Below are 57671 nucleotides of genomic sequence, written 5' to 3' on the forward strand. Positions count from 1 at the left end.
TGCCAAAGATAATTTTTTCATCATCCTGCTCAATGACATAAAAATCACCCTGGATTCGTTTTTTTAAATCAACCAAGACATCAGCTAGCTGCTGACGCGAAAGATTTGAGACTTCTAAGGCAGATTTGTAATCTTGGTTTAGCTGCCTAGCCATCCTTTCACCAACTACACTAATAAATCCAGAAGCTTCTTCTAAGCCAACTACGTCCTGTAAAGTACCAGATAATTCTCTGATTAATGTACGTAGAAATATATCGCGTTCTAAAGAAACATTAAGTGTAGCCATTGAGCCGTTAAGTACATTGGTCATAAATTTTGAAGACACAATTTTGGAAGTACAGTTCTAGAGTTCCCCAAAATACATCTAAAATAACTGCTTAATTTCCTTTGTCAAAGAATTTCATGCTTGCTTTTATCCGCTTGCTCACAATCAGGGTCAAAGTTTGCTATTTTTCATATATGAGTTTTGCCGCAAACTGTAATTAATTACGAATTATAAATCAAAAATCATTTGGTAACTATGAACTGCAACCACATTGAACATTTATTTTTATTAAAATTAACTTGAATAATTAGTATATTTACTACCTTAACAAATTGGAATTGTGATTATAAACTCCGAACCTTCTCCCAATACAGAATTTACTCTAAAAGTTCCTTTATGTTTTTGGACAATAATTTGATAGGCGATTGATAATCCTAATCCTGTCCCTTTTCCTACAGGTTTGGTTGTGAATAAATGGTCAAATATTTTTTGCTGAACATCAGCCGATATTCCTACACCATTATCTTGAATCCGAATCAATGCGTGATTTGTATCTTCAATTAGATTAGTATGAATTGTAATTTGATTTGGATTTGCCTTAATTTTTTCAAAACTTAGTCCAGAGTTAGACTCTTCTAAAGCATCAATAGCATTTGCCAATAAATTCATAAATACCTGATTCAGTTGTCCTGGAAAACATTTGATTGGAGGAAATTCGCCATAATGTTTAACTACTTGAATATCAGGACGAATCTTATTAGCTTTCAAACGGTGCTTGAGAATGATGAGAGTGCTATCAATACCTTCATGAAGGTTAAAAAAAACTTTTTGTTCTGTATCTGCTCTAGAGAAAATTCGCAAGCTACCGCTAAGGCTACAAATACGATCTGTACCTTCTTTCATCGAGGAAATTAGTTTAGGTAAGTCCTCGCATATATATTCGAGGTCAATCAATTTGATTGTTTTTTGAATTTCCTGAGATGCTTTGGGATAGGTCTGCTGATAAAGGTTTATCAGATGTAATAAATTTTCAATATACTCTTGAGCTGGAGTCAGATTACCTGCTATAAAGCTAACTGGATTGTTAATTTCATGGGCTACATCTGCAACAAGACTTCCCAAGCCAGACATCTTATTCTGCATTATCTGAAGATTAAGAAGCATCATTTCTAGTTCCTGGCTTCTTTCTTCTAAGTTATTTTGATATTCCTTTAATTCCTCAATTACTGTTTTAAGCAAAGATTCTTTTTTTTGATTTATATCTTCAAGTTTTATCCGGTCTGATTCAGAACGTTCCAATTGCTTTTGGATAATTCTATTTGCTTTTTTTAGTTCCTTAATTTGTTGTTGATAATCCTCAATTTTCATCAGCTTTTACCGATTTTCCAAAATTAAAGTAACAAAAGTTTCATTGTGAAATTGCGTTTGGCTAATTCGATCTATAGGAGCAATTTCTCCGTAAGAATAAAATCCACAGGCAGGTAAATGGCCAGTTAGAGAAAGTTTGGTATTCTGATACTCCTCTTGCGCCCTCGTGCCAAGTATTTGCCGACGAGCTACACATGAAAAAAATAACACAGCACTCGGTTCTGTGCCTAAATAGTTATCCAAGGCATTCATAAATGATGATTTGGAAGCTGCCAAAATATCTTCATAAGCTGCTTCTGAAATTTGAATAACTGCTTGATCGGGAATATCTCCAAAAAAGGTTATGCTACCAGATTCTTGGTTATAACTAATAGGTGCTCTTATATAAAAATTTTTTCCATTCTGATCAAACACTGCTAGCGGATACTCCATCGAAGGAGGAAGTAAACCAAGATAATGATGATAAAAATCTAAAGCTGGCTTACCATCTATTTCATAGAGTATGTTCTTATCCACTTTAGTTACTTTACTTATTTGGCCAATAGGATGCCAACCACTTGCAACAGCGTGGGAAAACAATATTGTGCCGGAAAAAATTAGAATTGGTATAGAATCACTTAATACTTCTGTTTGAAAAAATTGATATGTATTTTGATATCTTGACTGATCGCCTGCCAAACCACCGAATATTGGCACATCTTGCCCAAGAGCTAGTTTTAAGCCATTCAATATAGACACACCACTAGTTGTGAGGCTCTCTGGATGAGTTAAGCATAGCTTTGGCTTGGCGGTACTTTTTGCTTTGGCTTCCTCCACAGCTTGTTTAGTTGCAGTAATTGGATCGCCTGAAACTTTGCGTCCAACTCCTGCATAAATTTCAACTTCGTCTGAGCAAAATAACATTAAGGTGATTGAGTCCTGCTGAAACTCTAAAACGGAAGAAATTTCTCCATCTGTTGTCCCACCAATCAACTCAATTCCTGGAAAAGCCTGATGGATTTTCTGCAAAATTAGAGAATGTTCAAAGTCAATTGCAGCAAAAAGAATTCCAGCTTTTGGTATATCTCCTGCAAGAGAACTGACACATTGCTGAATAACTTCTTCAACTGCTGATAGAGAATCTGGATCGTTACTGTGACCAACTACTGCCTTAAACATAAATTTATCTGTATGAATAGATGGAGAATTATTTTTGCAATGATTTTCAAATGGGAAGCTTAATGATGAACTCTGAACCTTGTCCTGGTGCTGAACTTACTTCTAGAGTTCCTCCATGTTTCTCGACAATAATTTGACGAGCAATTGACAACCCTAATCCTGTACCTTGGCCCACAGGCTTGGTTGTGAATAAATGATCAAAGATTTTTTTCTGGACATCAGGTGACATTCCTACGCCATTATCTTTAATCCGAATCAAAATATGTTTTTTGTTTTCAGTAAGACTAGTCTGAATCAAAACTTGATTGGGATTTGCTTCAATTTCAATATAGGTGCGCCCTACATTAGACTCCTCTAAAGCATCAATAGCATTAGCTAATAAATTCATAAATACCTGATTTAGTTGTCCGATAAAGCATTCTATTTCTGGCAAATTATCGTAATCTCTAATTACTTGAATATTGGGATGATCCTCAGATGCTTTTAAGCGATGTTTTAGAATCATAATTGTGCTGTCAATGCCATCATGAATGTTGCAAGAAACCTTGCGATCGCTATCTGCTCGAGAAAAGTTTCTCAGACTGATACTAATGTCGCGAATGCGCTGAACACCCTCTTTCATTGAGGAAATTAAGTTAGGTAGATCAGCAAGCATATACTTCAAATCTATTCCTGCAATTTCCTCTTTAATTTCTGTAACTGGATTAGGATAATGCTGCTGATAGAGGTTAATGATATTAATCATGTCTTGAAAATATGCTGAAGCATGTTGGAGATTCCCATGAATAAAACTAACAGGATTATTAATTTCATGAGCAACTCCTGCTACTAATTCACCAAGGGCAGACATTTTTTCTGTTTGTACAAGCTGAAGTTGAGACTCTTGTAAGTCTTTTAATGCCCTAGACAAAGCTGCTGTCCTTTCTATAACTCGCTTTTCTAAATTTTTCGTGAGATTTCGTAATTGAAGATGGGTTTTAATTCTAGCTAATAACTCTTCTTCATGAAAAGGCTTGGTAATGTAATCAACTGCCCCTATATTTAGACCTTTTACCTTACTGTCAGTATCAGAATCTGCCGTCATAAAAATTACCGGAATATCACAAGTAGCTGAGTTTTGTTTCAGTCTTTTGCAGGTTTCAAACCCATCTATACCCGGCATCACTACATCTAATAGAATCAAATCAGGGGGGTTATATTCAACTTGCTTTATTGCACTTTCTCCATTATTTTCTGTAGTAACGTTAAACCCTACATTAGTTAATGTGTTAAAGACAATTTCTAAATTTGTAGTAGTATCATCTACCACTAAAATGAAACTATCTTCTGGTAAATGAAGCGTTTTTATATCTGTCTTGTAATTCATGTATTTAACTGAATTTAATTCCTTGTTACTTATTCACTATTGGCTGTGCAATCGCAGCTAAGTCACCTTTGTTTTGTTGGCGGGCTGACTGATAAATTTAGAGCCTAACAATCCTATAGTTCCCAAAAACTCTGACAACAGCAACATTCTCACACTAAATTGCTCTATGCGACCACAGGAGCGATCGCTACAGTATGAAAATGAACCCTAATCTTCCTTCATCTTGACTACACCTGAATATCCTCTTTCATGAAAGTGATTGGTTTTAAATTAGTCATTATTACCCTTGTTTTTTGAAAAAAGTAGTGTTAATGCAGCAAAATATTGCTACTGAAGAATCTTTTTAATGAAAGCGATCGTTATGAATTTAGTTATTAATACTCTTGTTGTTTCAGACAATTAGTGTTTATTTTGTAAAAATAAAATTACTCCTGTTAACTTCTCACTGATTTTGTAAGTTTATTATCTGTATTTATCCTGAACACGTATTTACGTAAATATTATTTTTTTATTAAAAAATAATTCAGTATGATTTCGGTTATCTTTTTGAAGAAATGAAATCACAATAATCAGTTAAGTATTGGAAATTTTATATATTTTTAAATATCAAGATTTTGGCGTAAATATAATTTGCATCAAAAGGAAAAACATGGTGTTTAAAATTTTATTTCCAAAAATTGATGTTGTAAATCTTGAATAAATATATTGATTATGGAAAAATTAATTTCTTTAGATTTATACTGCCCTTTTTCGTCACAAATTAATAAAAATATTGATTTTCTGGAAGAGTATAGTCTTGAATGGGTACTTGGTTTCAATCTACTGGCAAATGAATCATCTTATCAGCGTTTCTGCAAGTCAAACTTTTTCTTGATGGCAGCTACTACTTATCCCTATTGCAACTTTCAAGAACTGAAGATAGCAAATGACTGGTTGAGTTGGCTATTTATTTGGGATGATCAATGCGATCTATCAGAGTTGAAAACAAAACCTGAATCTCTAAAAGCTATTCACAAGAGATTTCTAGAAATCTTGAATGGAGCAGAAGTTACAAGCTACGATATACCTCTTAGTCGCGCTTTAAGTAACTTACGAGAACGGATGCTTGAAAAAGCAAGCCTGAAATGGTTAAATTACTTTATCTGCGGCTTTGAGAAATATTTACACGGTTGTTTTGAGGAAGCAAATAACCGTGTAGATGGAATTGTACCCGATACCGACACTTATATTGCAATGCGTAGGTTAAGCGCAGGTGCAGATGTTGCCTTGCCATTAATTGAACTTTGTGATCAGTTGATAATTCCTGATTTTTTACGAAAACAGGATATTTTTAAACAACTTAATGAGATTACAAACAACCTTCTAGGCTGGTCTAATGATATCTTCTCATTGTCTAGAGAATTAGCAACTGGCCATGTTCATAATTTAGTATTTGTACTCCATTACCAACACAAAATTTCTTTAGAAGAAGCAATGAAGCTTGCTATGAGAATGCACGATAATGAAATCCAAAAATTGGTAGATTTGGAAGCAAATATTCCATCCTTTGGAAAAGAAATAGATCCTGAATTGGCAAAATATATATTAGGAATTCATGCTTGGATACGTGGTAACCTCGATTGGTATTCCTTCACTGCTCGCTACAAAACTGTAGAAATGCTGGAGCTAGCTTAATTTTAATAAAATAGTATAGCTTACAAATAAAAAAGAAAAGTTAGATTGACTCTATCCTTCCTTCATAAGCTCCAATCAATACAACTATGTTGATTATATTGATTGGGATTTTAAGTTTTGAAGCTTCATTATAAAACCTCATTTTAATACCATAGCAGAAAGAAGCAGTATAACTGTTATGTGATGACATTACCCCTTTCGATTAAATGCAACTACCCAATCTTCTGCAAACCCCTTCTTTTCTCCAAAAGCTTCAATGGGTTGCTGATCCTGTTCGGTATATGGAAAAAGCTGCTCAACAGTATCCCGACATTTTTACTGGTAAGATAATTGGTTTTGGAGATACTGTAGTATTCGTTAACCATCCCCAAGCAATTCAGGAAATTTTAACCAATGATAGAAATAAATTTGCTGCTGTTGGCAAGATGAACAAAATTGGGGAACCCTTAGTAGGGGAATATTCAGTTGCCTTACTAGAGGGTACTCGTCACAAACAACAGCGACAACTTGTGACGCCTGCTTTTCATGGAGAGCGAATGCAGGTCTATGGTCAAAGGATTTGTGGTCTGTGTACAAAGGTTTTTAATCAGTTACCACTAAATCAGCGCTTCTTGGCTCGGAACTTAACACAAGATCTAACCTTACAAGTCATTTTACAGGTTGTCTTGGGCTTGAATGAAGGAGAAAAACTTCAAAAACTTAAGCATCTATTGCCGCAGATGTTAGATATTTTTCAGTCACCTTTGAGTTCTAGTTTATTGTTTTTCTCATTCTTGCAAAAGGATTTAGGAGCTTGGAGTCCTTGGGGAAAGTTTCTGCGTGATCGCCAGCAAATTGATAAATTGATCTATGCTGAAATTAGCGAACGCAGGGAGCAAAATGATTCAGACCGCAACGATATCTTATCCATGCTGATATCAGCACAGGATGACACTGGTCAATCGATGACAGATCAGGAGTTGCGCGATCAGTTGATGACTCTAATCGTTGCTGGATATGAAACTACAGCAACAGCAATAGCTTGGGGATTGTATTGGATTCATCAAAAGCCCCTAATTCGTGAAAAGCTACTTCAGGAACTGGATACCCTTGGTGATTCTCCAGATCCCATGAGCATTTACCGACTGCCATATCTAAGTGCTGTCTGCAATGAAACCTTGCGAATTCACCCTGTTGTCATGTTCTCTTTTCCCAGAGTAGTACAAGAACCTGCCAAACTGTTGGGACATTCTTTAGAGTCTGGGACTGTACTGCTTCCTAACATTTATCTAACTCATCAGCGTGAAGACTTATATCCCCAACCGAAGGAGTTTCAACCAGAGCGCTTTTTAGAACGGCAATTTTCTCCTTATGAATTTTTGCCTTTTGGTGGCGGTGTCCGTCGCTGTATTGGCGAAGCTTTGGCTATATTTCAAATGAAGCTAGTATTAGCAACTATTCTGTCACGCTATCAATTAGAGCTAGTTGATCGACAAAGAGAACTGCCTCAGCGTCGAGGTTTTACCCTTGCGCCAGCCACTGGAGTCAAGATGGTAATTAAAGGGCAACGTGCGCCTCAACAAGAGGCAGTTTTTGCTCCCTTCCCCTTACTTCCTGCATCTTAATTGACTTCCGCTTTGCAATATTAGTGGTCTATTGCATTAATTTCGCAGGGTTGTAGAGACACGAAATTTCGCGTCTCTACAGGGTTTTGGTAACAAACTAATCAATCAGAACTTGTGGGACAGACCACTAAATATTTGACTGTTGCATTGGTATCTCAATCACAAACTCAGTCCCTTCTCCTAATGTGGAATCACAGGTTAAACTACCCTTGTGTTTGTCCACAATAATTTGATAGCTAATCGATAACCCCAAACCCGTGCCACTTCCTATCGGCTTTGTGGTAAAAAATGGGTCAAATATTTTCTGCTGCACCGCTTTCGTCATTCCAGAACCGTTATCGCCAATCCTAATTATCGCCGTATTAGAATCTGTTAGTTCAGTAAAGATGTGAATTTGTTTTACTTTACAAAAAGCTACTGACGCATCTATATCCTTTTTTATTTGTTCTTTGTCATTTGCTAATGATGGATGATCGATAACAAATGAATCTTCTAAAGCATCAATTGCATTACTCAGGATATTCATAAACACCTGATTTAGTTGACCAGGATAACAAATAACTTCCGGTAATTTTCCGTATTCTTTGATAACTTCAATTGCAGGAAGACCGCTCTTTTCTTTAAGGCGATGTTGTAAAATCATTAAAGTATTGTTTATTCCCTCATGAACATTTACAGGCTTCATCTCAGATTCATCTAAGCGAGAAAAGTTGCGTAAGCCTAAAACAATATCCCTTATCCGCGAACTCCCCACTTTCATTGAATCTAAAATCTTTGGCAAGTCTTTTACTAGAAAATCTATGTCAATCTCCTCAGCTTTATCCTCAACTAAGGGCGAAGTTTGGGGATATTCTTGCTGATAGACAGCTACTAAATCTAGTAGGTCTTGTACGTACTCACTAGCATGATTAATATTGCCATGAATAAAGTTAATAGGGTTATTGATTTCATGAGCAATTCCTGCGACCATTTCTCCCAAAGAAGACATTTTTTCGCTTTGAATCAATTGGATTTGGGTACGTTGCAATTCCTGTAGAGTTTCTTGTAAACAGTGATTTTTGTCGTTGAGTTCCTGCGTTCTTTCCTGGACTTTTTCTTCTAAAGTATGGTTGTAATCTTCTAAACTTGCTTTAGCTTGTGCCAAATTTTTGTAAAGGATAGCATTCTCTAGAGATATTGCTGCTTGAGTTGTGAGGAGTTTGAGAACTTCTACGCGATCGCTTGTAAATGCTCCTGTAGTCAGATGATTTTCTAGGTAAAGAATCCCAATTAATTTACCTTGATTTTGAAGAGGTATAGATAACAAACTTTTAGGGTCTTCAGTAAGAATGTAGCTATCACCTGCTAAAAAAGGAATAGTACTTATATCATCAATAACCAGGATTTCTCTGGAGCGTTTAACATAGTTAATTAAAGTAATAGGAACATCGTAGCTTAACTCAAGGCAAGTTGATGGAAACTCAGTGTAGGTACGATCAAAATGCGAATTTGAACACACCACTGTGACAGTTAATGCTAAGTTATCACCTTCACTCAAAATTAAAGCGCATTTAGAGGCTCCTGCATTCTCCATAACAACTTCCATTAAAGTAGAAAGTAGTGGTTCAAGCTCGATTTCCCCAGAGAGGGCTTGAGATGCTTTAATGAATGCGGCTAAATCCAGAGAGTTAGAAATACTTCTCTTCGAGCTAATAACAGTTTGTTGATTACTTAAGGTAGGTAAAGCTGATATAGAGATGTTATTTACAGAAGTGGTTTCATCGCTAGGATGGATACTCACTTTTTCTTGCTGGAGTATAGAAGTAAGTAATTGGGGATAACGTTTTGTTAAATCGTTAACTTTGGCTAACGCTCCCCAATGAATGTAGCCATAATAGGCATCAGTTAGGTAGGTTTGGGCGATCTTCTGTTTGCCCCGTTCTAGATAAAATTTAGCGGCAAGTTCATTGGCAAGAGCTTCTTCGTTGATGTACTCATATTCTTTAGCAAAGGCGATCGCGCGATCGTAATTATCCATTGCCTCTATATATTGATTGAGAACTCGATGCCGTTCTGCCTCAACTAAATAAAACTTATGCAAATAATTCATCGGGGCATAAGTTGACCAGTGCTGCATCTTTTCTTGATTGACAGCAACCTTATTTAAGATTTGTTTTTGTTCAGATTTCTCAACATCAAAATAAACTGCCAGTCTAGCTAGTGAATCATAAAAATGGAATATAGGAAAAACTAACTGTCCTATCCCACCATGCAAATAATTTTCTGCCAAGTTAGCATTTTCAACTGCTTGAGGGTATTTCTGAAATAGGCAACAGAGATGCAGTTTAGTTGAATACAAATATAACAGTCCCATGCCGTCGTTTGCTTCCAGGTGAGTCGGCAACATTTTCTCTTCATCGTAGGCTTCACCAATTAAAAGATGCGGATTTTCCGTAGTACCTATCAAGTTCAAGACACTCTGCCGATAAATCGCGCTCCAGTTAAATACTGTTTCTTGCTTGATTTGACCGATGGCACTGTTGTAAATTGCCATCTCCTGTTCCAGTCCGGTCAGTTCTCTACTGACAAAATATGAACAGTAGCAATAAACATTAAGAGCATAGGCTGCATATTCTAAATCTCCCGTTTCTAGTCCAGCAGAGTATGCTTCCAGCAAAGGTTTTAAGTTTTCCTTGGCATGTTCCTTCCAATGCCGGATAGCAGCATTAAATACCTCTATGACCTTAGCTTTGACTTCTTTAGCATTAAAGCGAGTTAACAAACTTGCAGCCAGTTTTCCAAATTGATAGCCAAACTCAATATCTCCTACTACCCCGCAGAGTATTACCCCATAAGCTACATAGGCATAGGCTGATAAGGAAGTGTTACCGTATTTAAGTGATAAATTAATCTGTTTAAAAGCAAACAAGGGATAAAGTACAGGAAAAGCTTGATAGGCATGACCAAGGGCGCTTGATAGAATACGCATAGATGCTAAAGCTTGCTCTTGTGTCATTTCAGGCAGGTCAACTAAACCCTCAATATGCCTGCCGCTAAGATTTAATGTTAACTCTGCCATTGCTAGCTGAATATCTGACTGGCTTGGATGCTCAGGAAACTCCACTCCCAAAAGTTGCAAAAAGGTTAGGGCAGTATTCACAGCCTTCAGTGCTTGGTTCTGTGCCCCATAAGCCTGAATTTTGACTTCATAAACTTTTACTTTTTCTAGCAGTGGTTTGCGTACCAACACCACCTCTGCCAATTCCTCCATCTGTTCAAAGTTGCCAGCTAGGTATGCTGCCTCTGTCGCAGTTTCATATAAAGCCAGGGTGAGATCATGTTTCATTTCCCAACTATCACCTGCCAGCAGTTTGATGCCAATAGTTAAATACTTAACGGCCGCAGGATAAGCTGTAGATGCTAAAGCTTTACGTCCAGCAACTAGATTCATTTGGGCCAGTTCATATCGTTTAGCTTGAGGGGAGACAAATTCTACTGCGATATTAAACTGATTGACAAGCTCAAAAATCCTTTCTTCTTGTTCTGCAACTGGAATATTATTCAATAAAAGTAGCCCAATTTTTAAGTGAATTGGCTTTTTTTGTTCTTCGTGAATCAAAGAATAGGCGGCTTGCTGTACTCGATCGTGTACGAATTTATATTTAGGTAGCTGTAAATTAGAAATTGAAAATTGTGTAGATTCTATCCCATCAACAATTAAGTCTTGATCAGTATTATCTCTCGAAAATATGTTGTAATTTTCAGTTTGTGGTAAAACTAGCCCATCAATTAATGCTTGCCACAAGTCTGATGCTGTATCTACTATAGATTTTTCATTGGCGATCGCCAGAGTTTTTAAGTCAAATTCATTACCAATACACGCAGCAACTTTCAAAACTTTTTGGGTATATATTGGCAATTTCTCTATTTGTAGAGTGATAAATTTTACAACGTCATCTGTAAGAGCCAATTCTTGGACTTGGAAAATATCATACTGCCAATAACCAACATCAAAGTTTAATACAATTAGCCCATTATCATGTAAAGACTTAAGAAATTGAACGCAAAAGAATGGGTTGCCTTTAGTTTTGGCAAATACCATCTGAGTGAGAGGAAGTGCAACTCCTTCAGAACAATGCAGAGTATCAGCAATTAGATGATTTAAATCACCCTGATTTAAGGGTGCGAGGGCGATCGTATTAATAGTTGCTCCTGCTTTTTGAATTTCTTTTAGTGTCAAAGAAAGCGGATGTGCCTTAGAAACTTCATTATCTCGAAAAGAACCAACTAACAGTAATCCTCCCTTATTTTCATACATCTGTTCTGTCTCTTCTGAAGCATAAGACAACTTACTTTCACACATTAATAACTGAATTAATTTCAAAGATGCCGTATCTGCCCACTGCAAGTCATCGAGAAATAAAACCAGGGGATGTTCTTTCGTTGTAAATATTTGGATGAATTTTTGAAACAATAAATTGAAGCGATTCTGGGCAGCACTGCCAGATAGTTCTGTAACCGGAGGTTGCTTACCAATAATCTGTTCTAGCTCAGGAAGTACATCAATAATCACCCGAGTTTGTGTACCCAACTTCAAGAGAATTTTGGCTTTCCATTGTTGAATTTGGGCATCATTTTGTGAGAGCAGTTGTCCAATTAAGTCTCGAAAAGCTTGCACCAATCCTGACAAAGGAATGTCACGTTGAAACTGGTCAAATTTCCCTTTGATGAAGTAACTACGCTGACGCACAATAGGTTTGTGGATTTCATTGACTACAGCAGTTTTGCCAATGCCAGAGAAACCCTTGACTAATATCATTTCTGTTGCGCCTTCTGTCACACGCTTAAAAGCTGCGAGTAGGGTTTCAACTTCACTTTGGCGACCATAAAGTTTTTCAGAAATTACAAAACGGTCTGAAATATCTCTTGCACCTAATTCAAAGGGTGTAATATTTCCTCTTTCTTGCCATTGGTTTTGGCACACCTGCAAGTCATGCTTTAACCCCAAAGCACTCTGATAGCGGTCTTCGGCATTTTTTGCCATCAGCTTGCTGATAATATCAGACAAAATTGGTGGAATATTAGAGTTAATCCGACTGGCTTTTAGCGGTTGTTTGGCAATGTGAGAGTAAATTAACTCCATCGGATCTTTTGTTGTGAAGGGTAACTGTCCGGTGAGGAGTTGAAAGAAGGTGACACCGAGGGAATAAAAATCAGTGCGATAGTCAATACCTCGGTTCATCCTTCCGGTTTGTTCTGGAGAAATGTAAGCTAGGGTACCTTCTAATACGTTGGGATTCGTGAGAAATTGAATTTCTCTTGGTAGGAGAGTGGCAATACTAAAATCGATGAGTTTTATTTCATCTGTGGTAGGGTTTATCAGAATGTTGGCAGGCTTGATATCTTTATGAATAATCCGTAGGCGTAGCTCGCCTTCTCTACGAGACGCTCCGCGAAAGGTATCGCAGTGTAGTCCTTCAAGGATAGAAGCAATTTTAATAGCAATAGGGAAAAACTCATTAAGGGAAAGCCAGTTTTCCTTCTTTTCTTTATCCTCTACTCGCCAGTCTTGCAAGGAAATACCACCAAAATCTTCCATCACTAGGACGTAGCTGTTACGGTAGTTTTCTAAGCTATAGGTTTTGACTATGCCAGGAAGATCAAGGTTTTTAGTGATGATATATTGATTGCGGAACTGGGCGATTTCGCTGAACGTAGGATATTCATTCCGCATCAATTTGAGAACGACTGGTTTTTGATCTTGTTCTCTAATGCCCCGATAAACTAGGGTTTTACTACCTGAGTAGATTTGCTCGGTGATACGATAGCCAGGAAATGCAGTTAATGTATTTAATGCTACTGACATTACGGGGTATGCTCATAATTCTTGTTTATATGGTTTAGTATTCCCCTGCGAAGGCTATGTATATCATGAAATAGGCATTTTATTTAAACAAATAAAATTTAAACATATCCTTTTTTAGTAAATATTTCATATTGAACTATGTGATTATGCTTTGATTTTTTAACAAAATTATGTGCTGTAGGGTGCTTTATGGATTTCATCCTAACGCAGCATTCGTAAGGATTTAGTGCCGTACTCTCGCAGCTACACACCTAAATACAGCATGGTCTATTTACGTACTTTACCGCCGTAGGCATCGCAGTGATAATTCAGAAAAGCTTGAAATAACCTCAAGCTCGTTAATTCACATAATTCACATAACGATGCATTTATACAGTGCGTAAGTCCTACAAATAAAAAAAGCCTGCCGTTCTTCTTAGATTAAGAGCAAACTGCGGCAGGTTTTGTGGGTATTGGGCTGCTTTTCTAGACTGTCAACCTCTTCTACCAAGACGCTGTTCGCGTTCTGGGAATTCAAAATTCAAAATTTCTAGAAGTGCAGATAATTGCTAGTTATGTTTTCCTGCTTTTGAATTTTGTTTTCAACGATGATTTGTCAACATAAGTATTTTTGAACTAACTATTTTTACCCGCTTTTAATCGGACACCCGTATTATAAACGGGGTATTTTTAGCTGCGATAATAATAATGAGTACAAATGCTACTTTATTTTTTGTTTAATAAAGGTCACAACCTGAGTAAGCTGTTTCTTCAAGCCATCGATTTCAGCTTGCATTTTGACAATTTTCTCATTTAATGCACTAATTTCTGCATCAGAGGCTCCTCCAGCAGTAGGAGTTGCGTTGCTTGCCGCCGTAGGCATCGCAGTATTTGCAGCAGTAGGAGTTGCGTTACTTGCCGCCGTAGGCATTGCAGTATTTGCAGCAGTAGGAGTTGCTGTAGCAGTGGTTACACCAGAAGTTGCAACTGTGCCATTTTTGACACTAGCGGCTCCTACTGGTACTAGTTCTGGGCGTGGCAGTTTCGCCTTGGTCATAGCTAACTTAATTGCGTTAATTAGTTGCTTCTGATCAAAAGGCTTACCCAGAAATTCAAAGTATTCAAAGGGTTCTGTGATTTTCTCAGTCACCTCTTCCTTGCGACCAGACATGATCACTAAAGGAATTTTTCTTAATTCAGGATCGGCTTGAACTTTCTGGAAAACTTCCCAGCCACTCATTTTAGGCAACAGGAAATCCAGCATAATCAGGCTGAGTTTTTCCTGAAGAATGAAATTTAGTCCTTCCAAACCATCTTTTGCTTCCAGTACCTCAAAATTGCCCGGAGGCAACATTTCTCGTACTTTTACCCTGACAACTGTAGTGTCATCGATAACTAAAATCTTGTTGCTTGCCACGACTGTTTGCTCTAACAGAAACTTTAAGTGTAAATAGCGGCTTTGCCGATTGTCATTGAGAATTCCCCCACTATATACAAAATTTTTAGCAATTGGGGGATAGTATATTTCGGTATAAATGACATTCCTAGAGGTATTTTGCAAAACTTTTGCTTCTGCTATTTTCAATTTGTGTCATGGTGATATTTAAGGCTCTGGCTCTGTTCTAGGGGATAAGGGACATGCTGATACTGAGACATGGGGACTTGATGAAGAGCATCCTCGTGTCTATTCTTATCTATCATTTGTTAATTAACAGACTATCAGCCTATATCCGTATTTTGCTTAGATGTCTATAGGACTCGTATTTGATTTTTACAAAAAATCAGTACACCCCAAAAAGGCTTCTTCCCTATTCCCTAGCTAAACAAATAATTTCAAAATCAAAACGGACTACTATATGATTTCGTCACAACGAGCCGAACTAAAGTCTGAAATTACGGCAATGCCTAGCTGGTTACGTCGTCCTATTGGCAAAGCCAGTGAAATCTCTACCGTACAACGTATTATTAAGCAGCGCCAAATTCACACGATTTGCGAAGAAGGGCGCTGTCCCAACCGGGGCGAGTGTTATGCCCAAAAAACTGCAACTTTTTTACTGATGGGGCCTATTTGTACACGCTCTTGTGCTTTCTGTCAAGTAGATAAAGGTCATGCACCGATGCCTCTTGATTTAGAGGAACCTCAAAAGGTAGCCCAAGCGGTGCAGCTTTTGGGATTGCGTTATGTAGTGCTGACTTCTGTAGCCCGTGATGACTTGCCCGATCAGGGTGCAGGGCACTTTGTGGAGACGATCGCGACTATCCGCCAATTGAACCCAGAGACTCAAATTGAAGTGCTGACCCCTGATTTTTGGGGTGGTGCTGGTGTTGGGGAATCAGGTCAACGCCAGCGAATAGCCATGATTGTAAAAGCCAAACCAGCTTGTTTCAATCACAATATCGAGACAGTAAAACGGTTAACTGGGCCAGTGCGCCGGGGAGCCAAATACGATCGCTCCCTTTCGGTACTAGCTATGGTCAAAGAAATCGATCCGACAATTCCCACCAAATCAGGTTTGATGCTGGGACATGGAGAAACACTTGATGAAGTCGTTGAAGCAATGGCTGATCTAAGGGCTGTGGGGTGCGATCGCTTGACTATGGGGCAGTATATGCGCCCATCTTTAGAACATCTGCCAGTCCAAAAATATTGGACTCCAGAGGAATTCCATCGACTCGGCAGATTAGCATGGGAAATGGGATTCAACCATGTTCGTTCTGGGCCTCTGGTTCGCAGTTCCTATCATGCTGGAGAGGAGGGAGTGGGGAGTTGGGGATGAGGGAGCAGGGGGAGCAGGGGAGGCAGGGGAAGAAATAACCAATGCCCAATGCCTAATTCCCAATTCCCAATGCCCAATTCTTAACTTCACACAAATATTCTTAAAGAATTTGAATATTTGGTACACCAGTTTGGTATTTCTTAAAAAGTCATGACATAAGGAGAATCGCATTATGACTGCTAAAAACAAAGATTTACCAGTTGCCGACAGTGGAGCTAAACCTCCCTACGCCTATCGCACAGGCTGGGCACTGTTCTTGTTAGCTATCAATTTCCTGGTAGCAGCCTGGTATTTCCACATTATTGAATAATTAGAAGTGGAATGGTGCTGCTCAAATCGTTCCTTTGAATAAACCTTTGGGACGAATGAGCAGCACCAAAATCATGATGAACAGTGCTACACCCTGTTTATACTGCGAACCCAGCCAAGGAGTGCTGATTTCCTGGACGATACCAATGATAAAAGCTGCTGCGATCGCACCGTAAGGGTTGCCAATCCCACCAAGAATTACTGAAGCAAATAATGGTAAAATTAAGAACCATCCCATATTCGGTCGAACGGCTGTAATCAATCCATACATACTGCCGCCCAAGGATGTAAGACTGCCAGCAATTACCCAAGTCCATAAAATTACACGGTCAACATTGATACCGGAAACCCTAGCTAAGTCTAGATCGTCAGCAACTGCTCGCATCGCTTTACCAATTTTGGTATTTTGCAGCAGGTAATGCAGTGCCAAAATTGCTAATACCGCCAAACCCAATACCAATAATTGATTTTGCGGCACTTTTAAACCCGCAATGTCTAATGCTGGTGTAACAGGTAAATTATAATTTTGGTTCTTGCCACCCCAGATAAAAATAATGCCGTTGCGAAGAAATAAGGCAAGTCCGATAGAAATAATAATCAGCGTAGTGGAAGTAGCACGGATAAAGCGCATCTTTGACCATAGTAACTTTTCCGATAACAGCATTGCTGCTACAGTTCCCACCGCCGCCAGGATCATTGACAGCCAAATATTGACTCCAATAGTGTTTATCAGCCATGTCAGATAGGCTCCAAGAGTGAGAAAATCACCATGAGCAAAGTTAGATAGCCGTAAAATTCCGTAGGTAAGAGTGAGTCCGACTGCTGCTAGAGCAATAATGCTCCCCACCGCAATCCCATTAACGATTAATTGGGCGAATTGTGTGTCCATAAGCCTTACGTTGCTTTAAAAAATTTTACGTCAGTGGTTCGTATAATAATTTTTTTACAAGAGATGCTAAATTTAACATCATAAGTTATGGTTTATAACAACATAAGTTATGGTTTATAAATAAAAAAGAATTGTCAGTTAATATACATAGAATCCTTTTCGGATTCTTATGCGAAGCTAAACTAGTTCAACGGTCTAGTTGACCATGCAGCAGTACTCAAGCTTACCAGACCATAACTCACAGATAGATGTAAGGCCAAAACCTTTGACAACAATTGAGCAACTTCGCGCCAAGTTATGGCTGGAGAGCAGCTTGAACCAGTTGCAAAGTTGCCTTAGTGATTGCCTACTTTCTGCTTGTAACACTGTCTCACAGGCAGGAGACGCAGAAGCAAAAATTCTCCAAACTGTAGTTCACGAGATTAACAGTGCTGTGAACAGCAGTAATTTGGCGGTTACAGATTGTGCCGTAGGCATTGCTTTGTTTGAACCACAAGCAACTGTTGCCACAGTTTGCTATGTTTCGTCTTCTCTGCCCTCAAACTCACAACCTTTATTTCTAGAATTGCTGACAGCAGAAAAAAAGCTGCTGTTGAGATTACAAGAGGTCATAGAACTCGAAGATTTGCAGCAGCTTGAAAATCAACAACCACCGAGCGCTTGGCGGTTAGCTGATGATTCTGGCAACGTCATGGGTTGGCTAATTATCGCCGCCGCACCCCTAAACTCTGCTCGTGATTCGCTGATAAAATCATTTGCTCAACTCAGATCCCAATTGATGGCAAGGTGTGCCAAGCATTGTACAACAGCCTTGGTACAACTTAGACACATTCTATCTTGGCAGCAACGGCATCAAGAGTTAAATAACTCTAATCAAGAATTGGAGCGCACCAATCAACTCAAAAATCAGTTTTTGGCAAACACCAGCCACGAAATTCGCACACCCCTTAGTTCTATTATTGGGTTCACCGACTTCCTTTTAACCCCAGGATTTGAACCAACTCAAGAACGCCAGCAAGAGTATTTAAATATCATTCGGTCTAGCGGCAAGCACTTGCTAGCTCTGATTAATGATATTTTGGATCTCTCTAAAATTGAAGCAAATCAGATGGAAGTGCAGTGGGAAACTATTGATGTGCCAATGCTATGTAGAAATGTTTTCGCACTGGTGAAAGAGAAAGCTGCTAATAAGGGTTTGAAACTCCGTTTAAAACTTGACCCCAATATCACAACCCTAGTAGCTGACCCCTTGCGGCTCAAGCAAATGCTGTTGAATTTACTCTTCAATGCCCTAAAATTCACCAGCCAAGGAAGTGTTGGCTTAGAGGTTGTTCCCAAAGGTCTATTTGTGTATTTTACAGTTTGGGATACTGGTACTGGCATTTCTCAAGAAGACCAAGCTCAACTGTTTGAACCCTATTTCCAAATTGCCAAGGCTGTCGCTGGTGGTGAAGGTACTGGTTTGGGTTTAGCAGTAACTCAAAAACTCGCCCAAATTCATGGTGGTTCTGTGAAAGTGGAATCTGAAGTAAATTGCGGTTCCCGTTTTACCCTTATACTTCCCTTTAAGCAAGATGAGGGAGCAGGGGAGGCAGGGGAAGCAGAGGAAGCAGGAGAAGAAAAATCCTCCTTATCTCCTTTGCCTTTGACTACTAATTCTTCTGTAGATATTTTGCTGGTCGAAAATGACTTACCCAACGCTCATTTGATGCAAATTTATCTACGTAAATTGGGATATCAGGTGACTTGGGTTAAGAATGCTGCCGAGATGTGGGAAGCTTTACCACAGTTAGACCCAGTGGTGATTTTGATGGATGTTCATCTGGCAGATGGAAATGGTCTTAAGTTGGTACAGCAACTGCGAGAAAATCAGCAATATCGGGCGATTCCGGTAATTGTTCAAACAGCAATGGCAATGAAAGGCGATCGCGAAACTTGTCTAGCATCTGGAGTAAATGACTATATTTCTAAACCAATTGATTTACCACTTTTAGCCAGTCTGATAGCTAAATACAGCAAACCACCAACAACAGGAAAATTAGGGCAGTAGAGTAGCAAAGGGAAATGACTACAATAGAAACTGTTGGGTGCTATAGGGTTTGGGCAGGATTGGGAAATGATGCTGACAGAAAAATTTGAGCAATTAAAAGCCTTATTTCAAGAAATGGAGCAGGCGTTGATTGCCTACTCTGGGGGCGTTGATAGTACTTTGGTTGCCAAAATTGCTTATGATGCGTTGGGCGATCGCGCTTTAGCTGTGACGGCTGTTTCTCCTTCACTTTTACCAGAAGAGTTGGAAGATGCCAAAATTCAAGCCGCAGCTATTGGGATTCCTCATAAAATCGTCCAGACTCACGAGATGGAAAATCCTAATTACACCTCTAACCCGGTTAATCGTTGTTATTTTTGCAAAAGTGAATTGCACGACACTCTCAAACCTTTGGCTTTAGAGTTAGGTTATCCCTACGTGGTGGATGGGGTAAATGCCGATGATTTGCATGATTATCGCCCAGGAATTCAGGCGGCGAAAGAAAGAGGTGCGCGATCGCCTTTAGCAGAAGTTGGTCTTAGCAAGGTTGAAGTTAGACAACTTTCGCAACAACTCGGTTTACCTTGGTGGGATAAACCCGCTCAACCTTGCCTCAGTTCCCGCTTTCCTTATGGTGAAGAGATTACTGTAGCTAAATTACAACGAGTTGGTAGAGCAGAAATTTTCTTAAGAAAGCTAGGTTGGCAGAATTTGCGCGTGCGATCAGAAGGAGATACAGCACGCATTGAATTACTACCAGAACAAATTAAAGAGTTTGTCTTAACTACAGATTTACAAAAAGTGGTTTCTGTATTTCAGGATTTCGGATTTCTTTACGTAACCCTGGATTTAGAAGGTTATCGTAGCGGTAAGTTAAATCAGATTTTGAATCGAGAAGCCTTGGGCGTTAAATTATAATATTTTGGTTGTATGAAGATATAATTTATACTTATTTGTTTTCTACGGAAACTAGAAAGCAACCGTTAATCTTCCAGGTATTATCTGGCTGTTTTTCCATAAAATATAAAGCCCTCAAGGGAACTCCATCAGGAGCTAGTAGTAACACTGGCTGAGTTATGTTTCCCTGAATCGTTGTTATCTTCTCAAAAAAGACAGAACGAGGACGGTATACTGCTGGATAACTTATCTTTACCATTTGGATAAAATATTCTGGGGTTCCAAATTGCGCCTGAATTGCCGGACTAGCGTAAGCAAAAGCACCTTGGGCATCATCTTTTTGAAAAGCTGCCAATTGATGTTCAATTAGAGAACGTATGGTGATGGCATCGTTATCAGTAACTTCCATAAATCTAAAAATTGCGTAGGCGCAGCCCGTCGTAGACATCGCTCCAAGTCTTGGCACGATGATCGCTCATTTCTCACGCTGAGTTAGCTTGTATTCTATCTGTTGTAGTGCCAATCGCCACACATCATAACCCTCTTGAGACAGGTGTAACCCATCTGTGGTCAACTCTGGGCGCAAATTGCCTTCCATATCCGTAAACCAGCTATAAATATTTAGATAATTAGCACCTTCTTGTTTGGCAATCTGGGTTAGTTGTGTGTTGATGTGACGAATGCGGCTATTGGAAAGTTTTGCTAGGCGAGTAGGCAAAATTGATTCGACAATAATTTGAGTTTTTGGGTGAGCCTGCCGTAAGCGACGGACAATTCGGCGATAATTACGCAAAATTGTGTCATCACTAGCGCCTTTTCGTAAGTCGTTAATCCCAGCCATGACGTAAATCACATCCGGCCGTGTTGCCGAAAATGCCCCCAATCTTTTTAAAACGCCACTGGAAGTATCTCCAGATATGCCTTGATTCAGCCATAGTTTACCAGTAGGTAGTTTTTCTCTAGGAAACCACATGCTCAAAGAATCGCCAACTAAGATACTTAGATGATTTGCACCTTGACCTTGAGCGATCGCTCTAGCTTCTAAAGCTAATAAACTTTTCCAGTCATCATAAGTTAATTGACGTTTTTTGATCGACTCCCACAATGATTGCAAATTATCACTATCTACGCGCGTATAAATCTGACCTGTTTTCAGAGCCGCCAATCTTTGGTAGTAAAGTTGATTCCCAGATGTTAATGATAAACCAGTTGCTTGGGAACTGGGGTTGAGTGATGACTCTGTTGGAGCTGGTAATTCCTGACTACTGATTTCTGGTAAACTCTTAATGTTTTTCTCACCTGCTGTTGGTTGCAAACTTTTTAGGGGTTGGAACCCTTGGCCGCTGAGTTCTGGTAAGGAGATATCAACGCTATTGATAATTTTTGCACTGACTATTGCCTGGGAACCCTGTTTTAAATTCCACAAGGGTCTAGAATTTTCTGGCAAGATAATCGACAAATGTGGAAGAGCCAATGCTGGTATTGCTAATACTGTTAACAAGCCTGCTGCCAACAGATAAGGGTCCCTCATTTGCTTTGTCTCTCCTCTACTCACTGCTTTTCCATCTCACAGCATTAGTTGCCTGTATTCAGGAAAATTTTACTTCGGTTAAGTTATTATTCTTATTTAAACTGTATAGTTCTGTAAAGCCTGTTAACGAGATTATATTTGAGAATTCACGATCTCTTTAAATTACGGTTTTCCTGGTGGTATACAAATTTTATTTGTGAGGAGAGTTGTACTGAAAGCCCTATTTTTACAAACCGACTATTTTTTATAACTCAGTTGGTATAAATATTGCAAGTGTTTACAAACTTGGCAATTAGTAGGAGTATCTCAGTCCAAAGGTTTTACCCTTTGCTATTACTAACATAATAAATAACCATTTGATTTCAGATTTAAAAATGTCAGCCAGTTGTGGCGATCGCATGATATTTTACTAGAACTAAAAGGATAGTTTTTCAATTTATCAGATGAAATTGAGTGTTGCAAATACATCAGTTCTCTAATCTAGAATTAGTTTAGATTAAAGATTCAATAGCTAGCATCAGACAAGGATCGATACTTAAATAAGTTTATGACCATTTTAGGTAATTTACAGCACAGTTAGAAGTTATGCCCCTAGACCCTCAAAAAGGTTTGGGATAGCTCTAGAGTTATTTTTAGTACTGTTAGACACTATACCCGTTATTCTGGGATAATAAAAGTTAAATTTATTTTCATTCAAAAGTAGGCTCTTACCTTTAATGCGATAATTAAGATTTTGATATAAATTGTCCAATTGTGGGACAGTACCCTGCACTCAGAAGCTTATTCTCTACATAGCTAATTTAAAATTAATGTTTACTTATTGAAGTATGAGTTGAAACACATTTAAATTAAGTTTTAGCTACAGAAAATAACTTCATGGAAGGTGCTAAGATTTAGGCTTAATCATTAGTGTTTTTCTTTTATTCCGTGGCTAGAGCTAGTACAGCGATTGGTGTGAGTCCCATTATTAAAGAGATTGTGCAAAAACAGGCACATTCAACACGTTTAACCCTGAAAGAAGTGATTCTCATGGGAATGTTAGCAATTGACAAACTAGATGATTCAGGTCGTCAAGAGTTAGCAGACCAAGTTCATCAAATGCAAGTGAATGGAGAAATTTAAGTAGTTATGAGTTGTAGATTTTAACTGTTCAGTCCTAAATATTTACTTAATATCTTCATTAAGTAAAACGATAACGGCTTCCCATTACATAATCCTCGTTAATTTCAAAAGATATCCATCGGCGTTGCAGAGTTTCAGCCACAAACCCGCTTGTGTTAGAACCTGCGAATGGATCTAAAACTATATCACCTTCATCAGTTAAGAATTTGATGAAGAACTCGGCGAATCCTTGAGGAAAACGTGCTGGATGGGGTCTAATTTCTGCTGCTTTACAGCGTCGTAAATAAGCACTATTCGATTCAGTATTAGCAATTTCTAGTAGATTTGGTGGAATTGCACCTTGGTTATCCTTTTGGAATTTATCCGAAATATCATGTCCACTAGGACGTATTTTAGCCTTATAGCCATTTTTGAGTAATTGTTTCATACTTTGGCTATAGGGCTTTAAAACTTTTCTGTTATCTGCTTTAGGATTGGGTGTCTTAGACAACCACCAAACTGTATTTACAGAATCTTTTACACGAATCCGCCTGATTGTTACCCACTCAGCAGGGGTTGGCAGTCGAGCCGGGTTATAGTGGTAAAATTCTTGAGCAAGAAAGAAACCTACTTCCTTACATAATCTGACTAAAAGTTCGTATTGGTAGATACTCCGCACGGGATTACCAGGTAGGTAAGCTCCACCTAAATCTAGTACGAATGAGCCATTATCTGCTAGTACTCTTTTAAATTGATAGGCAAAAGGTAGAAACCACTCGATATATTTTTCAGCAGTTTCGTTACCATATTCTTTTTTTCGTGTCAGAGCAAATGGAGGTGATGTGATAATTAAGTTAATACTATTATCATTAATGAATTCAATAAGTTTAAGGCTATCACCTAAATAGGCTGCTCCGTTCTGTTGGGTATAAGAAGGATTAAAAGTTATTTCTTTTGGTGAAGTTATTGGTTTTTCTTGCAAGATTATAAAGTTATCTGGGCTTTTTAGTTATAACTTATCTTGAGATTGGAAAAATATTTAATTTGAAAAATTATTTTTTTTAAAGCAGACGGAACACAGAGAAAAGCGCAAAGTAACGCAGAGGATATTTTATTTTAGAGTATTGGCTTTTGGGAGTTCAGATGCTATTAGGTTGGCTTTATAAGTTTGGCAATAACTTCTACTAATTGGGCAATATCTACTGGCTTGGGTAAGTGTGCTTGAAACCCTGCTGAGATTGCTTGTTGCTGGTCTAATTTTCCAGCATAAGCTGTCAGTGCGATCGCTGGAATTTGCCCTCCTTGCTCTGGTGGCAAACTTCTAATTTGTTGCAGCAACATATAGCCATCCATATCGGGCATTCCAATATCTAAGACTAATACATCCGGCTGAAAACTCAGCAAAGTTGGAACAACTTCAAATGGCGATCCTACAGCTATTACTTCTGCTCCATACTCTTAAAGGATAAAATCAGCTAATTCCTTAGAATCAACTTCGTCATCTACCACTAAGACTCGGATACCAGTTAAAATTAGGTGATTATCAAACTGTTTAATGTTTGTATTTGTTTGAGTCTGCGTTGCCATTAATGGCAGTCTGACGGTAAAAATACTACCTTGTCCTTCACCAAGGCTTTCTGCCCAGACTTGACCACCATGCAACTCTACCAGATGTTTGACAATTGCCAGCCCCATTCCCAATCCACCAAATTTTCTAGTAGTCTTGCTATCTGCTTGACGGAATTTATCAAACACGTAAGGTAAAAAGTCGTGGCTAATTCCTTGACCTGTGTCCGTGATTTGGATTTCGGCTTGTGTATCAACTTGCTTTAAACGAATTTCTACACGACCGCCAGCAGGTGTGAACTTGATAGCATTAAATAGTAAATTCCAAAATACTTGCTGTAAACGAGTGGAATCTCCCAAAATAAGGCATACATTCGGTGTTAAAACACTGTGCAATTGAATGTTTTTAGCTTGGGCTGTTAACTGAACACTCTCTAGCACTAACGAAATTATAGATACTAAATCTACAGAGTAAATATTCAGGCTGAGTTTACCTTGCAGAATTTGAGAAATATTTAAAAGGTCTTCTATCATCTGAGACAACAATTTTGCATTGCGCTCAATAATGACTACAGCTTCAGCTCTCTTTGACTAATTTAATTGGTGGTTAGTAAGTAGCCTACACCAACCGAGTATAGGATTAAGTGGCGATCGCAACTCATGAGATAAGATACTTAAAAATTCATCTTTGATTCGGTTAGCTGCTTCTGACTCTGCCCGTGCAGCTTGTTCCCGTTGTAGCAGTTGTTCGCGCTCTTGCTCTGTCTACTTACGTGTCGTAATGTCCTCAATGATGCCATCAATTACCGTAATATTATTGTTAGTGGTCAAAGTCTGACTAATCCGCACCCAAATTTCATTGTCATCTGCTCGCTGTAAAAGTACTTCGTGTTCACGTGAATCTCCAGTTTGCTTAAGTTGTTGCAAAAGTTTGGCATAATTTTCTGCCTGAAAATAAGGTGCAAGGGTGTGGCTTTCTGGAATTTTAGTCAAGGAATTTATACCCAGTAGATGTAGAAATGCACCATTACTTTCTAAGAAAACATCATCTTCTGTCAGACGATAAACTCCTAAGTTTAATTGATTAAGCAGGGTTTGAAAGCGCAATTCTAGACCTTGAACTTGACGTTTAGTTGCAGCCCGTGAGATTGTTGAATAGCGATCGCTAATTGTTCTGTGATTTCACAAGCCATCTGCCGATTTTCGCTCGTTTTTTTCCCCTTTAACCTTTACCCTTTTCCCTTTCTTGTAAAAAGCACAAATGCCAAGAGGTCTATGCTTTAAGGTTATTAAAAAAGTAGAAAAATTAATCTAAAGTGAAAATACAAAAAAATCCCCCACCTTGCGGCAGGGGATTTTTATTACTTATCTACAAAACTCGCAGCTCAGTTAACCGAACTTACCAGCAGTAGAAGCAATCAAGAATGCAGCGTAAGTCAAGACATAGCCAACAGTGAAGTGAGCTAGACCAACTACACGACCTTGAACGATTGACAGAGCCACGGGCTTATCTTTCCAGCGAACTAGGTTAGCTAGAGGAGTACGTTCGTGTGCCCAAACAAGGGTTTCAATCAACTCTTGCCAGTAACCTCTCCAGGAGATTAAGAACATGAAGCCAGTAGCCCAAACTAAATGTCCAAACAAGAACATCCAAGCCCAGACAGATAGGTTATTCACGCCGTAAGGGTTGTAACCGTTAATCAACTGAGCAGAGTTAGCCCAAAGGTAATCGCGGAACCAGCCCATGAGATATGTAGAGTTCTCATTGAACTGAGCTACGTTGCCTTGCCAAACACCTAGATGCTTCCAATGCCAGTAGAAAGTAACCCAGCCAAGGGTATTAAGCATCCAGAATGCAGCTAAATAGAAGGAATCCCAAGCTGAGATGTCGCAAGTACCGCCACGACCGGGGCCGTCGCAAGGGAAGGCATAGCCGAAGTCCTTTTTATCGGGCATCAGCTTAGAACCACGGGCATCCAAAGCACCTTTGACCAAGATCAAGGTGGTGGTGTGCAGACCTAAAGCGATCGCATGGTGTACCAAGAAGTCGCCAGGGCCAATTGTCAAGAACAGGGAGTTAGTACCAGCATTGATGGCATCTAACCAGCCTGGCAACCAAACGTTAGCGTAGTTGGGCCATGCTGTGTAAGCAATACTATCTGGGTTAGATAGTAAGGTGTCTAAACCGTACAGTACTTTACCGTTAGCAGCTTGGACGAATTGAGCAAACACTGGCTCAATCAGGATTTGCTTTTCAGGAGTACCGAAAGCAACCACTACATCGTTGTGAACATACAAGCTGAGGGTGTGGAAGCCTAAGAAAAGGGATACCCAGCTAAGGTGGGAGATAATCGCTTCTTTGTGCTTCAACACGCGCTCAAGGACGTTGCCTTTGTTTTGTTCTGGGTCGTAATCACGTACCCAGAATATTGCTCCGTGAGCAAAAGCACCAAGCATCAGGAATCCAGCAATATACTGGTGATGCGTGTACAACGCTGCCTGGGTTGTGTAATCCTTCGCAATAAATGCGTAGGAAGGCATGGAGTACATGTGCTGCGCTACCAGGGAAGTGACAACACCTAACGCTGCTAAGTGCCATCCCAATTGGAAGTGCAGGGAGTTGTTATAGGTGTCGTAAATACCTTGGTGAGGTAGGTTAAACGGCCCTTCAACAGGAATACCGAAGAAATTCTTGGCATTCAAGGCTTCTTTGAGACTGTGACCAATCCCAAAGTTTGTCCGGTACATGTGACCAGCAACGATGAATAGAACTGCGATCGCTAGATGGTGATGAGCTATGTCAGTCAGCCACAAAGCTTCTGTCTGGGGATGGAAACCACCCAAGAAACTCAGAATTGCAGTTCCTGCACCTTGCGATGTCCCGAATATATGTCCAGGAGTATCAGGGTTTTGAGAGTAAACACCCCAGTTGCCTGTAAAGAATGGTGTCAAACCTGCTGGGTGGGGTGGGGTATTCAGGAAGTTATCCCAACCTACGTGCTGTCCGCGAGCTTCGGGGATAGCAACGTGAATTAAGTGACCAGCCCAAGCCAAAGAACTAACACCAAACAAACCTGCTAAGTGGTGGTTTAGGCGATGTTCCGCACTCTTAAACCATGCCAAGCTAGGACGGTACTTGGGCTGCAAGTGCAGCCAGCCAGCAAATAGCAATACAGCAGCGAATAATAGCAAGAAAACTGAACCGTTGTACAATTCGCTGTTATTCCGCATACCGATGGTATACCACCAGTGGTAGAGACCAGAGTAGGTAATGTTTACCGGATTGCTAGCGCCAGCTTGAGTAAAAGCTTCGATCGCTGGTTTACCAAAGTGAGGGTCCCAAATCGCGTGGGCGATGGGACGGATATGAAGGGGATCTTTAATCCACTGTTCAAAGTTACCTTGCCAGGCTACGTGGAACAGGAGGCTGGATGCCCACAGGAAGATGATTGCCAAGTGACCGAAGTGAGTTGCGAAAATCTTTTGGTAAAGATTTTCTTCCGTCATGCCATCATGGGTTTCAAAATCGTTGCCTGTAGCGATCGCATACCATATCCGACGAGTCGTCGGGTCCTGTGCGAGATCCTGGCTAAATTTCGGAAATTTCGTCGCCATAGGTTTAATAAATCCTCTGACCTTTAGCCATCAAATACCAGCCTCTAGAGTCCTGAGTTTTGAGTTCTAAGTTCCGAGTTTTTTCTCAGCACTTAGCACTCAGCACTCAGCACTCCATAACTGATTGCTACCCTACTGAAAGGATGTGTGCATGGAAGAACGCCCAAGTTGTGGCAATTCCTCCTAAGAGGTAGTGAGCTACCCCTACAGCCCGACCCTGAATAATGCTCAAAGCGCGAGGCTGAATGGATGGTGCTACCTTCAGTTTGTTATGCGCCCAAACAATGGACTCAATCAGTTCTTGCCAGTAGCCGCGACCACTGAACAGGAACATCAAGCTGAATGCCCAAACAAAGTGAGCGCCTAAGAACATGAGTCCATAAGCAGATAGCGCACTGCCGTATGAGTTGATGACTTGCGTAGCTTGCGCCCACAAGAAGTCTCGCAACCAACCGTTGATGGTGATGGCGCTTTGGGCAAAGTTACCACCGGTGATGTGAGTCACAGCACCATCTGCATCTACGGTTCCCCAGACATCTGATTGCATCTTCCAGCTGAAGTGGAAAATTGCAATGGATATTGTGTTGTACATCCAGAATAGTCCGAGGAACACATGGTCCCAACCAGATACTTGACAAGTACCGCCACGACCAGGACCATCGCAGGGGAAGCGGAAGCCCAAGTTTGCTTTGTCTGGAATCAGACGAGAGCTACGGGCAAACAGTACACCTTTGAGCAGAATTAGGACAGTAACGTGGATTTGGAATGCGTGAATATGGTGGATTAAGAAGTCCGCCGTACCCAAAGCAATGGGCATCATCGCAACTTTACCGCCTACAGCCAAAATCCCACCGCCGAAAGCATAGCTAACGGGTTCTAGCGCATTGGGAGCAGTGCCACCAGGAGCTAGGGTGTGGATATTTTGTACCCACTGGGCAAACACTGGCTGCAACTGTATTGCCGTATCAGAGAACATGTCTTGGGGACGTCCCAAGGCACGCATTGTATCGTTGTGAATGTAAAGTCCAAAGCTATGGAAGCCGAGGAAGATACACACCCAGTTAAGGTGAGAAATAATCGCATCTCGGTGACGAAGCACCCGATCCAGCAAGTTGTTTTGGTTCACAACTGGATCGTAATCCCGCACCATGAATATGGCAGCGTGAGCCGCACCGCCGACTATGCAGAATGCACCAATCCACATGTGGTGGGTGAAAATGCACAACTGTGTAGCATAATCAGTTGCCAAATATGGATAAGGGGGCATCGCGTACATGTGATGCGCGATGATGATGGTCAGCGAACCCAAGAAAGCTAGGTTAGTAGCCAACTGAGCGTGCCAGGATGAGGTCAGGTTTTCGTAGAGACCTTTGTGACCTTCACCGGTGAAAGGCCCTTTATGGTTTTCCAGAATCTCTTTAATGCTGTGACCAATACCCCAGTTGGTACGGTACTGGTGACCAGCAATGATAAAGATAACTGCGATCGCTAAGTGGTGATGAGCAATGTCAGTCATCCACAAGCCGCCTGTTACTGGGTTTAGACCGCCCTTGAAGGTGAGGAAGTCAGCATACTGACCCCAGTTCAAGGTGAAGAAAGGTGCTAAACCAGCAGCAAAGCTGGGATACAGCTCGGTCAACAAGTCTTTGTTCAATATGAACTCGTGGGGCAAGGGTATGTCTTTGAGAGCAACGCCTGCATCCAAAAGCTTGTTGGTCGGTGCGGATACGTGAATTATGTGACCTGCCCATCCCAAGGAACCACAACCTAGCAATATTTGCAGGTGGTGATTCAGCATTGACTCCACATTCTGGAACCATTCCAGTTTAGGAGCGCGTTTGTGGTAATGGAACCAGCCGGCAAATAATAACAAGCCTGCTAATACCAAGCCACCAATCGCAGTGCAGTAAAGCTGGAAGGAGTTTGTGATACCCCAGCCACGCCATACTTGGAATAAACCAGAGGTGATTTGAATACCGTGGAAACCACCGCCAACATCACCGTTTAAAATGTCTTGTCCAACAATGGGCCAAACGACTTGAGCACTTGGTCTAACGTTCAACGGGTCGCTTAACCAAGCTTCGTAGTTAGAAAACTTCGCGCCGTGGAAAATCATCCCGCTCAACCAAACCATTATTACGGCTAAGTGGCCGAAGTGGGCTGAGAATATCTTGCGGGATATATCTTCTAAATCGCTTGTATGTGTATCAAAATCATGGGCGAGTGCGTGCAGGTTCCAAATCCATGTGGTGGTTTTGGGGCCTCTGGCTAAGGATCTGTCGAAGTGTCCAGGTTGCGCCCATTTCTCGAATGAGGTTGGAACTGGGTCATTATCGACGATTACTCTTGCCTTTTTTTCCTCTCGCTCCGGAGGACTTATTGTCATTCGACCTCCTCTCTAGATAAGGAATGAGGAATCATGAATACCACAAAATTAACCATTACCGCAAAATCCAGAATTTTACTGAAGCTGCGATGAAGACCGATGTGGATTGTTGTTTCTCGTTGAATTATAGAGTCTTCACTTGTACTTTGTTGGAGATAGTTGGAGATATTTTAACAATAATTCAAACTTGCGGAAATATTGCTGGAATTCCTGCCTTAACTGCCTTTTAACTTCAAAGCCTTTGTCCAAAAGTCAATAGATTATCTATTTAATTTACAAAGAATAACAATTTGCAAATTTTATAGTTTGGCTGTATGAGGCGGTGTTTCAGCTTTGGCTGCTATTACTCATGAACATTTGTATCATATTTCCATTGTTGCAAGTAAAAAGCTGTAAAGAATATGACTCATTTGATAATTTCCTGAGATACACAAGAAAATTATGAGATTTGAGGCAGATTTCATCTTTTGGGCTATAGTTCCAGATGGACAGTTTGAGCCAAAATAATCTGTCAATTGTCGAAGACTATCACTGGGTGCAACGCATGAACTCGTGGCAGAAAAGGGTGTTAGAAAAACTCCTCCCTGAGAGGTTCCCCATTTTCAAGTGGGTAATGACATTGTTGCTGGTATTAAGCTTGACCAGTTGTGGCGATAAAATCAGTAGCCAAGAAGTATCTACTGACTATAGAGATAACCCTCCAGAGATTTCTCAAATTTCAAAGCAATTTTCGGAAGTTTCCCCACCATCTGTTATCCAAGAACTGCGGACAATTTTGGAAGTTTATCAGCCACAAGTGACAATTGTTACTCCACAAGCTGATGAAGTTCTCCAAGACAACAAAGCCACAGCCAGTTTTCAGGTTAAGGATCTACCAATATTTAAAGACCCACAATTACAACTAGGGCCCCATCTACACGTAATTCTGGATAACCAACCTTATATTCCTGTTTACGATCTGAATCAGCCCTTGGTTTTGCCAGACTTGTCTCCAGGTACTCATACCTTGCGCGTTTTTGCCTCCCGCCCTTGGCATGAAAGCTTTAAGAATGAAGGCGCTTATGCTCAAACAACATTTCACGTCTTCACCAAAACCGACGACAACAACCCAGATCCCAAGTTACCTCTGCTAACTTACAGCCGCCCTCAAAGTAGCTACAAAGCAGAACCAATCTTACTGGACTTTTACCTAACTAACGCTCCCCTGCACCTCGTTGGCAAAGAAAATCCTAACGACCAATTCAGTGATTGGCGCATCCGCACCACAATTAATGGTGAAAGCTTTATTTTTGATCGCTGGCAAGCAGTTTATCTTAAAGGCTTCCATCCAGGAAAAAACTGGATAAAACTAGAATTTCTTGATAATCAGGGAAATACTGTCAAAAATGCCTTTAATACCACAGTTAGATTGATTGACTACCAGCCAAAGGGTAAAGACACTTTGTCAAGAATTGTCAGAGGAGAAGTTACAGCAGATGAGGTGCGCGGCATTGTAGATCCAAATTATAGATTCACGCCTACACCGTCCGTTGAAAAAACACCCGAAATACAACCGAAGGTAGACAAACAGCCGATTCCCGAAACTGAAACTCCCAAAGAATCTGAAACAGAGCCAAACAAGCCAGAACAACCAAAATTGGAAGTTCCAACGGTACCATCTCCCACCTTATCCCCAACATCGCCAGAAATAATTACGCCAACATTAGAACCTCAGCCAGAGGTAACACCAACTCCTGAATCAACGCCGTTACCTGAAAAAGTTGTACCTCAGCCAACAAAATCTAGATTTGGCGGATTTTTCAACCGTCGGGCTGGTAAAGTCCCCACCCCAAAAGCACCAGTTGAGACACTTCCTAGTTTGCCACCGACGCTACCAGAGATTATCGAGTCTCCTGCACCAGAAATAATTACGCCAACACCAGAACCACCGCCAGAGGTAACACCAACTCCTGAATCAACGCCGTTACCTGAAAAAGTTGTACCTCAGCCAACAAAATCTAGATTTGGCGGATTTTTCAACCGTCGGGCTGGTAAAGTCCCCACCCCAAAAGCACCAGTTGAGACACTTCCTAGTTTGCCACCGACGCTACCAGAGATTATCGAGTCTCCTGCACCAGAAATAATTACACCAACACCAGAACCACAGTCAGAGGTAACACCAACTCCTAAATCAACGCCGTTACCTGAAAAAATAGAAGTGAAATAACTCGTTTACTGTTGGGAGCAAAAAGTTGCAAAATTTTTAATTCCGCAGAACAACTAGGGAATTCTAAGTAAGGCTTGGTTTTTATTGCTTACTCAGGATTACTATGGCTTCCCAGAATCATGGTTCAAATTTTCAGGCAGTTTCCGGCGATATTCCTGTTTTACAATCGAATCGAAAAGGGTGGTTTTCACGGCTGACGAATAGTTTGAGTGTTGGGAACAAAATTAAATCCGGCTATGCTCTTGCTCTCAGTGTTGGAATTTTAGGAACCACAATTGGATTAATCCTTGGAGACCAGTATCAAGAAAAGGCGTTGCAGAAGCAACAAAACGCTTTTAAGGAACTCAATTTGCTTCATCGCCTCCAGACAGGTATCCTCCAGACACGGACTCATCAACAGCAACTCATCCCATTAGTGCCATATCCAAAGTTGTATACAGAGGAATACAGCCACATTACTAATGTCCATGCACCAGAAATTGAGCAAGTCTGGTCTGAACTCCAAAAATATACAAAAAGTGCTGATTATACAGGTCAAAATACTGAGAATATTCCCCTGTTTTTGCGAACCTATGATGGTCTACCACAAACTTATATTCAACAACTTGAGGAATTATTTCAGCAACTTGATCTATCGCTTTTAAATGAAAAGAAAATTGCGATCGCCCAACAACGATTGTTAAAGTTTACCAACAGTGAATTAGCACTCAAGTTTGACGAGATATCTGATGAATTGGTTACTGTTATTAAAGCTTCCTATGAGGAATCAGTAGCAGCGACAGCTGCGTTCAAGAAAGCAGCGCAAATGCGGATTTATATTATTGCTGCCAGTATACTGTTGTCAGTGCTAGTTGCTACTATTTTAGCTTTATTAACAAGTCGAACTATTACTTATCCGGTCAAAGTGCTGACGAGTATGGCGCAGCAAGTCACTAAAGAATCTAACTTTGACCTGCAAGCACCTGTCATCACCACAGATGAAATTGGCATACTTGCTATTGCATTTAACCAAGTTTTACATAGAGTTAAATGCTTATTGGAAGAACAGCAAGCAGCAGCTTTTCGTCAACAGCAAATGCAAGAAGCCCAATTGCTTCAAAGTGAGAAAATGTCTAGCTTAGGACGAATGGTAGCTGGTATTGCCCATGAAATTAATAATCCGGTAAATTTTATCTATGGTAATTTAGATCCTGCTATTCAATATGTAGACGATTTATTAGAATTGCTAAAAATCTATCGCCAAGAAGTGCCTAATCCATCTTTGGCGGTGCAAGCCTACGCTACCGAAATTGATGCAGAATTTTTAGAAAAAGATTTACCCAAACTTTTGCAGTCGATGAAGTTTGGTGCCGATCGCGTGCAACAAATTGTCTTAAGTTTGAAAAACTTCTCTCGCCTGGATGAAGCAAAAGCACATCCGGTTAATCTACATGAATGCCTAGATAGTACGCTACTCATCCTCAATAACCGAATTAAAAAAGGCATTAAAATTGAGCGCTTGTACGGTGAGATTCCTAGCATTGAAGGTTTTTCTAGTTCGCTTTATCAAGTGTTTATGAATATTATCAATAATGCACTTGATGCATTGGAGGAACAGCACAATCCTCAAGACAAACCACAAATTACGATCGCTACTGAACTTAAAAATAAAAACTGGGTAGTTGTTCGCATTGCTGATAATGGTTCTGGTATTCCCTCTGATGTTCAAGGAAAAATTTTTGAGACGTTTTTCACTACTAAGGCTAGAGGTGTTGGCACTGGTATGGGACTTTCGATTAGCCGTCAGATTGTAGTCGAGAAACACGGAGGACAACTAATGTGTAAGTCTGAGGTGGGTAGTGGTACTGAATTCATCATTTGTCTTCCAGTTCAAAAGCAGCATTTACCCGAAAATGCTCAACTCTAATTTTTGCGATAATGCCTCAATAAAAGCAAGCCCTACTACCGGATTTCCTACTGTATCTAAGGTGGGACTGTAGCAAGCGATCGCTCCCTCACCTGGTACTATTGCTATAAGTCCACCACCAATCCCTGATTTCATTGGTAGACCAATCCTGACTGCAAACTCCGCAGAAGCTTCATATAATCCACAAGTTAACATTATTGCATTGACAATTCGGCGGTTTTTTGATAAAAGGGAGCCATTATCAAAAGCTAAGAGTTTTCCTAACAGGGCTAAATCTTCAACTTGCCCAGAAATGCAGCATATTTGCTCGTATGTGTCAAGTGCTGTTTCAATATTGTTAAGATAACCCGCTTCGGCAAGATAATTAGCGATCGCTTCATTGGCTGTTGAATGGGTTAATCGCACTGAAGCCAGCATCGCCTCATCCAAAGATAGTTGGCAACCCGCTAATTGGTTGAGCCAGTGACAAAATAAAAGAGTGCGAACGCTTGCGTCCTTTCCAGGTAATTTATCAGCGAGGGTAATTGCTCCACTATTAATCATCGGATTGCGGGGGTATCCACGATCGGCAATTAGTTGTTCTAAAGAATTAAAGGGTGCATCCGATGGTTCCATCCCAACCCATCTAAAAACCGTTTCTGCACCAAAATTTTCTAGCAGATAAAGTAAGGAAAATGTCTTAATAACGCTCATTAGCGGGAAAACACAAGCTGTATCGCCAAAGGTGATATTTTTTCCAGATTTGCAGTAAATATGAACTGCAAACCAACTAGGATTAGCTAAAGCCAATTGCGGAATGCGATCGGGAACTCGTCCCTGTTGAGCTTGGGTTTTAGCTAGTTGCACCCAGGCTGATAATTCCGTAGTACTTAGTTTGTCAAATCTTATCAAAGTGTAAATTTTCTAAAAGTTCATTTATTAAATAGTAATTAACAGTATACCCTGATGTTTATAAAGGCTTTTTAATAGCGTAGAAACACCAAGAATAACATTTATAATTAGCAATAATCTCTTGGTCGTTGTTGTGAGCCTTAAAACTCAATAGTTTTCGTCTTTGCACTATTTTGCAAGGACTATATAATTGTGCGACTTTAGAAATATTGTATCTCAACACTGTTTACAAATAATATAACTTTATTGGAGGTAGGTTTATGAAATTATCTACACTGTCTAAAATTCTAGGTTTAACAACAGCATTTGCAATTTCATTACAAGCTACATTGCTTATTCAACAAAACAAGGCTCTAGCGGGTGCTGGTACATCTACTCTTAATACAGGCGAATACTTATTCCCTGGTCAATACTTGATTTCACCAAATGGACAATTTAAAGCCGTACAGCAATCAGATAGAAACTTTGTTCTTTATAATTCATCTGGCACTCCTGTGTGGTCATCAAACACTTTTGGCGCAGCAGATAGCTACATCGTCATGCAATACGACTGCAATTTAGTCATTTATCGATCTAATTCACTCCCCATCTGGTCAAGTTTTACTGCACCTGCTTCTAGTTGTCGTCTTGTAGTTCAAGATGATGGAAACTTAGTAATTTATAGAGGTGATAATGTTCCTGTTTGGGCAAAGGGTGCAATATTAATAGAGATTGAACCAGGAGAAACGCTAAATCTTAATAATTTACTAAATGGTATTCGTTTGCCCTGATATTGGAAAGCGAAAGATAAGCTGCATTGCTTAATCGAATGTTTTAATATTGCTGATAATCCTGATTCCATCAGCAGTTTAAAATCCCTTGAGCTATTGCCGCCGTATAGCTAAGGTACAGGATTTCGTAAATTCTGTCATTCCCATACTCTATACGGGAACGATAAATCTTATCAAGCTAAGTTTTTATGACGTCTGTTTTTAAGAGATTAAGCGGTGGGGTTGCTATGACTGTGGGAATCATAACTAATTATGCGAACATTATATTAATTACGAATTACGAATTACGTTAGCGCAGCGTTAGCGAGCCTTCTCTCAAGGAGAGACGCTGCGCGAACGAGCGTCACTACGAATTACAAATTAGTATGATTCCCCGTGTCAGAGCGCCAGAATTACCACAAAATTACTCTTGGCTCAATACCGATAAACCTTTGTCTCTTAAACAATTCAAAGGTAGAGTCGTAATTTTAGACTTTTGGACATACTGCTGTATCAATTGTCTGCATATTCTGCCAAACCTGAAATATTTAGAACAAAAATATAAAGATAGCCTTACCGTTATCGGTGTTCACTCTGCTAAATTTGACAACGAAAAAGAAACAGCAAATATTCGCCAGGCTATCCTGCGCTACGACATTGAACACCCAGTTATAGTTGACAATGGTTTTCGACTTTGGGAAGAGTATGCTGTACGTGCTTGGCCTACGTTAATAATTATTGATCCAGAAGGTTACGTGATTGGCCAAATTTCTGGTGAAGGAAATCGTGACACTTTAGACGAGTTGATTCAAAAGGTAATTCAGCAACACCAAGACAAAGGCACAATTAATTTTCAAGAACTCAGCTTGACTTTAGAGAAACAGCGCCAACCATTAATCACACCCCTAGCTTTTCCTGGTAAAATTCTAGCTACTCCAACGGGTTTATTCATCGCTGACTCTGGACATCATCGCCTGATTATGAGTAGTTTTGACGGCGAAATTCTGCACTTGATTGGTACTGGAAAATCTGGCTTAACTGATGGTGCTTTTAACGAAGCGCAATTTTTTGCACCACAGGGAATGGCTTATGATGCCGAAAATCAAATTCTTTATGTTGCTGATACAGAAAATCATACACTGCGGCGAGTTTATTTAAAGCATCAAGTAGTGCAAGCGATCGCAGGAACTGGTGAACAAAGCCGTAATATCTCTCCTCATGGCGGTGCTGGTTTAGAAACTGCGCTAAATTCTCCTTGGGATTTAGTCAAAGTGGGAAATACCTTGTTTATTGCAATGGCTGGGCCTCATCAAATTTGGCAAATGGATTTAGAAACTGGCATTATCAAAACTTATGCTGGTATTGGTGCAGAAGCGTGTATTGATGGTTCACTTACTGAATCTGCCTTTGCTCAACCTAGCGGTATCAGCACCGATGGGAATGAATTATATATTGCTGACAGTGAAGTTAGCTCAATTCGCGGTGTGGGAATTGTAGAACCGTACCAAGTGCGAACTGTTTGCGGTAGTGGGGGTTTATTTGATTTTGGTGATGTAGATGGACAAGGTGAAAATGTCCGTTTGCAGCACTGTTTAGGAGTGGAATATACTCAAAATTTTCTGTGGGTAGCAGATACTTATAATCACAAAATTAAATTGGTGAGTCCCAGTACAGGGAATTGTCAAACAGTTTTAGGAGATGGTACTAATGGCTTACAAGATGGCCAGGGTAAAAACACTCAGTTTTTTGAACCTTCAGGATTGAGCGTTTGGAGTTCACATTTATATATTGCTGATACTAATAACCATGCCATCCGCCGCGTAGATTTGGATACCTTTGAGGTGACAACGCTAGAGTTTCTTGGGTTGTGTGCGCCAGATGTATGTATTCCGCCGAATTTATAAAATGATAATCTTACGCGAAGGCGCAAAAATGCAAAGAAAACTCTGCGTATTTGGGTGAGATTTTAAAGAATAATGTTGTTGAGCGATCGCTTGATGCTGCTCAGATTGTTTCTTTACAGTTAATTATTCAGTATTTATACTAACTTACTGTTAATAAAACCTCAATATAATTTAGTAGTAAGTATAGACTGGCAACTTTTAATTATCAGTATAGATATTGGTATGAAAAATAAATTTATTCTTCTAGACTGTGGAGATGATGTCATTTTATTTGAGAATAATACTTATAAAGTAAGTAAATTAAGAGAGTTAGTTATACGACAATTTATCAAAAAATGGCGTCAGGAAATTTGTACACATAAAACTCCAATTAATAATGATTCAGTTGGTAGTTTGTTTGGCAGTATATCTGCTGGAGATGAGTCCATACCCTTCAGTGAAATTAAACTAAATGCTGTCAAAGATTGTCAGGTTATTAAACTTGATGGTAAAGGTTGGCAGAAGGGCAAATTAGAAATTAAAATATTTATATATCCTAATAGTCATCAACCAAATAATGTATGTCTTGAATTTCATCCACATGAACCCCTTTGAGATAAAATAACCTTGATAAAAACAACATGAATACTATCCTCCACATCACCACTGATGTCAAATTTGAGTAAAAATGAAATTATTTAACAACTAACATCCTATGGTTACTCTTCAACTCAAACAAATTCGAGTTCCACCAGGACAGAGAATAATACTGGAAGATGTGAGTTGGCAAGTATTTGAAGCAATTCTCAATGAGTTAGGGGAGCATCGCGGGAGTCGAGTAGCATACAGCCAAGGGACGTTAGAAATTATGGCTCCATTACCAGAACATGAGCGATCTAAGGTAATTATTGGAGATTTAGTGAAAGCCTTGCTAGATGAACTCGATCTCAATTGGGAGTCTTTAGGTTCAACTACCTTTAAGCGTAAAGATATAAGTGCGGGTATTGAACCCGATGATTGTTTTTATATTCAAAACTATAAGCTAATGATTGGGAAAGATAGGATCGACCTAACTGTTGATCCTCCTCCTGATTTGGCGATTGAAATTGATATCACCTCTAAAACCCAAATTAGTGCCTACGAGGCGTTAAAAGTACCTGAAATTTGGCGATATGAAAGCAAAAACCTAGAAATTAGCTTGCTGCAAGGTGAGCAATATGTGAAGTCTCTCATCAGCCCGACATTTCCCACTTTTTCCATCACAGAACTCATTCCCCGATTTGTGGAAATGGCGCGAAACACAGGAATGAGTTCAGCACTTAGAGTGTTTCGACAATTGGTAAGAAAACAAATACAAGATAGTTAAGGCAATAGAATTTGCGGATGTATAAATTCTCATCCGCCTCTGTAGACTAATTTCAAATCAAGGTTTCACCTGAGTAGACACGATTTATAACCCCCTTTTCAAGCATTTCGCGCTTTACTTAAAGAAAGGGGAATTAATAATCCAGAGCAATTATGACCGAATTTAATTTACAAATCCAAGAAAATAGCGAACACTTGTCAACTCCACTAGAGGATGCAACGTCTAGTTTAGTTCCCTTCAGGGATACGATACACTGCGTCAACACTAAAGGCAACGATCGCCTTGACCGTTACCTCTCCCAAGAATTACCAGACTTCTCCCGTTCCCGCATCCAACAGTTAATCGAACAGGGTAACGTCCAACTTAACGATAAAGTTTGTACATCTAAGAAGATCAATGTCAAGTTAGGCGATCGCATCACTCTCGAAATACCAGAAGCGCAACCTTTAGAACTCCTTGCAGAAGATATCCCCTTAGATATCCTTTACGAAGACGACCAGCTACTCATTCTCAACAAACCCGCAGGTTTAGTTGTCCATCCTGCACCCGGTCATCCCGATGGTACTTTGGTAAATGCTCTATTGGCACACTGCCCTAATTTACCAGGAATTGGCGGAGTCCAACGTCCGGGAATCGTCCATCGATTGGATAAGGATACAACAGGTGCGATCGCGATCGCTAAAACAGAAGTTGCTCATCATCACCTACAAGCACAACTCAAAGCTAAAACCGCACGCAGAGAATACTTAGGCGTCGTTTATGGTGCGCCAAAACTTGAAAGTGGCACAATTGACTTACCCATTGGTCGCCATTCACAAGACCGCAAAAAAATGGCTATTATGCCTGTTGAACAAGGCGGACGAGCCGCCGTCACTCATTGGCAAGTACTAGAACGCCTCGGTAACTTCACCTTAATCCACTTCCAACTAGAAACTGGACGCACCCATCAAATTCGCGTCCACAGCGCCAAAATGGGGCATCCCATTGTCGGCGACCCAGTTTATAGTTCTGGTCATTCAGTAGGGGTAAATTTGCCCGGTCAAGCACTGCACGCTTGGCGACTAAAATTGCAACATCCCGTATCTGGAGAGTTGATTGAAGTGACAGCAAACCCTCCAAGTCACTTTACAAAACTTTTGGAGATGTTAAAAAGACGAACTACACTTTAAACTCATCCCGCATCTGAAAGCAGCACCATTTCACAGACATTAAGTCTTGCAAAAATCCCCTTTAACAACTAGCGTGCATTAGACATGGGATAGAGTCTGTTCCACTAGTTATACCTAAATGAAACTCCTACATAACCCAAGACTTATGCACGCTATAAAATGATCGGATGTACTAGACAGCCGTCGAACAAAAATCGTTACTTAATTCCAGCCAACTGGCGATAAGGTACAGACTTTTCGATATCGATGTTGAATGACGAGATCCTTTGTGGCGTATTGCCAGTTGCATTGACACTTTGTGCCATTGACAAGAATAGAGCTGGATCGCCTGCCTTTGGCTTTCGTTCTTGTGGAAGGAATCTGCGTACTTCGACCTGCCAAATAATTTGGGGGAAACCCAGTTTGGCACGGTGGTAAGCTTCGTATCGTGGAGATTTGATGTTGAATGGCAACTCACCCTCAGCACGGGATGGCAATATGCGACGGCGCTGATAAGGTACTGTGGAGTCTCCAAAATTGCTCAGGTACTCTTCAGTGTTGAGGACTTCATCAACAAAGCCTCTAATACCTTTGGTTGCTACTACAATTGACCAGGCAATTTTTTCCCGCTCACTGTATGGGTCGCGTCCTAGAGCGCGTTGGATTACTTGCTCAACAAAGCGATAATTATTGTTGAGATCGTAGAAGCTTTTCTTAAAGGTATCGGAAAGCAGCAAGCCACGAATAAAGTCCCGCACTGTAATCTGTCCATTACGGAGTTGGGACTCTAAAAATGTTTGGCGATCAGCAGCAAAGGCATGAAAGAAAATTTGACGATATGCTGCATCAATCAGAAGGTCTAAATCTGATGGAGAAAGCAGATTGTCTGTAGTAAAAATCCTGGGCTGTTCATCACCCGGTACTTCGTATGCAGCTACACGCTGATTTTGACTTGAAGGGTCGTATGTTAACAGAGGAATTGCCACTCTAAAGCCTCCATATTTCTTAATTAAAGTTAACAACTTTAGATCACATATTAAGGGAGTAGTTGTATCAAAACTTCAGATTCTGATAAAATTTCACGAAACTTAACCAAGGGGAACTTATCTATTCCAAAAAACAAGGATTAGCTTGTTGGACTCAACCCATAGCTAACTTATAAAAGGAGTAAGGCTTTCAGCCTAATAACTACTTAAAAAATTTTATTTACATACTTTAGATTAGAAGATTCAGTTTCACCTTTTTGAAATTAAGCAATAATTTTTAACATATAGCAAAAGAAATTAATGGGGAGTGGGGAGTGAAGAATTAAGGGCAAGGGGAGAGACTTGTTGCAAGTTCTCACCTCTTGTCTCTTTGTTTTCCCTACCCTCTACTCCCTTGACCTATCCAAAATTCCAAGGGATCTATGGTTGATTTACAGTGAGGCCAGCTACGCAAAGTTGCTTCCATACCTGCCTCCCAGTAAGGTGGTTCTAATCCCAGCCCTAAACATAGATGAGATAGGATGCTAGCAAACTGCTGATTGTGACCAAAGTCTCCTAGATGGGCATGGGCGTATTCATGAACGACTACACCAAACCAGTCTCTAGGTGCAATTCGACCAACATCTACCAGAATAGTTACTGGGTTTGTGAGAATATTGCATAGCCCGTCGATGCCGAAGGATTGAGCTATGGGGACTGCGAAAATTTGGATGTGGCGACGCTCTTGGGGATGAAAGCACTCATGGCAAAGGTCTAGATAGGTATTGATCTGAGCGTTAATAGTGTTAATATTATCGCCGATCCAGGTACAAATGGGGATGCGATCGCGCACATTATCGAACACATCAACCATACCCGGTTCTAGGGCAAACCTCTGTACTTGATACAGATAATCTCGGCCACGAGTAAAAGCATCGGTCTGCTTGAGAATCATTCACCAGCCCAAAACTGAATAAAACTTTCTTTTTTCCAAAACATCCGACCCTTGTTTTTCTGTTATTTGTTCTGGGTTAGAAGTTTCAATACGAGTTTCGGTACAAAATGATGCAGTGCTGAAGCCACCAAAGCGTTTCACTGTACTGGTTCGTAGTCGCATATTTGGGCTAGCGAACCAGAATCTCTCAATGGAACTCATTGTTTCGTATTCGGTTGTCAACACTAGCCCATCTTCATCATCCATGTGAAAAAGACCTACTACAGGCATAATTTCAGCGTAGCCTCTTTCACGGAGTAATTTACCAGATCTCGGGTTATCGCCATCAGGCACGATCGCAAATATGGTTTTCCCTTGATGGTTCTCATCATTTTCTCTATCCCAAGCCATTGTACCAAGCCAACGCACCCGTGAGCCACCTACTGACAGGCTAGGGTCAATCTGATGATACTGGCACAGTTCAATGATTTCTGGATGATTGGCATCTAGAGTTTCTACCTGTATATCCGATTCTCCTGTTTCTGAGCGTTTAAAGGGCAGGTGATGAGTTGCACGTTGCGATCGCCACTTACCAGCACTTAACTGAAAAAAGTCCATTGCGTCTATCAATCTTCTAACTCCTACTTATTACTCCTGCGGATGATGTTTTACGGTTTTTTATTTTTATAGTTTTTGGTATATAAACATTGTGACATACTCCCCACCCTCGTCTGTGTAACCATTATAAAAAATAAGCAATTGAGATTAAGGATGCCAAAACGTCGTTTAATAGGTTCGTAATTATATGTAGTTCACGCTAACAAAACCATAACTCAACTATTACAGAATGGGCGTTTTTGAGGATTAGGCTCGTTACTTATAGTTTTTCTCATAAAATAAATAACAGATGCCTTCAAATTGAGAATAAAATATTACTACTGCTTATCTATAGCAATCCTATCTGATTTATTTATTAAAATTCGCAGTGTCTATATCCCGACTTATTTAAGAAGTCGGGTATCTAACTTTTCACGAATGATTTAGAATTGCTACACCACTATTAAGCCATTTTAGCAAATACTTTTTTCCTTAAATTTCCAATTAATGGTTTCTCAATATAAGAATGAACTATACATCCCATAGCTACTGTTAATATAATAATTATAAATGCAATAGCGTTGTAATATATACTGTAATTTTGACTCAAATGTAAAATATTGAATTTATCTATTAATTTATTGAATATTTTGCTTATATTACTTAAGAAAAAGCCGTGTGTTAAATATATAGAATAAGACGCATTACCTAAATAAATTAGGATTGGTGATACATTTATTGCTTTTGTTACTTCTAAATGAACAGATCCGATAATCAGTAAGGTAAAGGGAATTCCATAAGCTACTAATGAAGAGATACCTGAAACATTAAATTCACCATATTTTGTATTTATAACTGATATCATCAACAAAAATATTGAAGCATAAATTAATGATGTTCCAAACTTAAATTGATATTTATATATCGTATAAGCAGCTAAACAACCCAGCACAAACTCTAGATTATGTGGAGAAAATATAAAGTTTAGCAGATAGCTTTTGCCAATTGGTAAAACATTAAATAGATTAAGAGTTATACCAATTATCCAAGCAAAAATTATTGCTCGGTAAATTTTTGTGTTTTTCAGTATTAGGAAACCAAATATACAGTAGAAAAACACTTCATAGCAGAGTGTCCAACTGACACCAATAAAACTACTCTCTAGAATAGACCGATCTTGGGGTATCAACAAAAAAGCCTCGATAATTTCGGCTGCACTTCGCTGATAAATACTATCTTTACCAGTATTAAATAGAGAAGCTAAAATTTTGATGCCTAAAATGCTCCAATATAATGGATACACGCGAATAAATCTTTTAAAAACAAAAGGCGTAAACTTATCAGGTTTACCTATATCAGATTGATGAATATAAAATATAATAAATCCACTAAGTACGAAAAAGAAATCAACGCCTATCCAACCGAAATGAAATTTTTGCAATAAATATAAATTATTTTGATGTAGTTCACGAGAAACTATTCCATTCCCGTGGTGAAGAATTACCATTAGAGCAGCTATACCGCGATATACTTGTAGTAAGTTTAATTTTTTGTTCATAGTAATTGCAGGGTTAGTTGTAAAAACTAATTAAATCACTAAATGTTAAGAATAGTGTAATACCAATTCACTAAAATAAATTATGCAACCGATGTAAACCTTGAAAGGCAAGTATCTCTAATTTTTTTAATTGCAAATTGCTCTCTTCTCTACGAGACGCTTTGCAAACGGAGCGAGGCTTTTGTAATAGCGTCCCTAATAGTTGCCCATTGCGAATTGGTATGACTGTTCATTTTTGTAATCAAGCAATAACTTTAGAAGTAACAGCAATAGGAAGAGATAATATTGCTCAACAGCAAAACTATCTTTTAAGCTTCGTGCTACTTTCGACAACTTTTACTTGTTTATAAATTGTAAGTAGTCCGGGATCATTTAACCTAGATTATCTTTGGCTAACTAGATTGACTTTGGTTTTAATGCCTAACTCAGGTATACTACCATATACCTGAGTTGTTGCGTTAGAGAATATTAGCAAAAATACAGTGAGACAGGACATATTATAGAGTCAGTAAGTTGCCATGCCTCCGGAAAGGTTTCACCATAAATAGGCGTCTTGATTTGCTCTGTATAGCAGTTAAGCTTGATTTAAACCTCTGTTTTTTATCCAAGACATAATTAGATTTCTCAACTTGCCTGTTTTTGACTCAGTAAAATGTGCTATGACAACCGCATATAAAAATACAAATACAACTATGATAAGCGCCAAGAATATGTGTAAAATATCTGGTTCCCAAGGGCGATCGCTAATTACACATGCTCTAATAAAGCACAGTATTGGCATGTGGACAAGATAAAGAGTATAAGAACATCCTGCTAAACCTTTTGAAAATTTTTCGTATATTCCTTCTTGCCTTATTTCACTACGATTATTAACTAAAAAATATATCATAATAGCAGTAGAAATTCCTATAGAAAAGTCTGCTATTTCTCGGACAATAAAACGCTCACTGATTAATGTAATGCACAGGATTAGTATAGACAAAAAAGTGAGGAGCTTGAGGACATTTTTATTATTAAGATATTTAGAAGGATGAGATATACTAACTAATGCTCCCATTAGCCAAACCAGAAAATAAATTCTAATTTCTGAACTAACCATGAGTAATATAGCTGAAGCTAAACAAGCATATAAGACACGAGCTTTTAAAGATTTAGCAAAAAACAATAGGATGATAGAAGGAAAAAGTATATAGTACCAAAACTCATAGGCTAAACTCCAAACTGCCTTATTTGAACCAAATAAATCTACAAAAATCGTTTGTACAAAAGCTAGAGTTCCCAAAGCATTTTTAAACGTAAAATTTTCCAAAATTTTATAAGTTGCCAAATGACCGTTGTGAAACTTTTCTCCATAAAAGCTATCTTGTCCAGTACCAAATATTTTTATACCAAGAGAATCCCAAAAAGAAGATAGTAATAAAGCAGGAATTAATACGATATATAAGCGTGTTAAACGATCTACTAAATAATTAACCCAAGACCATTGCTTTTGCTGAATTCTCTTTATGACGCTAGTTGAAATAAAAAATCCACTTAGGACAAAAAAAATCATTACAGATTGATGACCCAATACTGTTAATGAATTTAACCTTTTTATAAAAAAACTAGGATTACTAATTTCTGCATATTCTATAAATAATAGAATTCTTGTGTGACCAATAAAAACTAATAAGGAAGCTAAACCTCTTAGTAGATCAAGATGAGTTGACCATCGATAATTCCTGATTGAAGGAATATTATAAATAGGCTGCGTCTGAGTTTCTGTTTCTAGCATTTTGGATATTTAACAACCTTTTCCTAATTAAACCGTTAAAACATGAAAAAATATTCAAGAAAAAATTGGTAGCTCAATACAATAAATAATATACAATTATCTATATATGAATACTTATAAGTTTCCAAGAAGGTTTTTTAAAGCTTGTCCAAAGTCTATGGGGGCTTCATTAAACTCCAATTAGGAAGATAAGATGTTCTAAATAAACTCAGGAATTTCATCATCAATTAATAAGATTTAGTTAGGCTCTTTGTTATCTTTGCGTCCTCTGTGCCTTTTCTGCGAGATAGTGCGCGTTGGCAGACCCTCTCGTAGAGAAGGCGGTAGCCTGCACCGCTTTGCGTCTACATTAAAAAATTGATTTGAAATAGAGTTTTGACCTTAATTGAACCGTATTACATTATCAATGCAATTAATGTTTTTTTATTAGTCTAAAAAATAATATAGAAGTAATGTTCAATTTAAGGTACTTCTATATTAATAGGAACTCATAACAACAAAGTTTTTTTGACTTTTATCTAGTCGCAGTAATAAAGCAGCGTTAGATGGCAATCCTATGTAAGTTTTACCTAAAAAATAAAATATATCAAGGTTTGTGTGGAATAGTATTAGATGCTTATAAAGCAATACGGTTCAATTAAGGATTTTTGGTATTGATTTCAGTAGAGACGCGAAATTTCGCGTCTCTACTGAGGATTTTGGACTTAACTTAACGATATTGATTTATAAAGAAAGAATTGTTTTAAAAATAAAAAAACTCATGATTAGCATTTTTAGATATCAGGTTAATCTAAACAATGCTATCGATCATGAGTTCAAAAATGAGGTGCATGGTGCATACATCTGTACGCCCCTATAGAGGTTTATGATTTGCTATTAGCGATCGCTTCCTTTAAGACTAACTCTGACTGTGGTGTTTCCTCTTCTTCTGGTAGACCGTAAATTGACCTGTACAACTTCACGTATTCTTTTGCAGATTGATACCAACTAAAGTCTTGGGCCATGCCCCGCTTTTGTAGTTCTAGCCATTGTGGTTTAAAACGGAAGCCTTCCCAAGCCCTGATCATACAGGTGAAAAGGTCTAGGGGTTCATAGCGGTCAAAGCAATAACCTGTACCTGCTGCATTTTCGGGGTCGTGATGGCTTACGGTATCAACTAATCCACCTGTGCGGCGGACAATAGGCACAGAACCGTAGCGTAAAGACATCATTTGGCTGATACCGCATGGTTCAAAACGACTAGGCATTAAGAAAGCATCAGTACCAGCGTAGATGCGGCGAGACAGGGCATCGTTATACAGTAAGTAAGTTGCCATGCGTCCGGGAAAGCGGGATGCTAATTGCCACATCTGAGTTTCATAGTAGCGATCGCCTGTCCCTAAAAGAATAAACTGTGCATCTGTATAAGAGAGGAAGCGATCAAGGATTTGTAATATCAAATCAATGCCTTTTTGTTCTACTAATCGGGTCACAATCCCAATTAAAAAGGCTTTGGAGTTGACTTCTAATCCTACCTCTTCTTGCAAAGCAATTTTGTTGGCTTTACGTTTATCTAAGGTATCAGCAGTGAAGGTTTGGGCAATGTATTTATCATCTTCTGGGTTATAAATTTCAGTATCAATTCCATTAATAATCCCAGATAATTTACCGCTAATAAACGACAGCAAGCCTTCTAAAGTTTCACCATAAGTAGGTGTCTTGATTTGCTCGGCATAGGTGGGCGAAACTGTATTTACCTTATTAGCAAATTGCACCGCCGCCGCCATTGTGTTGTGTCCTTGCATATACCAAGGACACCAAGTAATTTTTTCTAAATACCAACGCCACGGCCCTTGATAAGCCAGATTATGAATGGTGAAGACTGTGGTGATATCAGGATCTTGGTGCATCCATACGGGAATCATCCCCGTATGCCAATCATGGCAATGGATAATTTCCGGTTTCCAGTAATTCCAGGCAAACTCGGCTGCACCATTAGCAAATAAAGTGAACCGCCAGTCTTCATCATCTCCGGAATAAATGCGGCGGGGCATGAAGGCAGGATGTCCAAATAAGTACAAGGGAACATCAGTACCAGGCAGGACGCTTTCGTATACTGCAAAATGCTGGAACATGGCATCGCCCCACCAGATAGGTTCATAGGGAATTTCCATTTTGTCTGGCAGGAAGCCATAGTAAGGCAAGAATATCCGCACATCATGCCCCATTTCTCTCAGAAATTTCGGTAATGCCCCAACAACATCACCCATTCCTCCTACTTTGGCAATGGGTGCTGCCTCTGCTGCCACAAATAGAATCCGCATGGTAATTTTTGCTTCCCCGGTTCTGTCTATATTGTCAAATTAACTCTTGTCGCGTCTGGCACATCTTTTGTGCAACAACGATCAATTCTTATCTAATCACATCGGCTTGCCCAATTGGTTAAGAACCGCGTTGAATCACTGCAAAAATTTCTGCTAAAATTTCTTGCGCTCCTTGTTGTCGTAACACTTGTGCTAGTTCTGTGCCTAACGCTTCCGCATTATTGGCAATCCCAGTGACGGTATCTTTTACGAACTTTTGACCATCTACACTAGCCACTATCCCTGTTAAGGTCAAATTATCACCGGATATTTCTGTATTTACACCAATAGGTACTTGACAGCCACCTTCTAGAGAGCGTAGAAAAGATCGTTCAGCGAGACAGCGATCGCGTGTTTCGGGGTGTTCGATTGCTTTGAGTAGAGATAGCACTTCGCTATCATCAGCACGGCATTCTATCCCTAAAGCACCTTGTCCTACGGCATGAAGAGAAATTTCTTTAGGGAGAATTTGATGAACGCGATCACCCATTCCCAATCTCTCTAACCCTGCTGCGGCCAAAATCAAAGCATCGTATTCGCCTGCATCCAGTTTTGCCAACCGTGTAATCAAGTTTCCTCGCACATCCTTAAAGGTAAAGTGGGGGAAGTGATGACGTAACTGTGCTAACCGCCGCAACGAAGATGTACCAATTACTGCACCTTCTGGCAATGTATCAATTTGTTTATCTTTGTGCTTTTCATGCACCACTAATGCATCTGCTGGATTTTCCCGTTCAGTAATTGCTGCTAGCGTTAACCCTTCAGGTAAGTGAGTCGGCAGATCCTTGAGGGAATGAACGGCAAAGTCAATCTCTTGATTGAGCATTCCGAGTTCAAGTTCTTTAGTAAAAAGTCCTTTATCGCCAATCTTAGCTAATGCTACATCCAAGATTTTATCGCCTTGGGTAGACATGGTGTGGACTTCAAAAGTGAGATCGGGAAAGGCTTTCTGAAGTTGCTCTTGTACCCAGTAAGTCTGAACCAGAGCAAGTTGGCTTTTGCGCGAACCAATCCGAATAGTGCGTGGAGGACTAGAAACAACTGAAGTCATAAAACAATATATCAAACGGCGATAAATTCACTCTCATCTAGACTACCGTAGTCAGGGACTCATACTAATTTTGGGGTTTGGATTTTGGATTTTGGATTACAATTCTTTACCTAAGGCTGGTTCTAGGAATCTCCGACAGTATTACTTACCATTAAGCCAGATGTCCAAATTCCATTTCCCAGAGCTATTAAAATGCCAACTCTCTAGACTTCAAGTTATTTTGTGAGTACAGCAGGAAATGTTTGTATAGAAACACTGAAGCGTTATATTGAACAAAAAAAGATTTGAATACAGGATAAAGGAAAGCGGTTAGCTTTCATGCCTCGTCTAAAACCCTTAAAGATGTGTCCCCCTCAAAAGGACACATCTTTAAGGGTTTTCAGCATTGTTCTTATAAAGCCAGAGTATAGAGCCTCTATAAGCAAAAACGGCAGATTCGTCTGTACAGACTCCAGAATTATGCTATAAATACTCCAAGGTATAGTTATAACTACCGTTGTGATCATGTACACCGCCAGCCGGACAAGCTCCAAATGAGGGATTTCCCGCAAAAGCTAGTACTTGACATTTATTACACCAACGCCAGTTATCCTGCTGACCTGGAAGAAGAGGTGTATTGAAGATTAGAAGATAGTTATAACTACCGTTGTGATTATGTACACCGCCAGCTGGACAAGCTCCAAGTGACGCATTTCCTGCAAAAGCTAGCACTTGACATTTATTACACCAACGCCAGTTATCCTGGCCAGCAAGACGAGGTGTATCGTGGATTAGAATATAGTTATAACTACCGTTGTGATTATGTACACCGCCAGCTGGACAAGCTCCAAGTGACGCATTTCCTGCAAAAGCTAGTGCTTGACATTTATTACACCAACGCCAGTCATCCTGACGATTTACGAACTGAGCTAAGGTTGGCTGAAGCAAACTCAATCCAGTAGTAGTTACCCCAGCTACTCCTAGTCCTCCAATTTTTATATACTTTAAAAAATCTCGTCGTGTTTTCTTGTGAATCAAAACGGTGTTTTTACTCACGGAATAGTTAGGATGTCGTATTCGTTGTGACATACGTCTAAATTCCTAAATTTCATAAATACTATATTCTAAATATTCTTAGATCGCGTTAACACTGGTAAGCGGCTGGACAAAAATATTTACATTGCGAAATCGTGTTCGCGGAGCATCTGATAGAAAAGCAATCCAAAACCCTTAGGATTGCTTAGTTTCACTTTGTTCTATTCAGGAATCTCTACTTCAGCATAGACTTTGGTTTTTATTTTTAAATCCTTATCTAAGCTGGAATCAGAACATTCGATCATCTAGGATACCAGCCGTAATCATGCAGTGATATTCGTCTATTCTCCACTTCGCTGTATTTATGAGCGTAAATACACTTTTGTATCGGATTTTAACGCATTCATAGAAATTGCGAGATATTAAGAAAAATCACAATTTTTCTCAAAATCAGGGATCGGATTTGAGATATTCCTCTAATTCTTGGGTACGCCGTTTTGTAAGATTTTCTAGACAATTAAAATAAATGGTAGGGGCAATACTTCCTCCTTCATATCTGCTTCTCTCAAACTCACAATTGGTATCTCGAAACTTGAGCCATGCAAGTTGTGCAGCAATCAATTTCTGTTTCCTAGATGTTTCTAAGGTAGGTAGCAATTGTTGATAAACTTGATTCAGTCTTTTATCTGCCTTTTGATAAGATAACTTCGTGCATTCATTAATTGCTATTTGGGTTTGAGGATTATTACAGTTGACCGTTTGAACTAAGCGCATCTCCCGTAAATCAGGCGTTGTGCCTGCTATTGTCATGGTGGGAGTATTTAAACTGCTGAAAGTCAGCATACTTGCTAAAACTGGTAATAATTGACGCATGGCAAATTTTTATTGTTTCAGTAAAGACAAAACATACTTAAATACGCATCAACATCGGTATGTTCCAACCCAGAAAACTTCTAAACTTCTTACAAAAGGTAAACCAGCCGCCAGAAGGAAGATGAAGTTTCACAAGAATGCTAGAAAAAATTTGGTATTTTAGTGATCTAAGTTTAGCCTTTAATATTTTATGAATCGTTCCGCCTGCCTCATTTTCAATCCAGTTGCGGGTCAGGGTGACCCAGAGATAGAACTGGCAGAAATTCGGGCAATATTAGAGCCAGAAATTGACCTAGATATTTATCTTACAACTGAAGAAATCGATGCTGACGAACTGGCTTTAGCAGCTGTAGAGCGAGGGGTAGATGCAATCATTGCTTCAGGCGGAGATGGCACTCTCTCGGCGGCGGCAACGGCTGTAGTGGGTACTGATATTCCATTTGGCATTATTTCTAGAGGCACAGCAAACGCTTTTGCTACAGCTTTAGGAATTCCTGACACGATCGCAGGTGCATGTGAGACAATTTTGCAGGGAGGAACCCGCCATGTAGACGTAGCCTATTGCAATGATCGACCAATGGTACTTTTGGCAGGTATTGGCTTTGAAGCTGAAACTGTAGAATTGGCAGATAGGGACGCTAAGAATCGTTTTGGGATGATGGCCTACGTTTTTGCTGGAATTCAGCAACTGAGAAATTTAAAAAACTTTGATCTTGAAATTGAAACAGAAGACAGGATAATTAAGACTAGTGCCTGTGCAGTTACAGTAGCAAATGCTGCCCCTCCTACTTCAGTTTTGGCTCAAGGCCCAGCCGGTCTGATTTATGATGATGGGTTGCTAGATTTGACGATTGTAGCTCCAGTTAACAAAGCAGGAGCGATCGCAGCTACATTTCATCTATTTCAAACGGCTTCTACAGGTAACGCTGCCGAGCGAAATGATATTGGCTTCCTACGAGCCAAAGAATTTAAAATTACAACTAAACCACCGCAAAAAGTTGTTCTAGATGGTGAAATAGTAGGCACAACACCTGTAGAAATTAAGTGTGTACCAGCAGGTTTGAACATTTTTGTGCCATTAGTAGAAGAAGTTGAGCCTACCGAAAAACTAGAGGGACTTCCTAATCTGATTATTGAGATGAAAGACACAGTGGAGGAGTGAGGGCATTGAGCATCGGGCATGGGGCATTGGGCATGGGGCATTGGGAATTGGGCATGGGGCATGGGGCATGGGGCATTGGTTATTTCTTCCCCTGCTTCCCCTGCTTCCTCTGCCTCCCCTGCTCCCTCACTCCCTCATCTCCCCCTGCTCCCCTTCAATTGAAAACTCAGGAGTAGGTTGCATTGAAACTTGTATCTGATCCAGCGATCGCTAACAAAATTCGTAAAATGAATCAACGGGTACGGTGGCAAGATCCGTTAATTGTGGGACGGAACATCGACCAAACTCGGTTGGTGTTGGAGGATGGCCAAACAGACAATTCTGAGTTCTCATTTTTAGTTGTAGGTGATAGTGGTTCCGGCAAGCACCGAGGACACAATCCCCAGCGAAAGGTGGCTGAACTGATGTTGCCCCATCACAATGAATGCCGTTTTATGCTGCATACCGGAGATGTGATCTATTTAGTGGGGTCGAGTGAATACTATCAGCAGAATTTCATCCAGCCTTATCAAGAGTTTCTCTTGGGGGGAGAGCATCCCCAAAAGATTGCTTATGACCAGATGATTTTTAAGCTGCCCATTTTACCTGTACCGGGTAATCACGATTACTATAACTTGCCGATTCTATTGAGCTTGGCCTCTCTAACAACATTACCCATTCGCCGCCTGTTGCGATCGCGTTTAGACTTGGATGTAGGCTTGCATGGTTCAGGAACGGGTGAAGCCTACGCACGGGCTTTTCTGGATTATCTTCAGGTGTTTCAGCTTCCAGGAGAGTTAAATAATCATCTAAATCAGTATTACACAGCTAAAACAGATACAGGTTATTGTCTCAGCTATGAACCTGGGCATTTTACCCGCCTTCCCAATCGCTACTATACTTTCCGCTATGGCGGGATTGATTTCTTTGCCTTAGATTCAAATACATTTAACGATCCACCACCGCTACCTAAAACAAAACAAGGCGATGCTAATCGCAGAATTTTAGAAAAACGTCGTGAAGATTTAGAGCAAGAAAAGCAGCAAATCATTGAAACCTCAGCCAAGCTTCGTCCAGAAAATCCTATTGAGGCTGACCAATTAGACGACTACCACGCCAAGCTGTCACAAATTGAAGAAATTATTGTTGATATCAAAAAGCAATTAGCTGCTGATAGAACAACGCTGACTGACACTGAACAACTAGACTGGCTCAAGCAAAAATTAATTGAATCTTGGAATAACTCTGAAGTTAGGGGAAGAATAATTTATTTCCATCATCCTCCTTATGTAACTGAAGCGACAAAGTGGCAGCAAGCACAAACTCTGATAATTCGCGATCGCCTCCGTGGTGTGCTGGATGCGGTAGCTGAAGAAATAGGTTCCTTAACTCAGGGGCGTCCTTTGGTTGATTTGGTATTAAACGGTCACGCCCACTGCTTGGAACACTTAGAGACAATGGATACAGGACACGCTGATTCTCATATCCACTGGATTGTTTGTGGCGGTAGCGGCTTTAGTTTGCGACGCCAGAGGGTTGAGGGAGCAGATTTGATGGAGGAAAATAAATTAGTAGCGCGATCGCATCTCTTCATTGGTCGCAATGGTCAAGGTTCTCACAAGCGGCGACCTTACTCAGGTTTACGTATTGACGTTAAAGGCGAAGGCCATCCTAAGTTTATTGTCCGTCCGTTGGTTTCCGAATGGTATCAGAGACAATGGCGCGATCGTGAATTTGAGCCACTGATCATTGAATGAATGGGCATCAGAAAAGAGGAGGCAAGAGTTTTTGAATTTTGAATTGATTTCTCTCAATTCACTCATTCACCGATCTAACAAAATTGCATCATTCCCACTTAAATTCTATATTTGAGGTAACTTTGAAAACTGAGACTTTTTAAAGTCGATCAATAAAATTATTCTGGAAATATTGCTGCGATTCCAAACTTCATGTTCAACTGTATCATCAAAAACTAAGCACTTGCCTTCTTGCCAAGTTTTTATTTCATGCCCCACTCGTATCGCACAGTCATCAGCAACAATTAAACCCAAATGACAACGGAGTACAGTGTTTATATATCCCTCATGAGGAACAATGTGAGTTCCAGGTGCAAGAGAAGAAAAAGTTGCTGTGGTCATTCCAGGAATAGCTTCTATTAATTTTGTTGTTTCTGGACATAAACAGCAGTTATCCTCAAGTTTCTTTCCAAAAGAATACAAAGTAAAAATATCCCAGCCTTTGTTATAAAGAAACTCTTTTTGCCAAGGAATAGAATCATTGTCTTGCAGTCTATCAAACTCCTCTTTAATGAGGAACCAGTTTGATTCTAGACTCTGTGTAAATCTAAAAATAGTAGTTTCGTAAAACATTTTTTATTTAATTATGTTATATTCATTGCTTTGAAGGTAACTGGAAGAGATTTTAAGCTCCGAAAAGGAACTCTTTTTCGCCATTCAACCTGTTGTTGTAATAACTGTATATCAGGTAATTGCACAAGAGCATTAATAGCAATTTCAGCTTCTAGCCGCGTCAGTGCTGCACCCAAACAAGAATGAATACCATCAGCAAAAGCTAAGTGATTGTTATTAACTCGCGTAATATCAAAACGATCTGGTTCAGGAAATTGTGCAGGATCTCGATTTGCAGCCCCCAATACAACCAATACTTTATCACCAGACTGAATAGTTACACTATCTAAAAAAACATCTTCATTTGCTATTCGTGTAGTAATCTGAATCGGGCTATCATAACGCAGTATTTCTTCTATAGCACCTTGAATAAGCATAGGTTGTGTCTTGATTTCTTGCATTTGCTCTGGGTGACGCAACAAAGCAAGCATACCGTTACTGATGAGATTGACTGTTGTTTCTTCACCAGTTAGAAAAAGTAACATACAGATGGAAATAATTTCTTCTTCCGTGAGCTTGTTATTCTGTTCTTTAACTGCTATCAAAGCACTCAAAAAATCCTGTTGTAGATTTATTTTGCGTTGAGCAATCAAGCCCTTAAAGTAATCTGTAAATTCTAACGCCACTTTATTCATCTGCTCATAGTCTTCCAAAGACTTGAGTGGATCTAAAATCTCAGACAATTTATCTGACCAATAATATAGCTTATACCAATCTTCAACAGGTACTCCCAAAATTGTGCAAATTACATTACAAGGTAAAGGACAAGCAAAATCGGCAATTATATCCATGTAGCCTTGATGTCTAATCTTACTAATTAGCTGCTCTGTAATTTGTTGAATTTGGGGATATAAACTTTTAACAGTAGCAGTAGAAAAAGCTTTACTTATTAATCCTCGCAATCTAGTATGTTCTGGCGGATCTAGAAATATTAACCATTTACTAATAGCTTGTGCGAGTGTATTGAAATTACCTAGATAATCGCTTTTGTATTTAACGTGGTTTGGCATTTTATTAACACAAAAGCGAGAGTCTCGCAAAATTGCCTTAGCATCAGCATAGCGAGTAACTACCCACATATTATTGAAGCTCTGGTGTATTGGTTCAACAGAACGAAGTTTATGGTAAACGGGATAAGGATTATCATGAAAGGATGGTTCATAAGGATTAAACTTAAAAATTTTTTCCATTTTTTGTTTTTGATTATTATCTTTAATTGGTTATATTTACTGTCTACTACATTTACTAAAACCTGACAAGAAACTTAGTTAATACTAAAATTCAATATTAGAGCTTTTAAGCCACGGATGGCTATGTTTTTTCGCCACTCTAATTTATCCCTGGCTAGCTTTAAATTAGGAAGCTCTTGAATCAATGTATTAATAGCAATTTGAGTTTCCAGCCGTGCTAATGCAGCGCCTAGACAATAATGAATATTATCGGCAAAAGCAACGTGATGATTCTGCTCTCGATTAATATTTAACTGATCGGGGTTAGAAAACTGGGCAGGATCTCGATTAGCAGCACCTAAGCACAAAACTATCTTTTCACCTGCTTTGATTTGTTGATTACCTATTTCTAAATCATCAGTAGCAATCCGGGTAATCATCTGAATTGCACTATCGTAGCGAATGATTTCCTCTACCGCACTTTGAATTTTTGTTGGTTCTCTTTTGAGCTGTTCCATTTGTTCAGGGTGATTGAGCAATGCTAGAATTCCGTTAGCTATTGTATTACCTGTAGTTTCTTCTCCTGCACCGAATAACAATGTACAAACTGCCAATATTTCCTTTTGAGTTAATTTATCACTTTGCTCTTGAACTGTAATGAGACTACTAATCAAGTCTTGCTGGGGATTTCTTTCTCGTTCATGAATCAAACTACGTAAATAGTCTTGAATCTCTTGCGTAGCCTGATTCATTCTTTGATATTCTTCTAGTGATACCAATGGATCTAAAATCCTAGACAATACATTTGTCCACTTATGTAGCTGGTTTTGAGCTTCTTTTGGTATCCCCAAAAGTTTACTAATAACTTTCACAGAAAGCGGACTAGCAAGATCGGCAACAATATCTATACTTCCTTGATGTCTAACTTTATTTAGCAATTCATCGACAATTTCCTGAACCAAAGGACACATCTGCTCAACAACTATGGGAGAAAAACTTTTAACTAGCAATCCACGTAATCTAGTATGATCTGGCGGGTTCATATAAAATAAAAATTTGCTGGTAGTGTAAGCCAGAGTATCCAAATTTTTTTCTTTGTTTTTAAGATATTTGCTTCTTTCATTGATTAATTTTGGTCTGTCATCAGTACGAATACACCCACTTCTCAAAACTGCTTTGACATCAGCATAGCGAGTGACGAACCAATCACCGCCAATCAAGTATTTATGTACTGGATCTTCTGAGCGGAGGCGATGATAAGTTGGATAAGGATTAGCATTAAATTCAGGAGCAAAAATATTGTATTTTAATTTAATTGATTCTATTTATTTGCTATT

General features: G+C 39.5%; 45 protein-coding genes and 1 pseudogene (1 of these 46 only partly in view). 17 read left to right on the top strand and 29 right to left on the bottom strand.

The features are described 5' to 3' along the window. The 4 genes from RMY00_RS20975 to RMY00_RS20990 all read right to left on the bottom strand — a co-directional run. Nucleotides 1-310 carry the 5' portion of a methanogen output domain 1-containing protein gene (locus RMY00_RS20975; protein WP_322649382.1) on the bottom strand. It extends 233 nt beyond the left edge of the window, so the window shows 310 of its 543 coding nt (coding positions 1-310); it begins with the start codon at nt 308-310; its stop codon lies beyond the left edge, outside the window. 279 nt (nt 311-589) lie between these two features. Further along, a complete protein-coding gene (locus RMY00_RS20980; protein WP_322649383.1) occupies nt 590-1633 on the bottom strand; it encodes a sensor histidine kinase in 1044 nt (347 codons plus the stop codon). 6 nt (nt 1634-1639) lie between these two features. Next, a complete protein-coding gene (locus RMY00_RS20985; RefSeq protein ID WP_322649384.1) occupies nt 1640-2791 on the bottom strand; it encodes an FIST signal transduction protein in 1152 nt (383 codons plus the stop codon). A gap of 46 nt (nt 2792-2837) precedes the next feature. Next, nucleotides 2838-4157, bottom strand: a complete 1320-nt coding sequence (locus RMY00_RS20990) for a response regulator (RefSeq protein ID WP_322649385.1) — start codon at nt 4155-4157, stop codon at nt 2838-2840. A 711-nt stretch (nt 4158-4868) separates the two neighbouring features. On the opposite strand from RMY00_RS20990, the gene RMY00_RS20995 reads away from it, so the two are divergent. Together RMY00_RS20995 and RMY00_RS21000 are read left to right on the top strand one after the other, a co-directional pair. Further along, on the top strand, nt 4869-5831 hold the full coding sequence (locus RMY00_RS20995) for a terpene synthase family protein (RefSeq protein WP_322649386.1): 963 nt from the start codon (nt 4869-4871) through the stop codon (nt 5829-5831). A 206-nt stretch (nt 5832-6037) separates the two neighbouring features. Continuing rightward, on the top strand, nt 6038-7435 hold the full coding sequence (locus RMY00_RS21000) for a cytochrome P450 (RefSeq protein WP_322649387.1): 1398 nt from the start codon (nt 6038-6040) through the stop codon (nt 7433-7435). 127 nt (nt 7436-7562) lie between these two features. Here the strand turns inward: RMY00_RS21000 and RMY00_RS21005 are convergent, their stop codons facing one another. Beyond that, nucleotides 7563-13280 carry an AAA family ATPase gene (locus RMY00_RS21005; protein ID WP_322649388.1) on the bottom strand — a complete coding sequence of 1906 codons (5718 nt, stop codon included), beginning with the start codon at nt 13278-13280 and terminating at the stop codon, nt 7563-7565. A gap of 700 nt (nt 13281-13980) precedes the next feature. Continuing rightward, entirely contained in the window at nt 13981-14676 is a 696-nt protein-coding gene (locus RMY00_RS21010) for a response regulator (RefSeq protein WP_322649436.1), read from the bottom strand. Nucleotides 14677-15115: 439 nt separating this feature from the next. Here RMY00_RS21010 and lipA point away from each other — a divergent pair, with 439 nt between their 5' ends. After that, the gene (gene lipA, locus RMY00_RS21015) at nt 15116-16036 is read left to right on the top strand and encodes a lipoyl synthase (RefSeq protein WP_322649389.1); all 921 of its coding nucleotides are present in this window, start codon (nt 15116-15118) and stop codon (nt 16034-16036) included. A gap of 172 nt (nt 16037-16208) precedes the next feature. Beyond that, complete coding sequence (locus tag RMY00_RS21020) at nt 16209-16346, top strand: photosystem I protein PsaX (RefSeq protein ID WP_322649390.1); 138 nt, start codon at nt 16209-16211, stop codon at nt 16344-16346. Between the two features lie 21 nt (nt 16347-16367). Here RMY00_RS21020 and RMY00_RS21025 read toward each other — a convergent pair whose 3' ends face one another. Next, on the bottom strand, nt 16368-17234 hold the full coding sequence (locus RMY00_RS21025) for a branched-chain amino acid ABC transporter permease (RefSeq protein WP_322649391.1): 867 nt from the start codon (nt 17232-17234) through the stop codon (nt 16368-16370). A gap of 205 nt (nt 17235-17439) precedes the next feature. Between RMY00_RS21025 and hrmK the strand changes: the two genes are divergently transcribed. After that, nucleotides 17440-19284 (top strand): hybrid histidine kinase/response regulator HrmK, encoded by a 1845-nt coding sequence (hrmK, locus tag RMY00_RS21030; protein WP_322649392.1) that lies wholly within the window; start codon nt 17440-17442, stop codon nt 19282-19284. 69 nt (nt 19285-19353) lie between these two features. Further along, complete coding sequence (larE, locus tag RMY00_RS21035) at nt 19354-20181, top strand: ATP-dependent sacrificial sulfur transferase LarE (RefSeq protein ID WP_322649437.1); 828 nt, start codon at nt 19354-19356, stop codon at nt 20179-20181. A gap of 31 nt (nt 20182-20212) precedes the next feature. Here the strand turns inward: larE and RMY00_RS21040 are convergent, their stop codons facing one another. Further along, nucleotides 20213-20569, bottom strand: a complete 357-nt coding sequence (locus RMY00_RS21040) for a DUF4864 domain-containing protein (RefSeq protein ID WP_322649393.1) — start codon at nt 20567-20569, stop codon at nt 20213-20215. A gap of 66 nt (nt 20570-20635) precedes the next feature. Further along, complete coding sequence (locus RMY00_RS21045) at nt 20636-21691, bottom strand: SGNH/GDSL hydrolase family protein (RefSeq protein ID WP_322649394.1); 1056 nt, start codon at nt 21689-21691, stop codon at nt 20636-20638. A 909-nt stretch (nt 21692-22600) separates the two neighbouring features. Between RMY00_RS21045 and RMY00_RS21050 the strand changes: the two genes are divergently transcribed. Beyond that, entirely contained in the window at nt 22601-22813 is a 213-nt protein-coding gene (locus RMY00_RS21050) for a hypothetical protein (protein ID WP_322649395.1), read from the top strand. 58 nt (nt 22814-22871) lie between these two features. Here RMY00_RS21050 and RMY00_RS21055 read toward each other — a convergent pair whose 3' ends face one another. The 7 genes from RMY00_RS21055 to psaA all read right to left on the bottom strand — a co-directional run bounded on the left by RMY00_RS21055 (nt 22872) and on the right by psaA (nt 30359). Further along, entirely contained in the window at nt 22872-23774 is a 903-nt protein-coding gene (locus RMY00_RS21055; protein ID WP_322649396.1) for a site-specific DNA-methyltransferase, read from the bottom strand. A gap of 167 nt (nt 23775-23941) precedes the next feature. Beyond that, nucleotides 23942-24232: a response regulator gene (locus RMY00_RS21060; protein WP_322649438.1), complete on the bottom strand. Its 291-nt coding sequence runs from the start codon at nt 24230-24232 to the stop codon at nt 23942-23944. Nucleotides 24233-24250: 18 nt separating this feature from the next. Beyond that, nucleotides 24251-24892, bottom strand: a complete 642-nt coding sequence (locus RMY00_RS21065) for a HAMP domain-containing sensor histidine kinase (RefSeq protein ID WP_322649397.1) — start codon at nt 24890-24892, stop codon at nt 24251-24253. A gap of 57 nt (nt 24893-24949) precedes the next feature. Then, on the bottom strand, nt 24950-25102 hold the full coding sequence (locus RMY00_RS21070) for a histidine kinase dimerization/phospho-acceptor domain-containing protein (protein ID WP_322649439.1): 153 nt from the start codon (nt 25100-25102) through the stop codon (nt 24950-24952). Between the two features lie 21 nt (nt 25103-25123). Then, entirely contained in the window at nt 25124-25465 is a 342-nt protein-coding gene (locus tag RMY00_RS21075; protein ID WP_322649398.1) for a PAS domain S-box protein, read from the bottom strand. Between the two features lie 282 nt (nt 25466-25747). After that, nucleotides 25748-27973: a photosystem I core protein PsaB gene (gene psaB / locus RMY00_RS21080; RefSeq protein ID WP_322649399.1), complete on the bottom strand. Its 2226-nt coding sequence runs from the start codon at nt 27971-27973 to the stop codon at nt 25748-25750. Between the two features lie 127 nt (nt 27974-28100). Then, the gene (gene psaA / locus RMY00_RS21085; RefSeq protein WP_322649400.1) at nt 28101-30359 is read right to left on the bottom strand and encodes a photosystem I core protein PsaA; all 2259 of its coding nucleotides are present in this window, start codon (nt 30357-30359) and stop codon (nt 28101-28103) included. 544 nt (nt 30360-30903) lie between these two features. Here psaA and RMY00_RS21090 point away from each other — a divergent pair. Both RMY00_RS21090 and RMY00_RS21095 read left to right on the top strand, forming a co-directional pair. Continuing rightward, nucleotides 30904-32565, top strand: a complete 1662-nt coding sequence (locus tag RMY00_RS21090; RefSeq protein WP_322649440.1) for a hypothetical protein — start codon at nt 30904-30906, stop codon at nt 32563-32565. Nucleotides 32566-32668: 103 nt separating this feature from the next. After that, nucleotides 32669-34471, top strand: a complete 1803-nt coding sequence (locus RMY00_RS21095; RefSeq protein ID WP_322649401.1) for an ATP-binding protein — start codon at nt 32669-32671, stop codon at nt 34469-34471. Here the strand turns inward: RMY00_RS21095 and glsA are convergent. Continuing rightward, complete coding sequence (glsA, locus tag RMY00_RS21100) at nt 34448-35362, bottom strand: glutaminase A (RefSeq protein WP_322649402.1); 915 nt, start codon at nt 35360-35362, stop codon at nt 34448-34450. The genes RMY00_RS21095 and glsA overlap by 24 nt on opposite strands. Before the next feature lie 260 nt (nt 35363-35622). On the opposite strand from glsA, the gene RMY00_RS21105 reads away from it, so the two are divergent. The 5 genes from RMY00_RS21105 to RMY00_RS21125 all read left to right on the top strand — a co-directional run bounded on the left by RMY00_RS21105 (nt 35623) and on the right by RMY00_RS21125 (nt 40529). Beyond that, nucleotides 35623-36132, top strand: a complete 510-nt coding sequence (locus RMY00_RS21105) for a hypothetical protein (RefSeq protein WP_322649403.1) — start codon at nt 35623-35625, stop codon at nt 36130-36132. A 365-nt stretch (nt 36133-36497) separates the two neighbouring features. Next, the gene (locus tag RMY00_RS21110) at nt 36498-38015 is read left to right on the top strand and encodes a thioredoxin-like domain-containing protein (protein ID WP_322649404.1); all 1518 of its coding nucleotides are present in this window, start codon (nt 36498-36500) and stop codon (nt 38013-38015) included. 222 nt (nt 38016-38237) lie between these two features. Next, nucleotides 38238-38609 carry a KGK domain-containing protein gene (locus RMY00_RS21115; protein ID WP_322649405.1) on the top strand — a complete coding sequence of 124 codons (372 nt, stop codon included), beginning with the start codon at nt 38238-38240 and terminating at the stop codon, nt 38607-38609. Nucleotides 38610-38709: 100 nt separating this feature from the next. Beyond that, a complete protein-coding gene (locus RMY00_RS21120) occupies nt 38710-39360 on the top strand; it encodes a Uma2 family endonuclease (RefSeq protein WP_322649406.1) in 651 nt (216 codons plus the stop codon). 152 nt (nt 39361-39512) lie between these two features. After that, complete coding sequence (locus RMY00_RS21125) at nt 39513-40529, top strand: RluA family pseudouridine synthase (protein WP_322649407.1); 1017 nt, start codon at nt 39513-39515, stop codon at nt 40527-40529. 197 nt (nt 40530-40726) lie between these two features. Here RMY00_RS21125 and RMY00_RS21130 read toward each other — a convergent pair whose 3' ends face one another. The 7 genes from RMY00_RS21130 to hemC form a co-directional block, all read right to left on the bottom strand. Next, nucleotides 40727-41494 carry a phycobilisome rod-core linker polypeptide gene (locus tag RMY00_RS21130; protein WP_322649408.1) on the bottom strand — a complete coding sequence of 256 codons (768 nt, stop codon included), beginning with the start codon at nt 41492-41494 and terminating at the stop codon, nt 40727-40729. A 379-nt stretch (nt 41495-41873) separates the two neighbouring features. Then, nucleotides 41874-42428 carry a hypothetical protein gene (locus tag RMY00_RS21135; protein WP_322649409.1) on the bottom strand — a complete coding sequence of 185 codons (555 nt, stop codon included), beginning with the start codon at nt 42426-42428 and terminating at the stop codon, nt 41874-41876. Then, on the bottom strand, nt 42429-43034 hold the full coding sequence (locus RMY00_RS21140) for a phycobiliprotein lyase (RefSeq protein WP_322649441.1): 606 nt from the start codon (nt 43032-43034) through the stop codon (nt 42429-42431). Nucleotides 43035-43467: 433 nt separating this feature from the next. Then, complete coding sequence (locus RMY00_RS21145; RefSeq protein ID WP_322649410.1) at nt 43468-44562, bottom strand: acyltransferase; 1095 nt, start codon at nt 44560-44562, stop codon at nt 43468-43470. Nucleotides 44563-45136: 574 nt separating this feature from the next. Then, nucleotides 45137-46336, bottom strand: a complete 1200-nt coding sequence (locus tag RMY00_RS21150; protein ID WP_322649411.1) for an acyltransferase — start codon at nt 46334-46336, stop codon at nt 45137-45139. A gap of 863 nt (nt 46337-47199) precedes the next feature. Beyond that, a complete protein-coding gene (gene glgA, locus RMY00_RS21155) occupies nt 47200-48639 on the bottom strand; it encodes a glycogen synthase GlgA (RefSeq protein ID WP_322649412.1) in 1440 nt (479 codons plus the stop codon). A gap of 118 nt (nt 48640-48757) precedes the next feature. After that, entirely contained in the window at nt 48758-49729 is a 972-nt protein-coding gene (gene hemC / locus RMY00_RS21160; protein WP_322649413.1) for a hydroxymethylbilane synthase, read from the bottom strand. A 174-nt stretch (nt 49730-49903) separates the two neighbouring features. Here hemC and RMY00_RS21165 point away from each other — a divergent pair. Beyond that, a pseudogene (locus RMY00_RS21165) lies at nt 49904-50017 on the top strand (IS200/IS605 family transposase); the annotation flags it as partial. Between the two features lie 174 nt (nt 50018-50191). Here the strand turns inward: RMY00_RS21165 and RMY00_RS21170 are convergent. After that, entirely contained in the window at nt 50192-50797 is a 606-nt protein-coding gene (locus RMY00_RS21170) for a hypothetical protein (RefSeq protein WP_322649414.1), read from the bottom strand. Nucleotides 50798-51193: 396 nt separating this feature from the next. Beyond that, entirely contained in the window at nt 51194-51616 is a 423-nt protein-coding gene (locus RMY00_RS21175) for a lysozyme inhibitor LprI family protein (protein ID WP_322649415.1), read from the bottom strand. A gap of 190 nt (nt 51617-51806) precedes the next feature. On the opposite strand from RMY00_RS21175, the gene RMY00_RS21180 reads away from it, so the two are divergent. Together RMY00_RS21180 and RMY00_RS21185 are read left to right on the top strand one after the other, a co-directional pair. Continuing rightward, the gene (locus RMY00_RS21180; protein ID WP_322649416.1) at nt 51807-52778 is read left to right on the top strand and encodes a YegS/Rv2252/BmrU family lipid kinase; all 972 of its coding nucleotides are present in this window, start codon (nt 51807-51809) and stop codon (nt 52776-52778) included. Nucleotides 52779-52960: 182 nt separating this feature from the next. Next, entirely contained in the window at nt 52961-54514 is a 1554-nt protein-coding gene (locus RMY00_RS21185; protein WP_322649417.1) for a metallophosphoesterase, read from the top strand. A gap of 105 nt (nt 54515-54619) precedes the next feature. Here the strand turns inward: RMY00_RS21185 and RMY00_RS21190 are convergent, their stop codons facing one another. The 3 genes from RMY00_RS21190 to RMY00_RS21200 all read right to left on the bottom strand — a co-directional run bounded on the left by RMY00_RS21190 (nt 54620) and on the right by RMY00_RS21200 (nt 57554). Then, nucleotides 54620-55126, bottom strand: coding sequence for an aspartyl/asparaginyl beta-hydroxylase domain-containing protein (locus RMY00_RS21190; RefSeq protein WP_322649418.1), 507 nt, complete (start codon nt 55124-55126; stop codon nt 54620-54622). An 11-nt stretch (nt 55127-55137) separates the two neighbouring features. Further along, nucleotides 55138-56355: a cytochrome P450 gene (locus tag RMY00_RS21195; protein ID WP_322649419.1), complete on the bottom strand. Its 1218-nt coding sequence runs from the start codon at nt 56353-56355 to the stop codon at nt 55138-55140. A 74-nt stretch (nt 56356-56429) separates the two neighbouring features. Next, nucleotides 56430-57554, bottom strand: coding sequence for a cytochrome P450 (locus RMY00_RS21200; RefSeq protein ID WP_322649420.1), 1125 nt, complete (start codon nt 57552-57554; stop codon nt 56430-56432). Nucleotides 57555-57671: the final 117 nt, after the last annotated feature.

This window comes from Nostoc sp. ChiVER01 (assembly GCF_034531155.1).
In the GTDB taxonomy this organism is placed as follows: domain Bacteria; phylum Cyanobacteriota; class Cyanobacteriia; order Cyanobacteriales; family Nostocaceae; genus Nostoc.

What these genes read in the sequence shown, in the direction of transcription:
- RMY00_RS21065 (WP_322649397.1), bottom strand. Translation starts at nt 24,892, where the DNA reads ATGATAGAAGACCTTTTAAATATTTCTCAAATTCTGCAAGGTAAACTC.
- RMY00_RS21150 (WP_322649411.1), bottom strand. Translation starts at nt 46,336, where the DNA reads ATGCTAGAAACAGAAACTCAGACGCAGCCTATTTATAATATTCCTTCA.
- hemC (WP_322649413.1), bottom strand. Translation starts at nt 49,729, where the DNA reads ATGACTTCAGTTGTTTCTAGTCCTCCACGCACTATTCGGATTGGTTCG.
- RMY00_RS21190 (WP_322649418.1), bottom strand. Translation starts at nt 55,126, where the DNA reads ATGTTTTACGAAACTACTATTTTTAGATTTACACAGAGTCTAGAATCA.
- RMY00_RS20980 (WP_322649383.1), bottom strand. Translation starts at nt 1,633, where the DNA reads ATGAAAATTGAGGATTATCAACAACAAATTAAGGAACTAAAAAAAGCA.
- RMY00_RS21040 (WP_322649393.1), bottom strand. Translation starts at nt 20,569, where the DNA reads ATGGAAGTTACTGATAACGATGCCATCACCATACGTTCTCTAATTGAA.
- RMY00_RS21180 (WP_322649416.1), top strand. Translation starts at nt 51,807, where the DNA reads ATGAATCGTTCCGCCTGCCTCATTTTCAATCCAGTTGCGGGTCAGGGT.
- RMY00_RS21115 (WP_322649405.1), top strand. Translation starts at nt 38,238, where the DNA reads ATGAAAAATAAATTTATTCTTCTAGACTGTGGAGATGATGTCATTTTA.
- RMY00_RS21090 (WP_322649440.1), top strand. Translation starts at nt 30,904, where the DNA reads ATGAACTCGTGGCAGAAAAGGGTGTTAGAAAAACTCCTCCCTGAGAGG.
- RMY00_RS21145 (WP_322649410.1), bottom strand. Translation starts at nt 44,562, where the DNA reads ATGAACAAAAAATTAAACTTACTACAAGTATATCGCGGTATAGCTGCT.
- RMY00_RS21020 (WP_322649390.1), top strand. Translation starts at nt 16,209, where the DNA reads ATGACTGCTAAAAACAAAGATTTACCAGTTGCCGACAGTGGAGCTAAA.
- larE (WP_322649437.1), top strand. Translation starts at nt 19,354, where the DNA reads ATGCTGACAGAAAAATTTGAGCAATTAAAAGCCTTATTTCAAGAAATG.
- RMY00_RS21135 (WP_322649409.1), bottom strand. Translation starts at nt 42,428, where the DNA reads ATGATTCTCAAGCAGACCGATGCTTTTACTCGTGGCCGAGATTATCTG.
- lipA (WP_322649389.1), top strand. Translation starts at nt 15,116, where the DNA reads ATGATTTCGTCACAACGAGCCGAACTAAAGTCTGAAATTACGGCAATG.
- RMY00_RS21120 (WP_322649406.1), top strand. Translation starts at nt 38,710, where the DNA reads ATGGTTACTCTTCAACTCAAACAAATTCGAGTTCCACCAGGACAGAGA.
- hrmK (WP_322649392.1), top strand. Translation starts at nt 17,440, where the DNA reads ATGCAGCAGTACTCAAGCTTACCAGACCATAACTCACAGATAGATGTA.
- RMY00_RS21025 (WP_322649391.1), bottom strand. Translation starts at nt 17,234, where the DNA reads ATGGACACACAATTCGCCCAATTAATCGTTAATGGGATTGCGGTGGGG.
- psaA (WP_322649400.1), bottom strand. Translation starts at nt 30,359, where the DNA reads ATGACAATAAGTCCTCCGGAGCGAGAGGAAAAAAAGGCAAGAGTAATC.
- RMY00_RS21005 (WP_322649388.1), bottom strand. Translation starts at nt 13,280, where the DNA reads ATGTCAGTAGCATTAAATACATTAACTGCATTTCCTGGCTATCGTATC.
- RMY00_RS21105 (WP_322649403.1), top strand. Translation starts at nt 35,623, where the DNA reads ATGAAATTATCTACACTGTCTAAAATTCTAGGTTTAACAACAGCATTT.
- RMY00_RS20985 (WP_322649384.1), bottom strand. Translation starts at nt 2,791, where the DNA reads ATGTTTAAGGCAGTAGTTGGTCACAGTAACGATCCAGATTCTCTATCA.
- RMY00_RS21000 (WP_322649387.1), top strand. Translation starts at nt 6,038, where the DNA reads ATGCAACTACCCAATCTTCTGCAAACCCCTTCTTTTCTCCAAAAGCTT.
- RMY00_RS21195 (WP_322649419.1), bottom strand. Translation starts at nt 56,355, where the DNA reads ATGGAAAAAATTTTTAAGTTTAATCCTTATGAACCATCCTTTCATGAT.
- psaB (WP_322649399.1), bottom strand. Translation starts at nt 27,973, where the DNA reads ATGGCGACGAAATTTCCGAAATTTAGCCAGGATCTCGCACAGGACCCG.
- RMY00_RS20995 (WP_322649386.1), top strand. Translation starts at nt 4,869, where the DNA reads ATGGAAAAATTAATTTCTTTAGATTTATACTGCCCTTTTTCGTCACAA.
- RMY00_RS21110 (WP_322649404.1), top strand. Translation starts at nt 36,498, where the DNA reads ATGATTCCCCGTGTCAGAGCGCCAGAATTACCACAAAATTACTCTTGG.
- RMY00_RS21095 (WP_322649401.1), top strand. Translation starts at nt 32,669, where the DNA reads ATGGCTTCCCAGAATCATGGTTCAAATTTTCAGGCAGTTTCCGGCGAT.
- glgA (WP_322649412.1), bottom strand. Translation starts at nt 48,639, where the DNA reads ATGCGGATTCTATTTGTGGCAGCAGAGGCAGCACCCATTGCCAAAGTA.
- RMY00_RS21175 (WP_322649415.1), bottom strand. Translation starts at nt 51,616, where the DNA reads ATGCGTCAATTATTACCAGTTTTAGCAAGTATGCTGACTTTCAGCAGT.
- RMY00_RS20990 (WP_322649385.1), bottom strand. Translation starts at nt 4,157, where the DNA reads ATGAATTACAAGACAGATATAAAAACGCTTCATTTACCAGAAGATAGT.
- RMY00_RS21170 (WP_322649414.1), bottom strand. Translation starts at nt 50,797, where the DNA reads ATGTCACAACGAATACGACATCCTAACTATTCCGTGAGTAAAAACACC.
- RMY00_RS21045 (WP_322649394.1), bottom strand. Translation starts at nt 21,691, where the DNA reads ATGAGGGACCCTTATCTGTTGGCAGCAGGCTTGTTAACAGTATTAGCA.
- RMY00_RS21125 (WP_322649407.1), top strand. Translation starts at nt 39,513, where the DNA reads ATGACCGAATTTAATTTACAAATCCAAGAAAATAGCGAACACTTGTCA.